The sequence below is a fragment of the Pseudarthrobacter sp. CC4 genome (assembly GCF_048957775.1).
Classification (GTDB): domain Bacteria; phylum Actinomycetota; class Actinomycetes; order Actinomycetales; family Micrococcaceae; genus Arthrobacter.
The window spans coordinates 1-57,671 of record NZ_JARCCZ010000019.1; the positions used below are offsets into that span (position 1 = coordinate 1).

Below are 57,671 nucleotides of genomic sequence, written 5' to 3' on the forward strand. Positions count from 1 at the left end.
AGGACGTCGCCGAAGGCCGCGATCCCGGAGACGCCACCACCCTCTCGGACCCCACCATCATGCAGCAGATCGCGGCAACCCTCAGGACATAGGCGCTCAAGCCATGGATGACTCGCTCACACCCCGGATCGAAATCCCACCCTTCTGATTACGCGCTAAACAGCAGCATACGGTCAACGAGGTCAGAGCACCGTGGGGTAGCTCCCCAAAATCCAGGGTGTCAGGGGCGCATTCGCTTCTGTAGGTCCTGGTTCCGCGTTCCCCCGCAATTTTGGGAAGACCAAAAGCCACGTGGTTCGCTGGTCTGCTTCTGGTCTGGGTGGTCGCTGGGCCATTCCCCAGGGCGCAGCCAGGGCACTACTTGCCCCTCCTGAAACCTTCCCGCTCCTAGCCGCCACTGGACGCCCTTAAATCAGACATAAGTGTGGACAGTGTCCACACCCCCTTTGGCAGAACAATCGGCGCACTCCAGCTCCGATTTGGGCAGGGAGACGGGATCCAAGTACGGGTTCGCACCCAAATCGGAAAGTCATGTTGTAACGCCAGCCCGGAACCATGAACAGGTGTTGGCCCCTCCCGACCAACCCGACAGAACCGGAACGAGGAACCGCAGAAACCCCACCTCAGCAGGCGGAAGGCTCACCAGCCAGGGTCTTGAACCCGCCACCCCACACACCTGAACAGGCCACCGCGGCGACCAGGCCACAGCCCGCGAACCAGCCGTCAGAGCGACGGGACCACAAGCTTTGTACACACGTCAAAGCAAAATCGCCTCTGACGAGGCGATATGTCGTGCCCGAGGTGGGACTCGAACCGCATTCCCGGCCTTGCAATCACTGGGAACCCCCGGAAACATGCGGAATTAGAGGCGGTCCGCACCCTGTACCACCCGATCCGGGCCGGAAAGTGTGGACAATGTGCACACCCCAATTTCGGCCCCTCAAAGAGCTCAAACCCACGACCGCACACCTCAACGACAGTGGGCGGTTCTTGTTTGTCCTAACACATTCAGCGCTCACCCCGGGCGGCGTTCCTCGCCCTTACACTTGGAACGCCGGTCCGGAGCCAAGACCGCCACGGTCAGCGATCCATATACTCCACGATGCGCACGCCGAGCCGCTATCGCCCCAAGTACTCCGCAACCGCAGATCTTCCCCACTCAGGCTGTTCCATTCCATATCGCCGATAGACAAGCAGAAGCATGAACTCTGTACGTCAATCTGGTATGTCTTCATGGTCGCTGGGCGGGTCCTCCGCGCAGCCAGGGCGCTGCCGCCGGCCCTGGAAACGAAAACTTTCCAGAACAAGAACCCAACTCTCCACACCGAAGTTTTCGCGTCCCGCGCCAGTCCCCCAACCCTCAACCCAGCAAATCGACCCTTACTAGAACGATGCCTGCAACCAACAACCGAAAAATCACGACCCCCGAAGTTTTCACCCACCGAGTGGGCACACAGCTCCGCTTCCACGGCCATTCCCGCTCCAGCACACAACAGTCAGGACCGGTCATGTGGTCGGGCAGGCTGCGACTTTGCCCAAAGGTCGGCGTCCGCGGCAGAAACCTTGAGTCGGGGGCAGCCGATCTCGGAACTCAACATGACCGTCGATAAACAAGCCACTGGCCAGCGATGGCAGGTCCCTCCGGGGCGTGCCGAATCAGGGACAGATTCACTCATCGGGAGCGTGTCTAGCCACCGAAAACAGTCATACTTCAGACACGAAGACGGCCCTGAGTGCTGCCAGCCTTCGCGGTGAAAGGGTTTGAAACACTGTGTCTTCGGTTCGGATCGTCAATTGCAGGATGAGCTCGCTCAGCTTGCTGACGATCGCTTGTCTGGTTATCAGGTCCGTAGTCCCCTGCACGTTTAAGAGTTCCTTGTGGCAGTGGAATGCTAAGCGGCGTTCGTCCGCCTCTGTTATCTCACCGTTTATCAAGGCGATGCGGATGAGCGCGGCCAAGAGGGCGGCGGCTTCGCCGGGAGTGGATGTGTCTCCTGATTGATTGATTACTGCCAGCTTCGACTTGGGGGTTTCGGATAAGCGAAAAGTCCCTTTGTTGATCCAGCCGGCACAATTCTGCGTAACGGTCCTGACACGGCGTTTCATCTGAAGCGCTGTGTGGGAAGTGCCCATCTCAGCAAATCGCATTTTCGTTCCATCCTTTGGCTGACTTGGAGCCTTGAAGGGCCTCTCTCTTGCGCTCTCCCGGACCGGCTAGGGCGGCGATAAATCAGTCCACACCTGCGTGGACTTTTGGTTTTACCCCCACCCTTTTTGAGTGTCAAGACTTGGCTGGTGTCGCGCCTAAGGATTCGGGCTGACTGTGGGTACGCCGCTCCGTTCTCGCGCCCAAGCGCAGGGAGTCCAAGCACGCCGCGGCAGGGTTTCGTTCCCGTGCATGCTTCGAAAATTGTGGTTCTCAGCCGGGCCATGCGGCGGAGGGTAACTGCCTGTTGCTCTTCGCCTAACTGCGGCCGGAGCATTCCATTCAGTAGGCGCCACCGAGGTCGACTACGCGTTCGGACTCCAGGCAGCGTCCTTGCCAGCTAAGGTTCGACTGTTCAGGAAACTAGGAGAGCGGTAAGGGCCGCCATTCGGTGGGGAGAGAGGGTCTGAAAAGCGGTGTCTTCCGTTCGGACGGCCAGGTGAAAGCATAAAGTACGTAGCTTGCTCACAATGGCAGATCTGCTTTCCAAAGCTGTCGACGCGTCGACACTTCTCAGCTCCTCAAGGCACTGAAGAGCCAAATTGCGTTCGGGAGCCTGGGTGATCTCTCCATTCATCAAGGCGGTATCTATCAGTGCCACCAGGAGCGCTGCTGCTTCTTCAGGTGTGGAAGTTTCTGCAATGTAAGTCATGTCAACTCACAGCCCTACTGAGCATAGTTTTGTTATGCGGAATGCTACTCCCGCGGACGCAGCGTCGCGAGTCCGAAGGCCTGTAAACCTTGCGGTTTGCCTGCCCGACCCATTTAGACCGGACAAGAGGCCTACGACGTGGAGAAGTCCAGCGGGGGCTTGCCGGGTACCCAAACAGGAAGACCAGGTCGGTGGGAGTTGCGAAAGCCCTTCCCACCGAGCCCCGCCTTTCGGCGTTCCGCCTGTCACAGAACGGGCAAGCCCTATTCGTCGTGGTTTGTCTCCAGGATCCGCACGAGTCCGTCAAGCGCTTCCCCTGCTCCATCGCCCTCAGCGCGCAGTACCACCACATCGCCGTGTGAGGCGCCAAGGCTCATGAGAGAAAGGATGCTGGCAGCATCCATTGCGTCGCTGGCCGGCTCCCCGTCACGCCCAATCGTTACGTCCACGTCCAGTTCCGATACAGCTGCGGCGAAGATGGCAGCCGGTCGCGCGTGGAGGCCGACACGGCTGGCTATGGTGGCGGTTCGTTCAGTCATTGTTTCTCCTTCTGTTCTGGCCCGGGTAGGGGCCAAGTTGTTTGGGTTAGTAAAAAAGAGGGCATAGGGACTGGCCTGGCTGCGGCGAAGCAATTTTCTTCGCCCAATCGTTCTTCAGCCTTACAGGGGTGGCGGGCGCGAGTGCTTCGTAAGCGCAGTTCATCTCGAAGCAATCCGGAGGTCGGCAGACCACTAATTGAAGGCGCTACGGTCAAGAGGTGAGTCAGGGGTGGGCGTCCCAAGGCGGCCCAATTCGGGTAGCAGCAGGAGTTCCTCCAGATCTTTGATCCTGTGATCCGGTTCGACTCCCCGGACCGGGCGACCTGGACCCGACGGGGCTTGCCTCAATATGCACAAGGCAAGACCAGCTCTGCGACCTGCGAGAATATCGCGATCTAACCGGTCCCCCACGAAGCATGCTTCGTGGGCCGGTGTCTGGACTGCGGCAAGCGCCTCTTCCAGGAGTTGGGGCCCGGGCTTCCTGTACCCAACTTCGTCAGAGAACAAGGTGGCGTCAAACAGCTCCAGCAGACCGTCATGGCGCAGCTGCACCCGTGCTGCTGCACCAGAAAGACAATTACTTGCCAACACAAGTTTCTTCCCGCCATGCCGGAGATTCTTCAAGACTTGTGCCACGCCGGGGTTTGCGGGTCTGGAGATCACTTGCAGCTCAAGTTCCTGCGTGAGGCGAGCGGTATTGGCAAGGATCACGTCCCTTTCCACGTCCTGCCAGCCGTACGTGACGAGATCCCAGAATGTGTCTTGTGACATCTCCAACGGAATCCTCCGACGGTTTTGCAGGCGCTTCCATCCGTCGTACGCACCCCACGCACCTTCGATATCTTCGCTGATAATGGCGGGGCTCAACCGAGAGTGTGGAATAAGCCTATGAACGAAATGACCCATGGCCTCAAACCCGTGGGCAGGTTTCTGTACATCTGCCAGAACTCCTCCGTAATCAAAAATAACTGTCGCTATCGCCGTCATCCTGCCTCTCCCCACGGGCTCCTCCTGCCAGGGCTCTGCGTCCGTTCCTCAGCAGCGACCTCCAGGCATGGAGTACGACGCTTCTTGTGCACACCTTCTCGCCATTGAAGTTCCTTTGCCCCCACGTCCAGCTCGTAGTCAAGGAGCGGGGACTCCAACTCCCCTGGGATGTCCACCACGGATGCCGTTATTTCCCCGGAACTGACATCAATTAGGGAGAAGGCCCCGTGGTTCCAGCCGCGGATGTGTGAATTTTCAGCTAGGACATCCTGACTGTATGCGAGGGCAGGGCCGCACCAAACCAGCATTCCATGCCACATCGCCGAGCAGGGGTGGTGATAGTGACCTGTCACGATGCCCTTTACGTCGCTGCCTTTCAGAGCCGTTGATAGATCGGCGGAGTTACGAAGACCGGCGAAGCGCAGCTGCGGCATGGGCGAGGAAATCGGTGGATGATGCATGCTAAGCAATGTTCCTAATGGCGCTGGCTCTTGCGCCATTGCCTCAATCCATTCAAGCTGTTCATCGCTGAGCTCCCCGTAGGAACGTCCTGGGACGGAAGAATCGACTGCCAGGAGTCTGACACCCCCAACCATTCTCATATGGTCGTGGCTGTCCCCCGGGCGCCGAACAGCGTCTGAAGGGATGACTCCAAACAGTGCATCGAATTTTTCCCGGTTGTCATGATTACCCATCAGGGCGACTACGGGGCGGCGCAGTGCACCTTCAAGCAGCTCACTAAACTGCAAGACCTCGTCGTAGTCCCACCCGGAGGACCTGTCCACTAAATCTCCAGTCAGAAGAACGATGTCCGGCGCCGGGTCCACGGTCATCATCATGTCCATAACGGTCGCCAGACGGAGACTGATGTCTCCCGTCTTGTGCAGAAGCGCGCTTCGGTTCATCGTGTGAAGGTCGGTGATTTGAAGGAAACGGACCCTATCGCCCATGCAGCATCATCCCTCATCCGTCATACCGGGCATACACTGGAGCGGTTCCACGAACCTTTGGCGTATGCATATTTGTGCAAACCATGATCAAACACGTGTAAACTAATTGAAGCTGACGCCGACCACATACACAACCCCTTGGGATTGATATTGTGGCTGAAGTCAGGAAGTTCGCGAACAGAGGGAAACGATGGATCTGTCTACTGATCGCACGCCTGCTCCAGCACTCTTGGCCGCGGCGACGTCAAAGATGGACGCACGACTGCTTAGGATGCTCTAATGCCCTCTGCCCGCGAACCCGCCCTCCTTGCCCGCGCCGCACGCCTCTACTACGTCGAGGGCCGATCCCAGGCTGAAGTTGCGGCCGCCATCGGCGTTTCCCGCTCCAACGTTTCCCGCGTTCTTGCCGCCGCCCGCGAGCAGGGGATAGTAGAAATCCGCATTAACGACTCTTTCGAAAGGGATCTTCCTCTCGAACAGCAACTGCAGAGGGCCTATGGCCTAAGTGAATGCCGCGTCGCTTCACGGAACGACTTCCAGTCGCCGCTACTGCAAATCGGCGGCCTGGGTGCCGCCTGGGTGAAGGAGAACTTGCCCGACACGGGGGCCATTGCGGTGTCATGGGGATCTACGGTTCAGGCTGTTGTTGACGCCTTTGAGGCGGAGCCAATTCACACAGGCCTGCAAGTCCTGCCGCTGATTGGTGGCCTCTCAATAGTCAACGCCGCCGCTGACGGTAACGTCCTGGTACGTTCGCTCGCGCTGAAGCTTGGCGCCCGTGAAGCACGCCTGAACGCCCCCGCCGTTGTCGGCTCCCAGGAGAGCCGGGATACTTTTCTGCGGGAGCCCTCCATCAGCAGCGTCCTTGACGCCGCCGGAGCCGCCGAATTCGCCCTCGTGGGCATTGGTGGGGTGGGAAGCGGCGCGTCCGCGGCCATCATCGAAGCGATGCAATTTACCCCCGATGAACTACGGCAGTTCCAGCAATCAGGGGCTGTGGGCGACTGTTGCACGCGGTTTTTCGATGAAAGGGGCAGGCCCGTCGATTCTCCGGCCGATGGCCGGGTCGTCAGTATAGATCTGGATGCATTGCGCAAAATCAAGAAAGTTGTCGGCGTCGCAACCGGGGCGAACAAGGCCAAAGGGGTGCGGGGGGCATTGTTGGGAGGCTATATCGACGTGCTCATCACCGACACTGCCCTTGCAACGGCCCTCCTGTCGTCTGGGCAGGGGTCCCTCCCGGTCCCGTCAAGAGCTGAGTGACCGCGAGCAGCTAGCTGCAACAGCGAATTCTCATATCACCCCTGTCCCACACCCGGCACAAGCCGGCGGGTCGTGGGTCCTTCGTGCAGCTTCGGCCGCCACACGCCTCCGGCACGTTCGCTTAAGCCCGACATATTTGGGCGCCTAAATCGAACCCGCTTCTCGGCAATTGTTGTCCTAACTCGGCTCCGACTTTCCTCCGCGGCCAGCAGCGCTGATTGCGGCTCAGATTCTCGGCGATGGGTCAAATGTGAGCCATCACCTGTCCAGAAACAGTTAGCCGCTTTGTCGCTGGCTATTCTGCTGTAACGCCGCGCCTTGTCGAGAGCCGACGTAAATCGTGTTTGAGGCGGTTGCTGTAGCGAGTGCGATGACCTTGGCGTCTGGACGCGACCCGCCGCTCCTTGCTGTGGCGACGACTCGAGCCCACCTTCCCGTCCTTGCACGTGGGGCAACTGCGGACCGTATGCGCCTCACTGTCAGGATCCTGACTAATTCGCTCCGTGAAATAAGCTGGCGTCTGCCCTCCCTACCAACTTTTTGCTGGAACCTCCTTCTGGGGGCCAAGCCGGGACTTCCACCAGGTCGCCCGCCCAACCACCCCAGCCCAAACACCCCAGTCCTCTCCTTCAGCAACTTGCCGAGTTGCTGGCTCGCGGTCTTCATCGAGGAGCCCCGTCCTGCGGGGCGTGCACGGCCGCGTCGTCAGCCCTTCCAGTTCGCAACAAGGTGCCCGGAGACACACACCCAGCGCCGCCACCGCCTGTCCGAGATCGGATCACCCGCCGCGAAGTGCAACCGCGGAATAAGCACCCACACCGGCCCGCTGGTCACACGGCATCGTGTCAGGATGGCGGCTCTATTTACAACCGTCACGCGGCTCATTCATCGGCTGCCATCTACGCGGATCGCGACGGTCAGCCTCGAAATTGAGGGTGCTTCGGGCGGCACGCCCAATGGAAAAGATCGCCATGGTTACCGACCGGAGACGAATTCGCCCTTCGGGCACTCCACGCGCAGGGCAACAGCGAGAACTGACGCTGAGTATCACTTGAAGGGAGGGACTTTTTGGTGTTATATGAATCACATGCAGATTTTGTGATTTCGGTTTTCACATTTGTGCAGACCGTCGGTGGGTGGATCTTTGATGATCGACCCGCTGCCTGAACCTCCATCTGTAGACGAAGACGTCACTTACGAAAGGAACATTGTGGGGATTCAACTACTGGCGCTCCAATTAGCCAATGAGCCAACACCTCCGCCGCCGGCCTCAGACAGCCCTGTCGTTCAAGGACTTGAGTGGGCCGCTTCAGGCTTCATCGGATTCTTCGAGGAGGCCGGCAAGAACTTCAGCGGCCTCGTCACCGGAATTCTCCCGACACTGATCGTCCTCCTGACCGCCATGTACGCGATCACTACCTGGATCGGTGAAGAGCGCGTTACCCGTGCAGTCCAATGGTCCGGAAGATACGCGATTACCCGGTACACCCTCATGCCTGTGTTGGCAGTGATCATGCTGACCAATCCCATGTGTTATTCGTTTGGAAAGTTCCTCCCCGAGCGCCAAAAACCAGCCTTTTACGACTCCGCAGTATCGTTCGTGCACCCCGTCACCTCATTTTTTCCGCAAGCAAATGCGGGCGAACTCTTCGTCTGGATGGGTGTATCGGCAGGTGTTCTGAAAGCAGCTCCGGAGAAGTACGCGCTCTTGGCGCTCCTCTACTTCCTAGTCGGGATCGTCGTGATCTTCCTGCGCGGCATCACGACCGAATGGATCACGAACATCATGATCAAGCGCACCGGTCAGGACGCTGTCTTTGACGAGTACGACAGGGCGTTCAAGGAAGCCGGAACTCGCCGGCACAAGGCAGGCAAAGCTGTTGCAGGAGGTGTCGCATAACCATGAGCGAGAAACAATACAACGCCGTACGTGTCAGCGCAGGCAACGGAGGATGGGGCCCGGGCTTCGTGCTCACTCCTACTGAAGAGAAAAATGTCGTCCTCTCGGTGACGGGTGGCGGAATCCATCCTGTGGCTGCACGGATTGCAGAGCTTACAGGGGGAGAAGCGGTAGACGGATTCGTGAACCATATGGATGACAGCCGTGTTCTTGCGGCCGTTATCAACTGCGGCGGGACCGCCCGCATCGGAGTCTATCCGCGCAAGAAGATCAGTACTGTCGATGTTTTTCCAGGGGAGCCCGGGGGGCCGCTGGCGCAATTCATCACGGAAGACCTCTTCGTTTCTGCCGTGGGTGTGCGAAACATAGAACTTGTTGGCGAGGCAGCATCGGTGCAAGCCGGCTCCGCCGCTGCAGAAGGGGCGGCTGGAGCGACAACAACAGCGGGTGCCGCAGACACCCGCGAACCCCGGAATCAGGACAGGCCCCTGTCGGGGTCGAGCTCGGCTACTGCAGCGGAGGAGGGTGCTAACAAAGAGCGCCGGACGGGCATCCTCGGTGCATTCTCTAACTTCGTGGTCAAATTCGGGACCGTCATCGGGCATCTGATATCTACCCTTTTGTCGTCCGGCCGCCAGGCCGTCAACCTGACCATCTCGACCATCCTGCCGTTCATGGCCTACGTCAGCCTCTTGGTTGGTTTCGTGACTTACACCGGCATCTCTGAGTGGATCGCAGCCGGTGTCCAGCCGCTTGCCTCAAACCCGCTCGGGCTGATCCTGCTGGGAGTCATCACGGGCATACCCGTCCTTTCGCCGATACTCGGGCCAGGGGCCGCAATCGCCCAGGTTGTAGGGGTGCTCATGGGAACCCAAATCGCTACCGGTGCCTTGCCCGTCCAGTACGCACTTCCCACGCTCTTCGCTATCGACGGTCAGGTGGGCTGCGACTTCATTCCCGTCGGGCTCTCGCTGGGAGAGGCAAAACCGGAAACGGTCGCCGTTGGAACTCCGGCGGTCCTCTTCTCGAGACTCATCACCTCGCCCTTGGCAGTGGTAATTGCCTGGTTGGCCAGCTTCCTCCTCGTTTGATCTGACAGAAAGAACTACAAAAGGTGACTTCAACGTTGAATACCCAGACCCAGTCCTATTTCCGCACTCAGGTCACTGCCGTGGCCGACGAAGCCAGGGACATGATTGAAGGTGGCGTGATGATCCTCTTCTCGCCCCCATGCCCCCCTGCGCTGGGGGACATCAGCGTTCTCCACGAACCCCTTCAACCACTTGAGCAGACGCCGCAGGTAGGCGACGTACTGAAGGTCGGGGCCGAATCGGCCGAACTCATCTCTGTTGGAGAAATCGCCGGCAACAATCTCAAAGAACTCGGTCACGTCGTTGTCTACTTCAATAAGGCTCCCGGCGACAAGATCCTGCCTGGCGCCCTCCATGTGGCAGCAGCTTTGACGGCCCCCGCCCCCGGCGACGTCATCGAACTACTCCGCGCCGCTGATGGCGGTTCACGGTGAACACCGAATTCGCACTCCTTCTCGGTGGAGCCTTGGTGCTGGGAGCGCTGTTGAGCTGGGCACAGCAACGCGCATATGCAAGGACAGTTCGTCGGATGGCTGACCAATACAGTGGACAGCCAGTTGCCCTCGTATCAGGCCGAGGCAAGGGCTTCGTTCGGGGCGCCATTGTTGTACTCGCCGTTGATGAACGATCCAGGCGCGTCGTGGCAGCCCAGGCCATGAAGGGTTCAACCGTCTTTGCCCGGTTCCGGCCTCACGCCGACCTTTTGGGCCCCCTCTCAAGCGCAACTGCCCGTGCCCACTCTGCCCTGATGGACAAGGCATTGCAGGAAGCGCAGAAGCAATACAAACAGCTCAGCTCAAAGCCCTTGTCACAAAAGACGGCTTAGGCGATACTTAAACACAAATGTGATTCATGTTTGCACCAAGGTGCATACCGTTGGATCGAAGAAAATCATTGAAAGGTTGGTGTTCCAGATGGGATACGTCAAGAAACTGCAGGACCGCGAACTCACGGCAGGGCGGCCTGTTCGTGTCGGTTTGGTGGGTGCAGGACAAATGGGAACCGGCTTCGTGGCCCAGATCGCCCGTCAGAAGGGCGTCGATATCACCGTCATTGCTGACGTCCAGCTTGAGCGGGCCGTGAAGGCATTCAAGAATGCCGGCATCGAAGAGGTAAGCCAGGCAGACGACGTGGCCAAGCTTGCAGCTGTCATCAATTCCGGTGGGCGTGCAGCCGTGAACGACGCACTCATCCTGCCGAAATTGCCGATCGACCTGGTTATCGAATGTTCGGGTGTTCCGGAGGTCGCGGCAAAGGTCGCGTTGGCGTCGCTGCTCGGCGGAAAGGACGTGGCACTGATGACTGTTGAAGCGGACGTCACTGTCGGCCTGCTTCTCGCCAAAATCGCCGCCCAGACAGGTCGAATCTACACGGTCTGCCGCGGCGATGAGCCCGTCGAATGCCTCAAGCTTGTCGAATATGTCCAGGACATCGGACTGGAGGTAGTCTGCGCGGGCAAGGGCAAGAACAACCCCCTGAACCACGACGCCACCCCGGATACCCTGACCGAAGAGGCCGCATCCAAGGGAATGAACCCCCGCATGCTCTGCAGCTTTGTGGACGGGACAAAGACCATGATCGAGATGGCAGCATTGTCTAATGCCACCGGGTTGCCGCTGTCGCAGCGGTCCATGATCGGCGCGCCGAGCACGGTTCCTGAACTGCATGACACCTTCCGCCCCGAGTCTGCAGGTGGCGTTCTGCCCAAGGAAGGCGTCGTTGACTACGCGACCGGCCCTGTCGCCCCCGGCGTGTTCGTTGTTGGAAAGACCGACGACCCGGTTGTTAGGGAAGAACTCGAGTACCTCAAGTTCGGTGAAGGACCCTACTACTCCTTCTACCGCCCGTACCACCTGGCAAGCATCGAGGCTGTATTGTCCATCGGCGAGGCCGTGATCGACCGGACGCCCTCGCTGGCTCCCGTCTGTTGGGAGTCAGACGTCGTGGCAACGGCAAAGAAGGATCTGAAAGCCGGAGAAACCATCGATGGCATCGGCGGTTTCACGGTTTACGGCGATGCGGTGGCAGCTGATACAGCTGCCAAGAATGGCGAATTGCCTATCGGGCTGGCGTACGGGGCAGTGCTCCGCCGGGACGTTCCCAAGGGTGCGGCCCTGACCTACGAAGACGTTGTCCTGGACGAGCGCAAAACCATCGTCGCCCTGCGCCGCATGCAGGATGTCCTGCTCACAGAAGGAACCCTGGCCGGCGAGATCCTCGCAACCCTGTGATGACCACAGCCTGCCAACCCCAGCTAACCGTTTCACCAGATGAGGGAAAATGACTGAAATAGCGAGCGACCCCACCCAGGCGCGCGAGGTGCTCAGCACGATGTGGAAGATCCGCAAATTCGAGGAGGGCGTGGACGATCTTTTCGGCCGCGGACTGATGCACGGAACGATGCACCTGTCCATAGGCCAGGAGGCCGTGGCCACAGCAGCCTGCCTTGCCCTTAACCGTGACGACTACATCACCTCCACCCACCGGGGTCACGGCCACTGCATCGCCAAGGGTGCAGACCTGGAAAAGATGATGGCTGAGCTTTTGGCCAAGGAAACCGGATACTGCCGGGGACGTGGCGGATCAATGCATATCGCAGACACCACAACCGGCAACCTCGGGGCGAACGGCATCGTCGCCGGAGGCGTGCCCATCGCAGCAGGTGCAGCACTTTCAGCACAGATGCGGGGCACGTCCCAGGTGGCCGTCTGCTTCCACGGGGACGGCGCCATGGGCGAAGGCGCATGGCATGAAGGCGTCATTCTTGCCGCGATGTGGGATCTCCCCGTCATTTTCATCTGTGAAAACAACAAGTACGGCATGTCGATGAATTCAGAAGAGGCCTTCCGGCTCGAACAGCTCTCAGACCGGGCCAAGGGCTACGGCATCCCCGGCTACACCGTTGACGGCAACGACATACAGGCCGTATTTGAAGTCGTGAACGAAGCTGTCACGAGGGCCCGCGCCGGGAACGGCCCCACGTTCATCGAAGCCAAGACCTACCGCTGGAAGGGTCACTCAAAAAGCGACAAAAACCTGTACCGCACACGGGAGGAAATCGCCGAATGGCGCGAACGGGACCCGATCCTGGCGTTCGAGCAGAAAGCTCTGGCAGCCGGCAGCCTAACCAGCCAGGACATAGAGCAGGTCCGCAACGAAGCCCGCGACGAACTCCGTGACGCCGTGCAAAAAGCAAACGCAGCACCGGACGCATCCGCCGACGAGCTCCTTTCCGCCGTATACGCGAGCTGACAGAAAGTATGGAATAGCAGTGGCTAATGAAGCAGTAGAACAACACAACCAACAAGTCCAGACGATGACCTACTCCGAAGCAATCCGCAGTGCGCTCGGACAGGCCATGGACGAAGACCCCACTGTCTTCATGATGGGTGAAGACATTGGAGTGTACGGCGGTGCGTTCGGTGTTACTGGAGAGCTCATCAAGAAAGTTGGCAAAGAGCGCCTGAGAGACACCACCATCAGCGAACTCGGCACTGTCGGCGCCGGTGTCGGTGCTGCCATGACCGGCATGAAACCAATCGTCGAAATCCAGTTTTCTGATTTCACGGCCCAGGCTATGGACCAGATTGCCAACCAGGCCGCCAAGATCCATTTCATGCTCGGCGGCGCGGTCAACGTACCCCTGGTTATCCGGGCACCGGGCGGATCGGGCACGGGGGCTGCGGCACAGCACTCACAGAGCCTTGAAGCGTGGTTTGCTCACATCCCAGGCCTGAAAGTCGTCATGCCGTCGACACCGGCTGAGGCGAAGGGCCTACTCCTGTCAGCCATTGACGACCCCAACCCGGTCATCGTAATCGAGCACAAACTGCTGTACCGCACCAGCGGCCCGGTGCCGGTAGCGGCCGAACGCACGCCCCTGGGCGTCGCCAAGGTACGCCGTCATGGGTCGGACATCACAATCCTCGCAACCGGCATCGAAGTATCACGCGCTCTTGAAGCAGCCGAAGAGCTGGCGGCCGCCGGCATCGAAGCAACCGTCATCGATCCCAGAACCCTGAAACCCCTGGATGAAGAGACCATTCTGAAGTCGGTGATGGAGACCGGACGTGTCCTCCTGGTTCAGGAAGCAGTACGGACGCTGGGTTTCATGTCCGAAGTCGCTGCCATCATCTCCGAGTCGGAAGCGTTCGTTCACCTGCGGGCGCCCATCAAGAGGCTCGCAGGACTGGACATCCCCATCCCTTACGCCCCTCAACTCGAGAAGGCGTCGGTGCCCCAAACCGACGACATCGTCAAGGCGGCGCTCCAGATGGTAAAGGAGTGGTGACATGGCCGAGATGCCACTGACCATGCCGAAGATGTCCATGACCATGGAAGAAGGCATCATGGTCGCTTGGTTCAAAGGTGCCGGAGATGCCGTCGCTGCCGGAGAGCCCGTATGCGAGGTCACCACGGACAAGGTGGAGATGGAGGTTGAAAGCCCGGTTGACGGAACCTTAAGCCGGATCGTCGCCTCCCCCGAAGATGTCATCAAAGTTGGCGACCCCATCGCTTTCATCAACACCGAGGCCGAAGACCTGTTTGGAGATCTCCTGGGCGGACAGCCAGAACCGACGGCGTCCCTCGAGGCGACCGACGGAGGGGCCGTTCCCGAGAACGCAGAGGCACCGGCCGCTCAACCCGCACAGGACAGCGCCCCGGCGTCCGTCTCCCGCCCAACTGCCGTCCCCCTCGCCCGCCGGCTGGCCGAGCAGGACCACCTCGATCTCGCAACTGTTAAAGGCACCGGTCCGTGGGGCGCGGTCCGCGTCCAGGACATCGAACAACTCTCTGCTAACTCCGTACATCCCAAGCAGGTCCAGCCCACCACGCCGGCGCGCCCAGCACAGGAGGTTGTTCCGGCATCCCAGACGGCGACGGTTACAGGAGTCGACCAAGGCTGGCTGAGGATGCGTACCCAGGTGGCGAAGGTCATGTCGGCGTCCGCGATCATCCCCCAGTTCACCGCATACGCGGATGTGGACCTCAGCAGACTGGCCAAGGTCCGCAAGACTCTCCTTGGAGGGGCAAGTTGGACGACCATTCTCATCAAGGCCCAGGCACTCGCCCTGCGCACGCACCATCATCTGAATGACTACTGGGAGGACTCGAACGTAGTTCGGAATCCCCATATCGGCATCGGGTTGGCCGTTGATTCGGAAAGGGGCCTTTTGGCGCCAGTGCTCCACAACCCGGACCTGGTCCCGCTCCTGGAGTTGAACGAGCAAGTGCGCTCAACCGCCCAGGCCGTGCGCGAGGGAAAGACCAGCCTGGCAGCCCTGTCAGGAGGGACTGCGGTGTTTTCGAACCTCGGATCTTACGGCGTCGATTCGTTCAACGCCTTGCTGACCCCCCGTCAGTCCACGGCCATTTCCTGCGGCACCGTTGGTCCGAAAGTCATGGCCACGGGCGAGGACACTTTCGGTGTGCGGACAGGCTGCACCGTGGGCCTAACCGTAGATCACCGGATCGCCGATGGGGCGGACGCCGCGCGGTACCTCAACACCCTGAGGGAGATCCTTTCCGATCCAACCCGACTGGGCGCAATCAAGTAGGGGCGAGCTTCAGGCCCCCCATCCCCGGGTAGCACGGTCCGCTCACCTGTCTTCGGAGTGGCCAAGCCCCGCCGCGACCTCCTGGCGGTCCCCGGAGGAAAGGAAGATGGTGTTCCGTGTCCAAGCGCGACCGGAACACCATCTTCCAAACAAACACAACGAACTGCTCCGGCACCCCAGAGGGGGCATGCCGGGCTCAGACACGCAACCGGCAAGGGAACTCAGTGGGAAATATTTTGTGGTTTTCGGAAGTAGGCATGGACGACGTGCATCGCGTCGGAGGCAAGAACGCCTCGCTTGGCGAGATGATTCAGAACCTGACCGCCGCCGGCGTCAATATACCTCCTGGTTTTGCAACCTCCGCTGATGCCTTCCGGCATTTCCTTGCCTCCGCGGGTCTGACGGACCTGATCGAGCGAGAGCTCAGGGATTTGGACGTTACTGACGTTGAAGCCTTGGCTGCCAGCGGTGCCCGCATCAGGGCCGCGATCAACGCAACACCCTTCCCCGAATCCTTCGAAAAAGAAATCCGGGACGCGTATCAGACGCTTGTGGCTGCAGCTTCGGAGGACCAGGTCTCTTGGGCCGTACGCTCGAGCGCGACCGCAGAAGACCTTCCTGATGCCTCGTTCGCCGGGCAGCAAGAAACGTTCCTCAACGTTTCCGGTATCGACAACATCCTGGTTTCCGTCAAGGAAGTTTTTGCGTCCCTCTACAATGATCGCGCCATCGCCTACCGGGTCCACCACGGCTTCACACACGCGGATGTAGCCATTTCAGCTGGTGTGCAGCGTATGGTGCGCTCAGATCTTGCGGCATCGGGTGTTATGTTCACCATGGACACCGAGGCGGGATTCCAGGAAGCTGTCTTCATCACCTCGTCGTATGGGCTGGGTGAAGCAGTGGTCCAGGGTGCGGTGAATCCTGACGAGTTTTACGTGTACAAACCCGGCCTTCGGGAAGGCCGGCCCGCCATCCTGAAGCGAGGCCTCGGCGAGAAAGCTGTGCAGATGGTTTACGCCGAAGCGGAATCAGGGCGTAACGTCGAATTCACTGACGTCCCAGCCGAACTCCGTGACCGGTTCAGCATCAGCGATGACGAAATCCATGAACTCGCCCGGCAAGCGCTCAAAATCGAACAGCACTACGGACGCCCCATGGACATCGAATGGGGCAAAGATGGATCCGATGGACGCCTTTACATCCTCCAGGCACGCCCTGAAACGGTCCAGTCCCGGCAACCGGCAGGACTGCTGACAAGGTACCGCCTGTTGGAACAGGGTGAAGTGCTCCTGGAAGGGCGCGCGATCGGACAGCGCATCGGCGCCGGAACCGTCCGCGTCCTCGGCTCGCTGGAGAACATGTCCCAGTTTCAGCCGGGAGAGGTACTCGTCGCAGACATGACCGACCCTGACTGGGAACCGATCATGAAGCGGGCGTCAGCCATCGTCACCAACAGGGGCGGCCGCACCTGCCATGCGGCTATCATCGCCCGGGAACTGGGCATCCCTGCAATCGTAGGCACGGGCAACGCAACCACTGCACTCTCCGAGGGCACGGAAGTGACAGTCTCCTGCGCCAGTGGAGAAACGGGACTCGTTTTCCAAGGAAAGCTCGACTTCGAGATAGAGGAAAATACCGCAGAAGAAACTGGCGAGCTGCCCACAAAGATCATGATGAACGTCGGCACCCCCGAGCAGGCATTCAGCTTCGCCCGGTTACCCCACGCCGGTGTTGGGCTGGCCCGGCTGGAATTCATCATCAATCGTCAAATCGGCATCCATCCCAAGATATTGCTTGCGATGGAAGAAAGCGGCCCGGGGCAACAGCCGGGTATCCCGGAAAGCACCATGGCCGAAATCCGACGCAGAACGGCAGCCTACGCCGGCCCACGGGACTACTACATTCAGCGTTTGGCCGAGGGCATCGCCACGCTCGGGGCAGCATTCGCCCCACACCCGGTAATCATCCGACTCTCGGACTTCAAGTCCAACGAATATGCGAACCTTCTGGGCGGGAACCAGTACGAGCCCGAAGAGGAAAACCCGATGATCGGATTCCGTGGAGCCGCGCGCTATCTCTCTTCCGACTTCCAGGCCGCCTTCGAGCTTGAATGCCAGGCAGTGAAGTACGTGCGCGACATCATGGGACTAACCAACATCAAACTAATGGTCCCCTTCGTCCGCACGGTGCCTGAGGCGCGCGCCGTTGTTGACCTGCTGGCGGCCAACGGGCTGAACCGTGGTGTGAACGGCCTGGAAGTGATCATGATGTGCGAACTCCCGGTCAACGCATTGATGGCCGACGAATTCCTCGAACACTTCGACGGATTCTCCATCGGCTCCAACGACCTGACCCAGCTCACGCTTGGACTCGACCGGGATTCAGCGCTGGTTGCCGAAAGCTTCGACGAAAGAAACCAGGCCGTAAAACACCTGATCAGCCTTGCCATCCAAAGTTGCAAAGCACAGGGCAAATACGTCGGGATATGCGGCCAAGGGCCCAGCGATCACCCCGACTTCGCTGAATGGCTCGTGGCCCAGGGGATAGATTCTCTCTCCTTGAACCCTGACAGCGTTGTGGAAACCAGGGCGCGGATTGCTGCCATCAAGGTCAGACCACTCACGACTGTCTAGCTGATTGCCCGTCGCTGAGTAGCGCTCCTGCTCCCCAAGGAAACCATGTGAACCATCCACTCGCACGACCAGTGTTTTTTCTCTCGGACAGTACGGGGATCACTGCGGAGACCCTCGGCAATACGCTTCTCACCCAATTCCCTCAAGAACGATTTGACAGGGACACCATTCCCTTCGTCACGTCACAGGAACAAGCAATTGAAGCGGTTGCCAGGATTGACGGCCTGGCTGACATCGGGCCGCGCCCAATCGTCTTCTCCACAGCCGTCAACAGCGAGATACGGGCAATCCTCAGCCGCAGCGGGGGGCTGCTTATCGATTTCTTCGGGACCCATATCGGAGGACTTGAAGCAACGCTAAACAGCCCCGCTAGCGGTGAGCCCGGGCAAGCGCATGGTCTTGGGAATGTCGCTAGATACCAATCCAGGATGGCTGCCGTCGAGTATGCTCTCGAGCACGATGACGGTCAGTCAATCCGCGCGCTGGAGCATGCTGAATTGATTCTTCTGGCACCGTCCCGCTGCGGGAAGACTCCTACCACGATGTATCTCGCGCTGCAGCATGGCCTCCTTGCTGCCAACTTCCCGCTCGTAGAAGAAGACTTCGAACGGGGCATGCTTCCACCCCTGCTGCTTCCACATCTCAGCAAGTGCTTTGGGTTAACTTCTGACCCGGTACGGCTGAGCCAAATCCGCAGCGAACGCCGCCGCGAATCAAAGTATGCCTCCTTGCGGCAGTGCCGATACGAAGTGCGCGAGGCGGAGGAAATGTATCTTGCAAAGAAGATCCCCTACGTCAACTCAGCAAGCATGTCGGTGGAGGAAATTGCGGCCACCATCCTCCAGCGAATGCACCTTCATCATTGATCGCGATCTCCTGCACACGCCTGTCGGCGGCCAAGGACCACTAGGGCGCAAAGCAAGGCAACACGTTCCGTGTGCATTACCCCTTTCAAGCCCCGAGCATCACAGAGGCGGCACTGCCACCTGACCGTCCCAAAGGAAAAAGACATGGATATCGACAGGCCGATGTCGCCGATCACAACACGGACCGGCGGTAGCTTTCATGGAAAGCAATCCGTCATGAATTGGGGAAGGATTCAAAGGGGAACGCAGATCGCGCTCATCCAGGATTGCCAACGAATAGCATCTGGCTGGGTTGATGACGTGATGCCTGACGGCAGCGGACTCTGGCTGATCCAACAGGACGACGGCGAACGCAGGTTCTTCCTCAAAGTGGACGGCATCTCAGCGGTCCGGCTGCAAGGGATGCCGTGCGGCGGCCTTCCGTTCCCTAAAACTTGACGACGAGTCGCCAGCATAGAGGGGATGCCAGATCCAGCGGGCTCGGCCTGACGGGCACCCTACTCACATCCCATTTCACATTACAGCCAACATCGGAAAGGTACCCAATGCCCGCGCCAAACGCCAACGACGGCCCTCCCCTGGCCGGCAAAGTCCTGACGCATCTGCAAAACTGGCCCGGGGATCCGTCTCTGGCAGTGGTCGGAGAACAAGGGATTCTCGGTTGTCACGATTCCGGTCGAGTTTATCGCTTTGCCTCTGTCACGAAGCTACTGACTGCTCTGACCGTGCTGGACGCTGCGGAGAGCGGTGCCATCTCACTCACTGATCCAGCCGGACCTAAAGGTTCCACTGTTCTCCACCTGTTGGCGCACGCTTCAGGTGTGAACTTCGAAGACGGGAGGGTTAAAGCCCCCGCCGGATCCCGAAGAATTTACTCCAACGCAGGGATCGACATTGCCGCCGCACACCTTACTGCCACGAGCGGCAAAGATTTCAAGGACGAAATGTGGGACCGAGTACTGGAGCCTTTGGGCATGCGGCACACCACACTGCGCGGCGCACCGTCCAAAGGCGCTGAAGGGACAATTGCTGATGTGGCGCTGCTGGCTCAGGAGCTGCTGCAGCCGATGTTGTTTCCTGGCTCTGTAGAGAGGCTCTCATCCCTCGCCTTCCCTGGCTTGTCCGGCTTCCTTCCAGGCTTTGGACACCATGCCGACAATGACTGGGGTGCAGGAGCTGAGATCCGAGGGACCAAGTCTCCCCACTGGACCAGCCCGGATAACTCGCCCACAGCCTTCGGACATTTCGGCGTCAGCGGCAGCTTCCTGTGGGTGGACCGCGATGCAGGACTGGCTTGCGCTGCACTTTCGACTGTGGATTTTGATACTTGGGCAGCCCGCTCATGGCCCGAGACCTCGACGGCCGTACTGCGCTCGTACGCCCTCCCGAACCGTAGGATTCCGGCAGCTGTATCTGCAGGCATGCCTCAGCCCACGACTTGATCGCCGCAATGACGGCCAGGCATAAACCAAAGAAGCAATAAGGAGTACGAACGTGAGTGTGGTGCCAGAAGGCCGGCGTTTGCTGCGCGTGGAAGCGCGCAACGCCGCTACACCTCTCGAACGCAAACCCGAGTGGATGAGAAGTAGGGTCAAGACCGGGCCGAGTTTCGTTGGACTAAAGAAACTGGTGCATCGTGAAGGCCTCCACACGGTTTGCGAGGAGGCGGGGTGCCCCAACATTTTCGAGTGCTGGGAAGACAAAGAAGCAACGTTCCTGATCGGCGGCTCGCAATGCACGAGACGCTGCGACTTCTGCCAAATCGATACGGGAAAGCCGGACCCGCTTGATCTGACGGAACCGGTTAAAGTCGCGGAGTCTGTGCGGACCATGGGCCTAAAATACGCCACAGTCACTGGAGTCGCCCGGGACGATCAGGCCGACGAGGGAGCCTGGCTATACGCCGAAACCATCCGCCAGATCCATTCTCTAAACCCGGGAACCGGTGTGGAAATACTCATTCCTGACTTCACCGGGCACCGCCCGCTCATCCAACAGGTCATCGACGCCCGCCCCGAAGTTTTCGCTCACAACGTGGAAACAGTCCCACGGATTTTCAAGTCGATTCGTCCCGCCTTCCGCTATGAGCGATCCCTGGATGTCATCCGGCAAGGCCAAGAGAACAACATGGTCACAAAGTCCAATCTCATACTGGGCATGGGCGAGACCCGTCAGGAGATATCCGAAACGCTACAGGAACTGCATGAGGCGGGATGCGATCTGATCACCATAAATCAGTACCTACGCCCAAGCCCCAGGCACCATCCTGTTGCCCGCTGGGTCAAACCCGAGGAATTCGTCGACCTTCGTAGAGAGGCAGAGGAAATCGGATTCCTAGGGGTCATGAGCGGACCCTTAGTTCGTTCCTCATACCGGGCCGGTCGGTTGTGGGCAGAAGCCTCGAGCAAAAAAGGCCACAAACTTCCTAACCAACCTGCAAATCTTCAGGCATAACACCGGCGTACCGACCGTTTGGTATTGTCGCCGCCTTCCGGAACAGAGTCGTCTCCCCCACACCGAATGACTCCGGAGGGTCTCACGCCACCTTCATCCGAAATCGACCACAAAAAGGCACTTAGCAATGACGCAGACCCTAGCGGACCAAACCGCGCTCACTACCCATGAACAGGCGCCGAACCTGAAATCGGCAGGGCACGTTATCGTGGACACGCTCGTCGCCCATGGAGTCAAACGTGCCCATGTGGTGCCCGGCGAAAGTTTCCTTGATGTCCTTGACGGGCTTTACGACTCTGAAATCGAGACGGTTGTTTGCCGTCACGAAGGCGGGGCAAGCTACATGGCGGAAGCCGACGGCAAGATGCACCAACTTCCGGGCATCGCTATGGTTACCCGTGGGCCGGGGGCAGCAAATGCACACGTGGGCTTGCATACGTCTTGGCAGGATTCCACCCCAATGGTGCTTTTTGTGGGTCTAATCCCATTCGCACACCGAGACCGCGAAGCCTTCCAGGAGTTCGACATCAAGGCGTGGTTCGATAGCGGCGCCAAGCGCGTCATGGTCCTTGACCACGCGGAACGTGCCTCTGAAATCGTCGCTGAAGCCATGTTCGCGGCTATGAGCGGTCGGCCAGGTCCAGTGGTGGTCGGTCTCCCCGAAGACGTCATCCGTGAGCAGATCTCCTCCGAACTGCACCCTCCCATCCCGGTAGCTGCTGGGGGGATGACAACAACGGACGCAGCTGCACTGTCTGACGCCCTTGCCGCGTCCAAAAAGCCGCTCTTTGTCACAGGCGGGAACGACTGGACCCAGGAATGCGCCGACCGCCTCACAGGGTGGCTGGAAAAGCACCACATTCCCGCGGCAGCTGAGTGGCGCACCGAGGGCACGGTCCCGTTCGACTCACCGTCCTACGTTGGCCCCATAGGTTACGGGCGGCCCCGCCCAACATATGACCTACTCGAAGAAACGGACTTGCTGGTTTTTGTGGGCACCGTCCCCGGGGACGTTATAACGGACGGCTTCGTCTGTCGGCAGGATTGGAACAAGAAGAACTTCCTCGTCACCATCGACCCCTCGCTCCGCGGCCGTTCCGGTCCAGTTTCCTACCAAATCGTCGCCAAACCGGAGGTTTTCATCCGGGACTTGGCTAAGATCAACCTTCCCGTCAAAGACGAATGGACGAAGTGGACGGCCAAAATGCGCGCTGAACAGGAATCCTTCGCAGCGCTGCCCCCGGCCACACCCTCTTCCGGCCAGGCACGGATGGATACATTGATGGCGAACCTTGTGCCCACGCTGCCTCGGGACGCCATGATCACGTTAGGGGCGGGCGAGCACACCAACTGGGCACACCGCTACTTTCCCACGCAGCGCTACGCGTCCATGATCAGCGCCCGGAACGGCTCCATGGGGTATTCCGTTCCCTCCGCGATCGCAGCCTCCCTGGAATACCCCGGCAGACGGGTCGTCACCATCGCTGGAGACGGCGAGTTCCTCATGAACGGACAAGAACTTGCCACAGCTGCCCAATATGGGGCAACTCCGTTGGTGATTGTGATGGACAACCAAGAATACGGCACCATCCGCAGCCACCAGGAAAAGCACTACCCCCACCGGGTCTCAGGCACCCAGCTCAAAAACCCTGAATTTGCGCTCATGGCCCAGGCCTTCGGAGGTTTTGGCATAAAAGTCCAACATGATTCCGAAATTCCCGCTGCTATAGACGCTGCACTTCAGGCAATCGATCATGACAAAGTGTTCGCACTTATCCACCTCGTGGTCGAGCAGAGGGTCAAAGCCTACTAGGCGCACCCCTCAAGTGCAGCGCCAGCGCCTAAAAACCGCGGTTGAACCCGCACGCAATGCAAGCAACCGACACCTCCGAAGGATTTTTCCATGACTGTCTCCGAGATCTCCGCTGCCATCACCCAGGAGCGTGAGGCGTCCCTGCTCGCCTCGGTGCCCACGGGCCTGCTGATCAATGGGGAGTGGCGGGACGCGTCCGACGGCGGCACGTTCGACGTGAACGACCCCGCCACCGGGCAGGTCCTCGCCACCCTCGCCTCCGCCACGAGCGAGGACGCGATCGCCGCGCTGGACGCCGCTGACGCCGCCCAAGCCTCCTGGGCCCGCACCGCACCCCGGACCCGTGCCGACATCCTGCGCCTGGCCTTCGACCTCGTGACCGAACGGGCCGAGGACTTCGCGCTGTTGATGACCCTGGAAATGGGCAAGCCGCTGGCCGAAGCCCGCGGCGAAGTCACCTACGGCGCCGAGTTTCTGCGCTGGTTCTCCGAGGAAACCGTCCGGGACTACGGCCGCTACCTCACCACCCCCGAAGGCAAAAACAAGATCCTGGTTCAGCACAAACCCGTCGGCCCCTGCCTTCTCATCACCCCTTGGAACTTCCCACTGGCCATGGCCACCCGCAAAGTCGCACCCGCCGTCGCCGCCGGCTGCACCATGGTCCTCAAACCCGCCAAACTCACCCCGCTCACCGCGCAATACTTCGCCCAGACCATGCTCGATGCCGGACTGCCCGCCGGCGTCCTCAACGTCGTCTCTTCCTCGTCAGCCTCCGGGATCTCCGGGCCGCTGTTGAAGGATTCGCGGCTGCGGAAAGTCTCCTTCACCGGCTCCACCCCGGTCGGCAAACGGCTCATGGCCGACGCCGCGCAGAACGTGCTGCGCACCTCGATGGAACTGGGCGGGAACGCACCCTTCATCGTGTTCGAAGACGCCGACCTCGACGCCGCCGTCGAAGGCGCCGTAGCGGCCAAGATGCGGAACATGGGCGAAGCCTGCACCGCAGCCAACCGCTTCCTCGTTCAGAACTCCGTCGCACACGAGTTCACCACCAAGTTCGCTGCCGCGATGGGCGCCCTGATCACCGGACGTGGCACCGAGCCCGCAACAAAGGTAGGTCCGCTGATCGATGGCGGTGCCCGGGATGACGTGCACGCCCTGGTGAGGGCCGCCGTCGACGCCGGAGCAGTGGCCGTTACCGGCGGCGCCCCCGTAGACGGGCCCGGCTACTTCTACCAGCCCACCGTCCTTGCGGACGTTCCCAACGACGCCGCGATCCTGGGCCAGGAAATCTTCGGGCCCGTAGCGCCCGTCACCACCTTCAGTACCGAGGAAGACGCCATCCGGCTCGCCAACGCCAGCGAATACGGCCTCGCCTCCTACCTCTACAGCCGCGACTTCAACCGCCTCCTGCGCGTAGCAGAGCAGATCGAGTTCGGCATGGTCGGCTTCAACGCCGGCGTTATCTCCAACGCCGCCGCGCCCTTCGGAGGTGTCAAACAATCCGGTCTGGGACGCGAAGGCGGATCAGAAGGTATCGCCGAATACACCACCACCCAATACATCGGCGTCGCCGACCCCTACGCCAGCTAACCCTTCCCAGGCGGGGTGCGTCTCCCGCGAGCCGGCTCTGGCAACTGGTTGGCGGGCCTTCACCCGTTCCTCTGGCAACTGACGGGTGTGGGCAGTGTGGGGTTTGGATGAAAAACATGCATGCCCCACCCCCGCAGTTTCGGAGTACACCCCCCATCTGAGCTCGAGGGAGCATTGAAATGACTTACATGGAGCCCGTCGTTTTCTTCGATCCGTTTGCTGCTGAGCACCTGACGACACAGCCTTCATCATGTCCTGAACCTTCGAATCAGGGTCGACCTGAAAGCTCGCCAGCGCGGCAACCCGCTCAGTCTCGCCGCGAACGTGAAGTGCAACAGCTGATCCATGACCTGGCACTTTTGGCGGCAAGAAGAAAAGCGCCTGCCACGGACGCTGAAGCGCAGGGCTTGGCGAGGCGCCGGGTCGATGTCACCAGCTGGGGCAACGAACTCTGACTACTTGTCCAGTTACTCAATATCCAAAGCTGACATCAGAGACCAGTAGACGCGAAGAGCAGGCAGTTCAACAACTCCTACTTGTCGCCCACAACCGATCCCCTGGCGGCCCGGCATGCGGGAACGGCGGCCGAGGTAGCGCCACTTGCCGCTTGCGCTTCATAAGACATGAAGGGGCCTCGTCTTCGACTGGTTGTCCGCGCTCGTTTCGTTTGAGTTTGATTGACCACATTCGTCGGTTCAGTGCATCAAGACTTGCATGCCCAGCACAGTGCCGGCGCGTTTATCGTCGAGCCGCGTGATCAAGTCCTCGGGCAGATCTATAGATGACGCGCCATATCAAAGCCAGACAACTGTATACAGTTGGCTCGGCTTAAACATCACGGCCAGAAAGTCAGCCCTTAGCAATCAAACCGAGTACCAGGAGCAGTGAGTTGTCAGCGCAGCGCTCTTATCAGCAGCCGTTTTCGCCCTCGATACCCCATCAAACACTGCCTGCGACCGGGGCAGCACTACGGCAGCAGCTCAACATATTCTCACCAGGCTCATACGGAAGGGCAGCCCATGTCAGAGGCATTCAAGCGCTTTACCGCACTCATCCGGCTTCGATTTGTTGAATCAGCATGCGAGGGAGATTCCCACTGCCACGCCCAGCTCCGCGACCTTCTAGCGGTACCCGATCTATGGGCCTACGGGTCTAGCTCGGACTGGATCCGCACAGATGCTGGCGATGCCACTCGCGCCCCCTGTTGCAGCACAGAGGGCTTGCGCGTAAAGACATGATGTGTCAAACTCGGAGCTAGAAAGTGTATACAGTTTGGCATGAAGCTTTGCATGCGAGTGCGGCATTCATCGGAAGGCGGCAAGGTCGAGATGGCTGAAACATCAATGGAAGCAGTAGCCGGTGACACCGCTGCTGAACCCCGGAAGCTAGTTTCGTTCGCCCACCGTCAGCTGAGGGAGGCGATACTTACCAATGCGATTCCCGCGGACTCCACCATTAGCCAGGTCCAGCTTGCCAAGCATCTTGGCGTGAGCCGTACTCCGCTGCGTGAGGCACTCCGTCTGTTGGAGCATGAGGGCCTCGCCACCGTGGAAGTGAACAAGAAGGTGACGGTGGCCAACGTTTCGCCGGAGGATTTGGACGCACTCTATGCATTACGGATCCAGCAGGAATCACTTGCAATTTTTACGTCGGTGCAGAAAGCCGATCAGGACCGCCTTGACCGTTCGCGCGAGCACTTGGAGGGCATGCAATCTGCGATTGGCGACCACGATTATGTGCGCTGGGCTAATCATCACCGCATCTTTCACATGAGCCTGGTCGATGGCGTAAGCGATAGGTTTTGCAAATCCATTCGTCAGAATTTTGACCATGCTGAGCGATACCGCAGGATCTACGTCAATGAGTCTGATACAAACTGGAACCAGAGCCAGGTGGATCACCAAAGCATTTTTAATGCCCTAGTCGAGGGAAACCCGGCAGCGGCAGCAGAACTACTCGCCGGCCACTATTCACACACGGCCAAGGGCGTGCTTGCGGCCATCGACGCCGGATATACACCGGAACTGATGAATGCCGCAGTAACGATGGCGATCAGTCTCCGATTTCAGCAGAAATAACACCCAGATCCGCGTTCGAACCCACGCAGTTGGTTCCCCAGCATTACAGCGCCCAAGGCCCGCAAGCCAATTTTCCAGTGATCTACCAAGCGACTAGGTTTACCGCCTTTTGCTGCCTCAGGCGAGGGGGGAGCCGGGCCCGCTAAGACAACGCGATGAAATTTCCAATGGAGGAAGCGTGAGCATGAATACGTGCGGCCAATCAGGCCCCATTAACAGCCAGCAGAAGAACACGACGCCGCGGTTCCTTCTGCCCGCGGCCGCAGACAACGCAGCCATCGCGACTGAACGAATTGAAGCTGGCGATCTCATCGAAATTGACGGTCAGCTGCTCGCCGTCAAAACGGCTATTCCCAAGGGCCATCGCTTGTGCGTCAAGAGAATTCAGAAGGATGAAGAGGTGCTTTCTTGGGGTTATCCGTTCGGCTACGCATCCGTTGATATCAATCCTGGAGAATATCTTTGTAACGAACGGATGAAAGATGTCCTGACGATGCGGAACCCCCAGGACTACCCTCTTGGTCTTAGCGTAAATTTTACGGACAGGGACAGCACCAGGGAACAAACGCTCCCGCAGCGGCAGACCCTGGCCAAGAACGAGCGCAAGCAGGATTCCGGTCCGGCGTTCATGGGATATTACCGAGGTCCCGGTCGCGGTTGGGGCACTAGGAACGACGTCGCGATTATTGGTGTCACTTCACGCGCCCGGTCTCTGGTACTGGCGGCTACGGACGATCTCCAGGGTTACGTGCGTGGCTTGGAGAACGTCGACGCCCTCACGCCCGTCGTCCACACTGAAGGCGGCAGTTCCGGAGTCATGCACAACAAGGCCCTGCTTCTCAGGACGTTGGCCGGGTTTGCTGTAAATCCGAACATCGCAGCTGCTGTGTTCGTGAACGACCCCGATTCACCCGTTTCAAATGCCGAACTGCTCCACCAGCTCAATTCTTTCGGGAACGCCCATCTTGAGAGCAAGATCCGGTACTTCGTCAGCGACGATGATTCCGGCGAATCCGTTTCGGCGCTGACAGCACTCGTCCGGCCGCTCCTTGATGGTGCCGCGAAGTGTGTGCGCGAGCCCGCGCCGTTTGAAGGACTGAAAGTGGGGCTGCAGTGCGGCGGTTCGGACGCCTTCTCCGGGGTGACAGCCAATCCCTTGCTCGGCGCCGTGGTCGAGAAGCTGCTGCAGGCCGGCGCCACGGCAAACCTCGCCGAGACCGACGAACTTATCGGCGCCGAAGAGCACGTGCTGGCCAAGGTAGCTGACCGAAACATCGCAGAAGAGTTCCTGGCCAAACTCAACAACTTCAAAGATTATGCCCGACGCCACGGCCAGACCGCTGAAGGCAATGTTTCAGGAGGCAACCTCTACCGCGGTCTCTACAACATCACGCTGAAATCGCTGGGCGCTGGACGAAAAAAGGACCCCAACACCGCGCTCGAGCACGTCATCGCGTACGGAGAACGCATGGAGCTTCCTGGTTACTACTTCATGGACAGCCCCGGTAACGACTTGGAAAGCATCGCAGGTCAGGTCGCGGCCGGAGCAAACCTGATCCTTTTCACCACCGGAAACGGTTCGATCACCAACTTCCCGTTCGTTCCCACAATCAAGATCGTGACCACGAACGAACGCTTTGCCCTGCTCGAAACGGACATGGACTTCAACGCCGGCCTGCTACTCAATGGGCTGGGACAAGAAGACACCGCACAACAGTTGTTGGATCTCACCTGCCGCATTGCCTCTGGTGAAAAGAGCAAAGGCGAGTACACCGGACAGTCACAGGTCCAAATTTGGAGGGATTGGCGACAGGATGGCAGCCGGACCACGGACGCAAAACTCGGCTATTCCACAATCTGCTCCGGGGAACCCCTCCTCCCTGCCGCGCAACAAAGCGCGGTCCCGGCAGATTTCTCAAACAATTATGGCTCCGGAACGGAGCGCAGGCGGACTATCGAGATCCTGCCAACGAGCCTGTGTTCAGGCCAGGTCGCCGAGCAGATCGCCGCCAAGATGAACGCATCTCTCGCGGATGCAGGGTCAAACGCATGGGAAGTGGTCGCCCTGCCACACACGGAGGGATGCGGCGTCTCCGGAGGTGACGCAGAGGAAATCTATACCCGGACGATACTCGGCTACGCGATGCACCCGGCTGTCTCTCACACCATCTTCCTTGAGCATGGATGCGAGAAGACCCACAACGACTTCTTCAAAGACAGTTTGAGGCGCCGTGGAGTTGATACAACACACTTCGGATGGGCCGGGATCCAGAATTCTGGAGGCATCACGGCAGTGTCGGGCATCGTCGGCGACCTTATCCAAGAACATATCCGCGGACATGCAGTCAGCCCCGATGTACCAGGTGCACCGGCCAGCCGCATCATCGGCCTGGCAACAGCGACCACACCCAGCGAAACGGTGGCTGGAATGGCAGCTGACCTTGTCCAACGCCTGCTTGCCGAAGGAACCAGCGTCATCGTAAGCGAAACCGACCATCTGCTGACTTCGGAGACGTTCCTAATGGAACTCCAAATCGATGTCGCCGGGCCGACGATTCCCTATTCGGGATCAGTCGAGGCAGCTGGCCTGCATGTCATGCAGGCCAGCACGTCGGACTGGCTAGAGATCTCGACCGGGCTGGGCGCCACCGGCGCCGAAGCTCTCCTCGTTTTTGCCAACCAGCGCCCTGTCCAACCGCACCGGATGCTTCCGGTCCTTCAGATCGGCACCGGAACCACGCCCAGCACCCACAAAGTGTTTGACATCACCGCAGACAACCAGGATTTGTCGGTGACCAGCGGCGAAATCATCTCCAGACTCAACGAAATCCAGCGAGGTCACTACGTGCCTGTAGTGACTGCCCGCCCCAACGTGGGATTCCAGATATCGAGAGGGTCCTGGGGTATTTCGCTCTAAACATCCACAAGAACCGCCGAAAGAAAGAAAATTACCATGTCAGCACTGCTAAAGAACAAACTCGCCGCCCGCGCAGCCCAAGGTAATCCAATCCGTGTGGGATTCGTAGGTTCAGGCCGGATGGGCACCGGAGCCATCTGTCAGATCGGACAGATGCCCGGTATGGAGGTCACCGCCATCGCGGACATCAACACCGATCGTGCAGTTGAGGCATTCGAGAAGTCGGAGGTGAAACCCCAGCTCGTCACCGTATGCAATGAAGCAGCGGACGCAAAGCGCCTGATCAGCCAGGGACAGCGCATCGTCACCAACGACTGGCGGCTGCTGCTCGAGATCGGCGTTGACGTCATCGTCGAATCAACCGGAGTGCCCGAAGTCGGTGCCGAGGTCGCCATGCAATCAATCCTCAACCACATCCACGTCGTCATGCTCAACGTGGAGACAGACGTCGTTGTCGGTCCGATCCTTACCTCAATGGCCGACCGCAGCGGAGTCGTATACACGGTGTCGTCCGGCGATGAGCCTGGGCTGATCGGTGAGCTCTACGATCGATACACATCCCTGGGATTTAAGGTCATTGCCACCGGCAAGTCCCCCTCCAGCATCGGCGAATACGACCGCTACGCCACCCCTGACAGCGTGCGGGCGGATGCAGAGCGCTTGAAAATCAACCCCCACTTCCTCGTCACATTCCGGGATGCCACCAAAACCATGATCGAGATGGCAGCCGTATCTAATTACACGGGACTCAGAGCAGATGTCCGCGGCATGCATGGGCCTGTGGCTGGTGTCGAGGAAATCTGCCGGTTCTTCCGCCCTAAGGCCGAAGGCGGCGAACTCAACGGCACGGGTGTCATTGACTATGCGCGCCCCCTCAAGAACGACGACGGCAGCATCGACTTTTTCCGCTCGGTTACCCCCGGCGTCTTCATGGTCATCTACACCGACAATCAGCAGATCCGTGAAGACCTCGACTACTTGGACGTTTACGGCGACAACGGTTACTACGTCATGTACACCCCCTACCACCTGGTGACCAACGAGATCCCTCTCTCCATCGTCCAAGCGGTCGACTTCGGTGAGCCCACCGTGTTCCCCAAATACGGTCTGGTGTCGGAAGTCTTCGCAGCCGCCAAGAAGCCCCTCAGGAAGGGCGAGACCATCGACGGTGCCGGCGGGTTCGCCGTGTATTCCCTGGTGGACGACTACGAGACGTGCAAACAGGAGAACGTAGTTCCCCTCGGACTGCTCACGAACGCAAAGCTCACCCGCGACGTCGAAAAGGACCAGGTCATCACTTACGACATGGTCGAAATCAACAAGGAATCAGCCCTGTATCACCTTCGCTGCCTCCAGGACTCCATGGCCACGGCCTGACCCTGCCGGCCGTCCCTCATACAGACAAAGGATTCTGAATGCGCATCGCATCTATCAACGACCGTGCCACACTGATATTTGAAAATGGCGGGGACCTGCAAGGCGTCGACATCGAAAAATGGTCAAACGGCAAGTTTCCGTCGAACACACGTGAGCTACTCGCCCACCTTGACGAGCTGAAGTCCTGCGTGAAAGACCACGATTTTGACTCCGACACTTTCCCGGTTTCATGGGATTCATTGGAAAGTCCGATCACCGACCCCCGCCAAATCTTCGCCATCGGTATGAACTACCAGGCGCATGCTGAAGAAGTCTCGATCGCAGCTCCCGAAGTTCCAGCCGTTTTTACTAAATTCTCAACGTCGCTGTCAGGGGCACGGAAGGCAATTCAACTCCCCTCCGACAGCGTCGATTGGGAGATCGAACTCGTTGCCATCATTGGGCGCGGAGGCCGCAACATCTCCAAAGACGAAGCCCTGGATCACATCGCCGGCTACGCGGTTGGACAGGACCTATCAGACCGCGCCCTGCAATTCGCTGCAAGCTCATCACCCCAATTCTCACTCGGAAAGTCTTACGCCGGCTTCGCCCCAGTAGGGCCTTGGATGACGACCTCCGACGAGGTGACGGACCCCGGACAGTTGAAAATGCGCTGCACCGTAGGCGAGGAAGTGCTCCAAGACGGATCCACCGCAAACCTGATCTTCGACATCCCCACTCTGGTGGAGCACCTGTCATCCGTCGTTGAGCTTGCCCCGGGAGACCTGATCTTCACGGGAACGCCTGACGGCGTGGGCTTCGGTAGAAACCCCAAACGCTACCTGCGCACAGGCGAGGAGCTCGTCAGCACGATCGAGGGACTAGGCGAGATCAAACAGCTCTTCTCGTAAGCGAACTGGCCCTAAATGAGTCAGATCTTCCAATTCAAGAGCGGCCACTTCAACGGGGAGTGGCCGCTCCCCTTCCTCCAGGATCCACGGTTCAAAGGAGAACAACAGTGAGCTCCACCCTTACCCAGCGCGAGAAGAATCGCGCAACTGCTCTCGGCACCATGGTCGGTGCCGGCATCGAATGGTACGACTTCTACGTCTTCGGCATCGCAGCCGCCCTGGTCTTCAACCGGATATTTTTCCCTGGCGTTGACCCGGCCACCGGCACACTGCTGTCATTCGCTACATTCGCTACCGCATGGTTTGCCCGTCCTTTGGGCGGAATCATCTTCTCGCACCTCGGAGACAGGCTGGGCCGCAAGAACATCATGCTGGTGACACTCATCCTCATGGGTACAGCCACCACGGCAATCGGGCTGCTCCCCGACGCCGGCGCGATCGGAGTCTGGGCACCCATCAGCCTTGTCATCCTCAGATTCCTCCAAGGCCTGGCCTGCGGAGGTGAGTGGGGTGCCGCCACCGTAACCGCCGTTGAAAACGCCCCTCCGGGCAAACGCGGGCTGTTCGGCGCCTTCCCACAAATGGGTGTGCCGATGGGACTGTTTCTTTCCTCGGGTGTATCTCTCCTCTTCTACATGCTTCCCGAAGATCAGCTCCTCGCTTGGGGCTGGCGAGTCCCCTTCCTCCTCACCCTCGTGTTCGTCGTCGTTGGCCAATACATCCGCCGCCGCCTGCCCGAGAGCGAGGACTTCAAAGAAGCGGCCAAGAACGGCGAAATCGTACGCTTCCCGATGCTCGAGGCGCTACGTCGCCATCCCCGCGCAGTCCTGACCGTGTTTCTGGGACAGGCCATCATTAACGTCACCTTCTTCACCTCGACAACCTTCATCCTCGACTACGCCACCAAGCACGGATCCTTCGAGCGCACGACCGTCCTGGCGGTCGTTGCCCTTGCTGCTGTGGTGGATTTCTTCGCCATCCTCGCCGGCGGCCTGCTGGCAGACCGGATCGGAGCCAAGCGAGTCTACCTAACCGCCTGCGCAGCAGGAATCGTAGTCTTTGCGGCGATATTCCCCTTGACCGACACCGGCAATATCCTGGCACTCACTCTCGGCATAGCAGTCCTATTCCCCCTGGTACACGGCCTTGCCTTCGGCGCACAAGCCTCGTTTTTCGCAGGCCTATTTCCTCCCAACGTACGACTTTCGGGCATGTCCACCGGATTCCAGTTTTCAGGCATGGCATTTGGTGCACCACTCCCGCTGCTGGCCGGTTTCCTGATCGCCGCCGCTGGCGGCTCCCCTTGGCTTCTGATCGCCTACATCGGTGTCGTCGGCCTCATCAGCACCATTGGTACCCTCACCTCACCGCGCGAGTACGCGCCGGTCTTATCAACTCAGAAAGCGTCCCACGCGCACGCGAGCAACATTTAAGCGTTAGGTCTGGGATTCCCTGAAAATCAAGGTGCCCAGCACCGGTTCCGTAGCGCGACTCGCGGGTCGGACCTCCGATTCACGCTTGGATCAAGGTAGCCGTCACTCCTAAGCGGTACCCTTTCAAGTCCCAGGTGGCAGCGGCTTTGGGCCGCTGCCACCTTTTACTTTCAAAGACAACGGAAGCCAGATGACACTGCACCGCGTCACGCCACGGAAACATCTCGAATGGGAACTTACTGACTGACGCACTGGTTGAATTCCGCCACCACGGCCAAGTGATCAGAACTGGTTTCGTGGAAGACGCAATGCCCACTCCTCCGCCGTTTGGATAGCGCCCGACGCCTACCCATCCCCTCCGGATATTTGAGGCGGCCCAAGGCCATTACGTATGGGTCACCGCAGAAGCTCAGCGGCGACGTTAACCACCGGATGACATCGCAACAGTTCTTCGGAAAGAACTCACAGAAAAGCGCCTGAGGCGGCACAACGTCTGCCAGACCAAGTCACTGTTCAACCTCCGTGAACGGGAGCAGAAGTAGCTGCGAGGAGTATGAATGGCCGGCCTGCTCCCGGCTGCCCCGGAAGACGCAAGGCCTGACGGGCGAGGCTCGAGAGTACCACCGGGTACACGCTAAGGACGGGTGCCAACCTTGTTATCTCGGGATCGTGATGCCCAGCCTGGCCATGCGCCGGTAGATGGTCGCCCTGTTGATGCCGAGTTCGGTTGCCGCACCGCTTCCTGGGGCCCCTGGCGGCGAGAGACACCGGACGATTTCCTGACGTTCGACAAATTCGATCCGACTAAGGTTCAGGCTCCGTTTGCCCAATAGGTATGCGGGCAGATGGCTGACGTCGATGGTTTCTGTCTTGGCCGGGGCGGCTTGGATGACAGTAAAGAGTTCGTCGATGTTTTCCGGCCAGTCATGGGCCATTAGTGCCTTTTCTGCGGCAGAAGTGAAGTTGATTTCCCGCAGACGGATTTGGCGGGCAGCATATCTGGCCAGATGCATGACATCGTCGCCGCGTTCACGCGGCGACGGAGTGGAAACCACTGGTTCGAGCATTCCCGCCAAGGGATTCGGGATCCCGTCGAGCCTCTCGGCAGTGACGGCCCATGCGAGAGGGAGCGCTTCCGCTCTGGGAAACAGAAAGTGACCTCAGGGCGCGGAGGGCCTGGGAGTGGAGCTCTTATGCCGCCCAACAGCGCACCACAACTACCATGCCGTAAAGGAAGAAGCTTTTCCGAGAAGCTTTGCACCACAACTGGCGAAGTCATGTTGTGACCGCGGTCCCAGACACATGAATAGGTGTTGGCCACCCCCGACCAACCCGACAGAACTTGAACGAGGACCCGCATAACCCAGTACAGAGCAGGCGGAAGGCCACCCAGCCAGGGACTTGAACCGGCCACCCCACACACATGTATAGGCTCCACGGCGGCCGGGCCACAACCCGCAAACCTAGCGTCGGAAGGACACCACCACAATGATGTACACAGGTTAAAGCAAGAAGCCCCTCTGGCGAGGGGATATGCTCTGCCCGAGGTATGACTCGAAATGCATTCCAGGCCTTGAAAGTATTGGGAACCCGCGAAAACATGCGGAATCCAGGTCCGTTCGGCAGCTGTACGACCAGGTAGGAGGTCAAGAGTGTGGACAATGTCCACTCTCTTCTTTTTGGCGTCACCGGGGTGATTCCTCGACCGAAACCACCTGTCATTCTTAAGCTCCCATGTCGCCAGTCAAGCGGCAGTTGAACCATTCCCGTATTGGCTAGAGACTCGCGACTTTATGGAATCGAAGCTGCGCTCGGCCCCTCAACGGCCGCGAACAGATCCGACACTTCCTCGCGGGCAGGAGAGTATGACTTATCTAACCGTGGGCTCATCCCGTGGTGCCGGCCGTCGCTGCGTATGCCGTGGACTGCTCACGCACTTGCCGGATATAGGGATCGGAGTGGTTGTAGGCGTAAATCGCGTCGGTCCACCCGTCAGCGGTTGTGAGGTCGTGGCCCTGCGCGCACAGATAGGTTGCCGCGCTGAGGGCGGCATCATCGATATTGAATGGATCCGCCGTTCCATCCCAGTTCCCGTCCCGTCCTACGGGCTGCCACGTCGAAGGAGTGAACTACATCGGCCCCACAGCACGGTCCCAGCGGGTATCCCCGTCCAGGGTACTCACGTCCTCGTCGGCAATGGCGGCGAACCCGGCACCGTCAAGCACCGGGCCCACAATGCGGTGGCTCACCTGCCCCTTTGCAATGGGCTGCCTCCGCCAGCAGCCCGGATAACCCAATCGGCATCCGGGCTCATGGAGACGTTCACGGCTGTGGTCATGGCGACTAGATACCGTTTCGAGCTCAGCCTCCGCTCGCGGCGGTGAAGTAAAGGCGCGCCGGGCATGGACGCCGGGTTGCCCAAGCGCCCAGAACAAGGAAGCCGTGGAGACACAAACCGCGAACAGGACAAAGACGACGAGGCGTCTGAGACTAAGGTCCTCATCAAGCGAGGTTGACAAACAAGCGCGTGGTCATGATTTTCAAGGCCGCTCATTACGGAACTTCACCGAGCACCGACTAATCAAACCATCCCAAAGCCCCACCGTTGACAGGGGCTGAGCCCGGCACCGATTCCCCTCCTACGCCGTGAAGCGCGGCACCGACTCCTTATAGCTTAGTAGCTCATCCCACCGCAGAAGTCATGCTGCCTGATCCCGGTAACCCGATGAACAAGTAAAAGGCTAACTACTGCTTGTCATTCTGATATGCCCATGATCGCTGGGCGGGTCCTCCGCGCAACCAGGGCGCTACCGCGCCGACCCCGATAACGAAAACTTCTGCACACACATCGTGGGTGCAGTCCCTTGGATGAAGTTTTCGTCCCCCGGCGCCGGTCCCCCAAGTTGCACGCCGGCCCCTCAGCCCAGCGGGTGGTCCCCTACCAGAACGACGCCCACAACCAACAACCGCAGAAAAATCACCACTACTAGGGTGAAGGGAAATCACGGATCATGGAGAAGCTTACGATCACAACACCATCAGATGTCCTCAGCTTCATCGGACACACCTTGGGCTTCTGGCCCCAGGAAAGCCTGGTCTGCATCACCCTGAACGAAAACAGCATCGGCGCGACCCTGCGCATCGACCTGCCCCGCCAACCCGGGCAGGAACTCCCCTACGCACGCACCGTCGCCCACTACCTCACCAGCGACACCACTGCCACATCCATCCTCTTCGCCGTCTACACCTGCGAAACCACCCGCCCCGGCCAAGCCAGACCCCATTCCGGCACCATCGCCGCGCTCACCGGGGTCCTCGCCGAACAGGGCATCACCATCCGGGACGGACTCTTCGTCGGCGACGACACCTTCTCCCCCTACGACGGCGTACCCGGCACCAGCCTCACCCTGCCCGTCAGCTCCACCCAGACCAGTGCCATCAACGCCGAATTCATCTACCGCGGCAGCTTCATCGACCCCACCGACCAAGTCACCCTCCCAACCACCAGCCAGGAAAAGACCAAAGCGGCCGCCGTCCAACACCACATGGAATGGATCAGGACCCAACCAATAGATACCGCGCTCCAGCACGGCCGGAAACTCTGGGCAGACATGCTCAACTCCAAGGTCTTCCCAAGCGACGACGACTGCCACGCGCTCGTTGCTAACCTGCAGTTCCCTGCGATCCGCGACCGGCTCATCGCAGACATTCCCGGCGTGGACGAACCGATACAGCAGATCCTGTTCGCCCAAACCGACCAGGCCCCGAAGTGGTCACGGATCGAGTGGGCACAACAACTGCTCCTGCACGCCTACACCCGCACCAGCCCACAACACGCAGCACCGGTCCTCACAGCCATCGGCTACATCAACTGGTGGGAAGGCAAAGGCAGCAAAGCACACCAATTCCTCCAACTAGCCCTCGACACCGACCCCGCCTACCGCCTCGCCCGCCTCAGCGACCAAATGATCGGCTCCGGCCTCGTCGCCGGCTGGAACATGAACAAAAACACCGCCTACAAGGCACTGCCCTACGACCTGCCGTGAAGCACTTGTATCGCAGCCAGGAGGTGACGGAATATCCATTATCGGCTCTCTACCCGGCTAGCGGACGCGGGCGTGAGAGCTTCCGTTTCCACGATGTCCGGGCTTTCCCAGTTAGAGAGCTGGCGCGTAATGCCTCGAGCCTCCGCCAGGAAGGCGTCCTTGTTGCGACCAACGGCCTTGGCTCTGTTTACCGCGATAACTGACCAATAAATGCACGAAAGTGCTGAACGATCATTGCCCTTGCAGCTACCCCCCCAAGCACGCTTAGCCCGCCGTATACGCCCCGTCCACGACAACTTCGCTGCCGCTCATGTACGACGACTCGTCTGAGGCGAGGAACAGCACGGCTGAGGCAATCTCGTCAGGCCTGGCCCACCGGCCGAATGGAAAGCTCTCCGGCGGCAAGGAGGTGCCGGATTCCGTGCTGTTGAGCAGCATGGGTGTCTCCGTCTCTCCGGGACAGACAGCATTTACGCGAATGCCGTCTGCGGCCAGCTCAAGGGCTGCGGCTTTTGTCATCCCTCGGACTGCCCACTTGGACGCCACGTAGGCAAAATTGTCTTCGAAGGCCACCAGGCCGGAGGTGGAACAGATATTCACTATTGACCCGCCTCCGGCGTATCGCATTGCTGCAATAACACTTTGCATGCCAAGGAACGAGCCGATTTGGTTCACATCGATAACGGACCGGTATGTTTGCTCCGTAACGCTTTCGACTCGCGTCGATCGGAAAATTCCTGCGTTATTCACCATGACTGTCGGCGCTCCGAAATTGATTTCGCAGTGCCGGACAACCTCTGCCCAATCGGACGCAGAGGTAACGCTGTGGTTGGGCAGGAATTGGAAATTGTCGGAGCCCAGCTCGTTCACGAGCACACGCCCCTCCCCCTCAACAAGGTCAAAACCCACCACCTTTGCTCCCTCCCGTGCCAGGGCGCGGACATGTTCCACGCCCATGCCGCTGGCTGCTCCGCTCACGATCGCGATCTTGCCCTTGACTCGGTCCAATGTTCTTCTCTTTCTGTTTGCTGGGTGCTACTGCGCGGTGAAGGCGCCGTCGATGACAAGTTCGCTTCCGCTCATGTATGACGAGTCGTCCGAGGCGAGGAAGGCGACGGCGGCGCTGATTTCTTCAGGTTGCGCCCACCTTTTGAATGGCAGGTCAGTAGCTGGCGGAAGCGCTCCTGAGGGGGTGTCAGCTATGGCGCGAATCATCGGGGTGTCCGTGTCTCCCGGACATACGGCATTAACCCTGATGCCAGCTCTCGCCAGTTCCAGTGCTGCCGCTTTTGTCATTCCGCGCACCGCCCACTTTGATGCGACGTAGGGGAATAAATCGGCAAACCCGACGAGCGCTGCGGTGGATGCGATGTTGATAATGGATCCGCCGCCTTCCTGGAGCGATGGAATCAAGGCCTGCATTCCCAGGAAGGTGCCAACCTGGTTGATATCGATCACGCGGCGGTAGTCTTCCTCGGATACCTTTTCCAGTGTTTGCAGTGGAGAGATACCTGCATTGTTGACCAGTACATTCGGCGTGCCAAAATGCTGTCGCCCTGCCGATACCACCCTGGCCCAGTCCTGGGCATTCCTAACGTCTCCTCGGAGGAAGATCAGTTTATCTTCGCCAAATTCATGCACGAGTAGGGGTCCCGCGCCCTCATGCAGGTCGAAAGAGATGACCTTCGCCCCCTCCTGGATCATCCTGCGGGTGTGGCTGACGCCCATGCCGCTGGCTCCTCCGCTGATGACAGCGATCTTGCCGGTGAGACGTTGTGTCATGGTGGTGTCCTTCTTGGTAGTCGTGTCCGTAAGCCGGTGACCGCCTACTGGCGGCCGATTTTTTGGTAGACAGCAGGCTTGGCCTTCTGCAACCAGCGGCAGTACACAATGCCGCCCACCCACACCAAGGGAATAAGGATGGTGAAGGCCAAGGAAGCGATGGGTCCCGCCCCGATTAGCGAATCAACGTTGAGGAAGCTGAGCACCAGCACGATGGCGAGGCTGCCCAAGGCCAAGGCCGGGGCAATCGTCGTCTTCCATACCCCGCGACCTGGCACCTTGTGCTGATGGAAGTAAACGAGGACTGCTACGGAGACCAGGACCAGGAGCGCGACGACGACGATCGCACCTAGGCCGTTCAGGCGGATGTAGACCGTGAAGGCCTCCGTGCCGGCGGGGTCGAAGGCAGTGCCGGCGGCGATGGCTACAACTGCCGCGACTTCGAGCGCGGTGACAATAAGCGAGGCTACAAATGGGGAATGATGCCGGGCGTGTGCCACGCCCAGCGTCCGTGGTAGGACGCCGTCTTTGCCAAGAGAGTAGGCGTACCGGGCTACAGCGTTGTGTTGGGCCAGGAGGCAGGCAAACGTCGAGGAAACCACTAGGACGTTGATGATGCCAGGCACCACACTGCCCACGTAAGAAGCGGCGAGGTCGCCGAACATGGAGGCAACTGCTCCGCCCGCCCGGGCATCAGCCACCCCTTGCGGCCCCAAGGCAGTCAGCATTACCCAAGCCGCCACGAGGTAGAACAGCCCGATAAGGATGACGGCAATGTAGGTCGCCCTGGGAATTGTCTTGTTGGGGTCTTTGGCTTCCTCACGGTAGATCGCCGAGGACTCGAAACCCCCAAAGCACAGCATCGCGAACAACAGCACAAGACCAAAGTTTCCAGTGCTGGCACCGTCCCATGTCAAGGCACCCAGCGGTGGACCAGCAGGGCCTCCGTCGAAAAATACCCGCAGATTGAACACCAGGACGAGGACGACTTCCAGGATCAGGGCCACGCCAAGTGTCTTGGCCGAGAGCTCGATTTTGCGGTACGCAGCTACTCCCGCCAGGAGGGCGCCGAGCAACCCATAGAGGTACCACGGCAGATCGGGCCCATGGAATGTATCGACTACCAGCGCGCGTCCGTACACGCCAAACGCGGCCCACGTGGAGAGAAGGAGGACCAGGTAGCCCGACATGGCGAGGAAGGCGCCACCCAGCCCGGTCTCTCTGCCCAAGCCGGCAGTGATGTAGGCGTAGAAAGCGCCTGGGCGTTCCACATATCTGGTGACAGCCGTATATCCCACGGAGAACAAGAGCAGGATGACTGTGGCGACCCCCAGTGCGGCGATAATCCCGTTGCCCCCGAAGGCAACCATGGACGGCATCAGTCCCACAACCACCAGCAGCGGAGCGGCCCATGCTACGACGGAGAACAGGATGCTTCCAACGCCAAGATGGCCGCGAAGCTGGCTTGAAGGTTCAGTAGTATTGCGGAGGGCCGACTCGTGGCGTTCGGCACTGGTGAAATTACTCATAGTGGATCCCCTTGTCGAATTACTTCAGGTAATCGTGAGGTCGAGACTCCTGCAGGTACATCTTCGGACCTTGCGATGACTGTAGGCTAACGAGCGTTAGTTAGGCAAGGGATTTTCACAATATTTAGCGGCTCCAGCAGCCCCTCGCTGATTCCGGGGCACTCCAAAGCGGCGCTCCTGCACAGAGCGCAATTGTGTGGGCCTAACGGTTAAGTCAGGGCTTGGGTTCTGGTGCCAACTTCAAGAATGGAGCGGCTCAGGGCCACGGCGTGCTGCAGGAGAATTTCAAGTTCCGCGTCGCTGCCGCTCCATGCAGCCCAGCGTCCTGCACCGTCAAGGAGTGTAAAAATCACCCGGGTGGTCTGCCTGGAGAGCGGGAAGCCCATCTCACCGGCGGCAGCCGCATACATGTCCTCGTGCAGCGTCATCCAAGACGCCACTTCCTCGCACACCTCGTCGCTGAGGAAGCGGGCCACCCGGTCAGTTGCAACCAGGAGGTCCCAGAGATCCGCCTCGGGCCGTTGCAACTGCTGGGCGAGGTGGAAACGGACAAGGGCCGCCCAGTACTCCTCCGGGGTCGTGGTGGCTTCGACTGCTATCAGGAGGTCGCGGGCGAACCGATGGGTAAACCAACGGAGCGACTCGGCAACAATTTCGTCCTTGCCGTGCGGGAAGCTTGAGTACAGGCTGGGTGCCTTCATATCGAGTTCCCGACCCAACGTCCTCATGGTCACTGAATTAAAGCCATTGGCAGTAGCTAGGCGGAGGAACGCCCCAAGGATCCGTTGCCGGGCGGGTGTCTGAGATGACCAATCGCGGCTGGACAGGAAATCTCTGACAGCAGCGTTGGCCTGCTCGCGGGGCGAATTGTTCACTTCATCCTCACAGGGCTGGTTGATACCTCCATCATAACTAACGATAGTTAGGTCGGCAGTTCTCCCCCGAGCGCAGGCGCACCTACTGCCCAATCGAAATCTCGGCGGGTGTTAAGAAGGCGCCGCTATGCGCGGCACAAGGAATCTTGACCAGATAGGAATCCCCCGATGTCGGATCACTTTCAAATATCGCGCTATGGGTACTCCGCGAGCATCCGTCTCGGCGCTCAATCAATCGTTTCGGTTTTTGGCATGCCCACACGTCCTGCTTACGAGGCCGGCTCATCGTCAGCCGATGTTCGTGACGAAGATGAAGAATCCCGCCGCGGCGATTAAGAAGGCTGCCGGGCCCGACGGCACAAAAAGGATGCCCCGGATGTTGGCCAAGTTTTGCGGTCGACGGGCGGGCTTGCTCAAATGTGGGCCAATCAAGCCCAACCCGGCCGCTACCAAAATGAGGAAAATTCCGAAGTATTCCACCTACTGTCCCCCGCTGGCATTGTCAGGGTCCAATGCCACGGCGAGGTGCTTGCTCGAGCGCCCGGGGTCTATCTGCGAGACCTGCATGGCGCAACTGAAGCCGTCGGTGAGTACAAGGGCATCAGTGTCGCCTTTTGCGAGAGCCGAGATGACGGAGAGCTCGGCAACTTTCATGGACATGTCAAAGTGCTCGGCTTCAAAACCAAAGTTGCCGGCGACGCCACAGCAAGAGGAGGATTCCACGAGGTTCGGAACTCCCCAGGCTTTCAGGACGCGTTTTTGGGCACCTGAACCGAATACGGCGTGCTCGTGGCAGTGGGTTTGCAGCACAGCTGTCTCGGGGGCCAGCGCCGTGGGCTTCCACCCGTGTTCGACGGCTTCGTCAACAGCGACGGAGAACGAGCGGACTCTTGCCGCGACCCTGGCGGCGGCCGCGCCGCCTACCAGCTTTGGACCTTCATCACGGATGGTCGCGGCGCAGCTGGGCTCGAGGACAACGATATCCCGGTCCGTGCCGTCGTCGAATTTGCCTATCAGCCTGGTCAGCCGCTTTCGGGCGCCATCGCGTTGCCCGGTGGAGATCCACGTTAGCCCGCAGCAAGCATCGGGAGTACACCCAACGGAGTTGCCGACGTCGCGGAGCACCCGGGCTGCAGCCGGGACGACCTCGGGCCGGAAGGCGCGCGTAAAACTGTCGATGAACAGAAGGACGTCGGCGTTGGCCGTGAACCCGGCTTCCCGCACCTGTCGCCGGATTCTGCCGGTCGTTGCAAAAGCCGGAAGCCGCCGTCGCGCACTGATGCCCAACCATTCCCCCGCAAGCCGGAAGGGGCGAAATGCTGTCCCCGCGTTGGCCAGGGGTGCCACCCAGGTCAGCAGCGGGAGCCACTGCGGCAGCCAGCCGATGGAGTAGTGAGTGAAGGGCCGGATGCGCCCGCGGTAATGCTCATCGATCAGTTCCGACTTGGCCTCGGCGATGTCCACGCCGGTGGGGCAGTCGGCGGAACAGGCTTTGCAGGAAAGGCAGAGGTCAAGTGCTTCCCGAACTTCCGGGCTTGACCAGCCGTCCTGGCTGCTGCCTTGGGTCCGGGTCAGTTCCTGCAACACCCGGGCCCGGCCGCGGGTTGAATCCTTTTCATCCTTCGTGGCCCGGTAACTGGGACACATGAAGCCGCCAGTGGCGGACCGGCACCGTCCTACACCGATGCATGCGTGGGTGTTCCCGACGAACGGACTCGCCACCGGGAGGAGAGTACGGTCTCCGGAGGTGACAGTAGCGGCAGCCGGGGTTACGGTCAGCTGATCGTGGGTGGGGCCGGGTGCAACTACTCCTTCCAAGGCCAGCGAGGCGGAGAAAGGTTCCGGGTCGACGATGATTCCGGGGTTGAGGACCCCTGCCGGATCCCAGAGGCGTTTGAAGGCCTTGAAGATGCCCATCATCTCCTGGGAGTACATCACCTCAAGTAATTCGCTACGCGCGCGACCGTCACCGTGTTCCCCGGACAGCGAGCCGCCATGGGCCACAACCAGCTTGGCCGCTTCGCGGGTGAAGTCGTTGAATACCCTGCGCCCGGAGTCACTGCGCAGATCGTAATCCAACCGCATATGGACGCACCCTGCACCAAAGTGGCCGTACATACAGGCCGTATAGCCGTACTTCTTTACCAGTGGGAGCAAGTCAGCCAAGTAGTCAGCAAGCCGCTCCGGTGCAACCGCAGAATCTTCCCAGCCGGGCCACGTTTGCACTCCATCGATCCGTCTCGACGAGAGCCCTGCGCCGTCTTCGCGCACCCTCCACAGCGCGGCCCGTTCCAGGGGTTCCGTGACGATCGAATGGTCAATCACCCGGCCGTCGACGCTGAGCTTATCAACCAGGTCTTCACAGGAGGCGGCCGCCTGTTGAAGGGTGTCATCCGAAAACTCGACCAGGAGAAAGGCCTTGCCGTCCGGCAATGACTCCACGCTGGCCGCTCCCCTGCGGTGCCGCATGATGTCCACGATCGATACGTCAAGGCCCTCGATCGCACTCGGCTTTGCGGCCAGGATGGTCATCACGTCACGCGCGGAATCGATAGTGTTCGCGTAGCCAAGGCACAGCAGCGCGGTGGCCAAGGGCGTTTGCACAAGGCCCAACTTGGCCCGCACAACGATGGCGCACGTACCTTCGCTGCCTGCCAGTGCACTGGCCACGTTGAAACCCTGTTCCGGCAGCAGGTGGCCCACATGGTACCCGGAGACCTGCCGGGGAATGGTTTGCAGCTCCTTCCGGAGGACCGCCAGATGTGCTTTCGCCAGCGCTTGGAGGCCTTCCAGCAGTTCCTTCGCCCGGGCAACAGAATGGACGTCGTTTTCGTCGACGGCGCGAAGGAAATCCCGCCCTGCCCTGAGATACGCGCCGTCGGCCGTGACCAGCTCCACCTCCTGCACGTGATGGGTCATGCGGCCATATGCTACTGAGTGGTTTCCGCAGGCGTCGTTACCGATGGAGCCCCCTACCGTGGCGCGCGTCAGAGAAGAAGGGTCCGGGGCAAATGTCAGCTTGCCTATGGTGGTCTTTTCAACCTGCGCGCGCAGCTCACCAAGGACAACCCCCGCGTCTGTCCAGACCGTCGCCTGGCTGGCATCGAGGGTTTCCACAGTGGTCATGTGGCGGGAAAGGTCGATCACCAAACCGTCGCCTACTGCGTTTCCCGCCATCGAGGTTCCCCCGCCACGAGCGGTGGTCGGTACACCTGCGGCCGAGCATGCCCGCAAAACGTTTCGCACGTCGTCGACGTTCTTTGGGAAGGCGACGGCGGCTGGCCGTACGCGGTAGTTCGATGCGTCATAGGAGTACTCAGAGCGCCTTCGGGAAGAGTCGTCCACTTCGATGCCGTGATCCTTCAACCTGGCGAGCAGCTGCCTCAGTTTCGTGTCACCGTCGTCGTTGGGCATGGTCGAATTCTCCATTCGTAGTGGTCCGCAGGAAGTGTAGGCAGGTGCGGCGTAATCGGGGGTGTGCCAAAACAGAACGGGCACAGCGGATGCATCCGCTGTGCCCGTTGGATTGATGGAACTGCCTACTTCAAGAACTCGGAAAGGTTGTCCTTGGAGATGAGCGTGAACGGCAGCGTGTATCGGTTCTCCACGTTTCCGCCATTAAGGAAGTCAGTGACAACCTCAACTGCCTTGGCACCCTGGCCAGCAGAGTCTTGGCGGACCGTTGCCGACATAGTTCCTGCCTTGATTTCCTGCAGTGCCGGTTCCGTGCCGTCGACACCAACTACCGCCTTGAACTCGGCAGTGCGGCCAGCGTCAGCAATGGCCGAGGCCGCGCCAATGGCCATCTCGTCGTTGTTGGCAACCACGGCATCGATTTGGCCGGCACCAAAGCGCTGAAGAGTATCCTCCATGTTCCGCTTGGCGTCGTCGCGGCTGCCCTTGGCCTGGAACTCCGCAACCACTTTGAAGTTGTCGTTGATCTTGCTGTCAAAGCCACTCTTGCGGCGATCCGTCCACGACGCACCGTAAATTCCGGCGGCGAACACAATGTTGCCGCCTTCAGGAAGCGTCTTGTTCAAGTACTCGGCCTGCATTTCACCGGCCACGGTGTCATCTACACCGATGTAGCTCTTGTATCCAACGTCCGCACCCTCTGCGAATTCTGTGGACAGGATGAACAGCGGGATGTCGGCGGCGAGGACCCGCTTTGCCGCATTTTGGCTGGCTTCGCCGTCCAGGGGCTGCATGATGATGGCGTCGACCTGGCGGGTGAGGAGGTCCTCTACCTGGTTTAGTTCACTTCCGACATCTTTCTTGGAGTCGGTGATGTTCAGCTTGACGCCCTTTTCGTCGGCCGTCTTCTTCATCGCGTCGGTCATGTGGGCCAGGTCCGGGTCCTGCAGGTCAAGCACTACAACGCCAATGTTGTAGGTCTTGTCCGTCCCGCTGCTGTTGCCTGCATTGCTGCTGCCGGCACATCCTGTCAGGGTGAGGGCACCTGCTGCCATCATGGCTAGCGCTGCGGCGATTTTACGTTCCATTCGCATGGTTGTTCCTTTCGGGGGTTTTGACTGTACGCAAGGAGTTTTTTCCTTGTTTTGGGGTGGTTCGGTCAGTCCGACTTCCACCGGTTCAGGAGGACTGCGAGCACCAAAATGATGCCCTGCACGCCTTGCTGGTAGTAGGAGGAGACGCCCAGCAGGTTCATGCCGTTCATCACGACGCCCAACAGGAGGACCCCGATGACGGTTCCACGGATGGTGCCGACGCCGCCGAAGAGGCTCGTCCCACCGATCACGACGGCGGCGATCACCTGAAGCTCGTAGCCGGTACCGGCCACCGGCGCTGCACCATCCAGACGGGCAGTCAGGACAAGGCCACCCAGTGCGGCGGTGACACCGCCGATGAGATAAACAGTGAAAAGTACTCGGCTGGTGGAGATTCCCACTTTCTTGGCCGACTCTTCGTTTCCCCCGACTGCATAGACGTGTGAACCGAACTTGGTACGGCTCAGAACAAACTCACAGATCATTGCGGCCAGCAGAAAGATGATTACCGGGACGGGAATGGGACCGACGAAGCCAGACCCCAGCCATTCCGCAGGGCCGCTCAGGCCGGAAACCACTTGACCATCCGTGATGACCAGGGCCGCTGTGCGGGCTATGGCCATCGTGGCAAGCGTTGCCAGGAAGGGCAAGATGGCGCCCCACACCACCATCGCCGCGCTCAGGAATCCCACGAGCAGGCCAACGCCCAGACCCGCTATCAACGGCAACCAGAACGCCCCACCGCTGGCGGGGGCGAGCAACGCAAACGTCATGCCCGCCAGGCCCACGATGGAGCCGACTGAGAGGTCGATGCCCGCGGTAATCATGATGAACGTCATTCCCAAGGCGATCAGTCCAATGATGGACGACTGCCTGACCACGTTGACCACGTTGTTCAGGGTGAGGAAGTTGGGAGCAGCAAAAGTCAGGAAGGCAATAATCAGTACGAAGAACACGAGGATGCCGTAGTCCCCGACGAAGCGCTTGACCTTGGTGGCGGTCGACCCGCTCTTCAGGTCCGCGGGCCCCAGCTTTGTCTTGAGGTTATCCAATGTCAGGGTCACGAGTCGCTCCCGTTGATCGTCGTTCCGGGTGCTGCCATTGCGTTGACAACGGGCAGGGATGAGGTGGAGCCAATCTTGCGTCGCTCCTCGGGTATGCCGCCACCGTCGTCAACGTAGTCGTCCAACGTGCCGTGGGAAATGAGGTGTGCCACCTGGGACTCGGTGACGTCTCCCACCCGGAAGCGGCCCACCACTTGCCCCTGGCGCATGACGGCGAACCGGTCGGCCACGGCAAAGGCTTCGTCCAGCCGGTGCGTGATGATGATGACGGCTATTCCCAGGTCTTTGAGGCGCTGGGTCACCTCGATGAGCTTGTCCACTTTCGCGACTGAAAGGTTGGCGGTGGGCTCATCCATGATGATCAGCCGGGCATCGAAGGCCAGTGCCCGCCCGATCGCGACCGCTTGTCGCTGGCCCCCGGAGAGCCGCTTGACCTTGAGCCGGGGGTTGATGGGGATGTCCAGGCGTTCAAGCACCCGTTTGGTCTCGACTTCCATTTTCTTGCGGTCGATGATCCGCAGGAAGGGACCGAGGATGTTCTTTTGCGGTTCCCGTCCCAAGAAGATGTTGGTACGGACATCCAGGTTGTCTGCCAAGGCAAAGTCTTGGTACACCATCTCGACCCCCTGGTCACGGGAAGCTGAGGGGGTGGGAAACTCCGTCTTTTTTCCGTCGAGCTCGATGGAACCCCGATCGGGTTGGTAAACGCCCGTGAGTACCTTCATAAGCGTTGATTTGCCGGCAGCGTTGTCGCCAAGCAACGCGAAAGTTTCGCCGGGCTGGACATCGATGCTGACGCCGCGCAAAGCGGACACCGCCCCGAATGTCTTATGTATGTCCTTAAGGGCGACCAGTGGAGGGGTCGCCGGTGGTGCGTCGGTCATCTCATCCTCGTTCGATTGGGCTATGCAAATGAACCGGTGAAACAACTTAAGCGGCGGCGGTCGATCAAATTGTCTTAGTTTGATCCTGCAGTTCAGGGGTAGTTGAAAAGAATCCCTTTATTGCGTGACCCCCACCACACTGTTTCACTTACTTGAACTTTGACGGATTCAAGAATGCGGCATGTGTGCCAATTTGGAACAGCGAAATGAAGCGCCGGAGAATCAGCGTGGATCGTTTCAATTCAGAGCGGTTTCAAGCAGCCACGCTGACCCGAGATTCGGCGGGGACGCCGGCACACTTCCTATTTCAGGCTGTAGCCGAGCTCGTGTGGAGGAGTCGACGCACACCCCCGGGACAATCCACATGACGTCCCTGGGACCTGTCCTCTACGTGTCCGACGAGCGGTACCCCGCGCGGCTTTCGCGAGCAGACCGCGGCCCTTGTCCCTGCCTTCTGACAACCGTATCGTCGACGTGCATTCAGCCGTAACGCCCAGGTCTCCAGAGCCGTGCCGACACCGGCTCACCGCCCCGCCGCTGATTCGGTTGGTTCTGGGTGATCAGCGGGGAAGAGCTTGCCCTGGGCCGGAGATGCTGTTGCGAAACACCGCGGCCCAGGGCAAGCGGCATTGTTGGCTCCTCTAGGTAAGGACCACTTCTATCGCGACCCCAGTCCGGGCGGATTTCTCTGCAGCGTCGGCCAGGATCAGCGCTGCGCGGCCGTCCTCGAAGCCGGGGCTCCGCGAAGGCAGACCGCGTACCGCCCGCAGGAATTCGGCCACCTCCAGGCGGTAGGCTTCCGCGTACCGCTCGAGAAAAAAGTTTTGGTAAGGGCCGATCGCTTCGACCGCTCTGGCTCCCCAGTGCCGAACGAGAGCGTCATTCTTATTGCCCACCTGGAGCAAGCCCGCTGGACCGAAGGCCTCAATGCGCTGATCGTAGCCGTAGGCTGCGTGGCGTGAGTTCACGATGGTCACGAGCTCTTCCTTAGACCCGCGTAGGGTAACCACTGCCGAGTCGAAGTCGCCAGCATTGCGAATGTCCTCGCTGAAGGCGTTCGCGCCGCGCGCCGACACCTCGACAATGTCGGGTATGAAGTACCGCGCCATGTCCAGGTCGTGGATGGTCATGTCCCGAAAAATGCCGCCCGACTGCCTGACATAGGCTGCCGGCGGTTCTCCCGGATCTCGGCTGGTGATGACAAGCTGTTCCAGCGCACCGATCTCGCCAGCTCCCACACGGCGCTTCAGTTCCACGAAGTGCCTGTCGAAGCGCTTGTTGAAACCCAAGGCAATGGGGACATCCGCGGCAGCAGCCTTAGCCCGGATCGCGTCAACGCGGGAAATTTCCAGGTCGATGGGTTTCTCGCACAACACGGGCACACCGGCATCAATGGCTCTCTCCACCAGGTCCACGTGGGTCGCTGTTGGTGAGGCAACAATGACGGCATCGACTTCTCCTGAGGCAAAGACTTCCTCCGGGTCATCGCTTACGCGACCACCGAATTCGGCGGCTGTCTTTTTGGCGCCCTCTACGAACGGGTCACAGACCCAGGCGAGTGTTGCTTCCTCCAAGCTGGCCAAACTCAGCGCGTGGACCTGACCGATGCGTCCGGTCCCGAACAAGCCAATTCTGAGCTGTTGCGTCATTGCAGATCTCCGAACGTGTGTATCTTGAAAGGGAATTTCAATCAGTCTTTTGGCGGCCCAGGCGGGCATAAATGTCCGGGCGCTTGGACCGCAGCAGGAATGCATAAACAATGCCGCCAAAGAACAGGGCAAAGGTGAATGTCATAAAGATCGCGGTCATGATGGCCGAGCCACCGATGAGCTCGGGATAATTGGTGATTGCCAGGTAGGTGATCAGGCCCAGGAACACCACGCTGATCATGGGAGCAACTATGGTCTTCCAGACCGGCTCTGGAGCGAAGCTGCGGCGGCGGACGAAGTAGACGAGAACAGCAAAGCTCGTGATGAACATCAAGAGCAGCACTGCAAAGGTTCCACTGCCGCTGGCAATGGGATACAGCATCTCGGGAGCAACTCCCACCACGGTGAAAATCAGTGTAGCCGCGGCCCACAGGATGCCAACTGCCACTGCCGAAACGTAGGGCGACTTATGGCGGGGGTGGACCCGGCCGAGCGCGGAGGGCAGCGCCCCATCGGCCGCCAGCGAGAAGCTGTACCGGGCGGCGATGTTCTGGATCGAAAGCATTGAAGCCAGGATCGAGGTGATGAGAAGGACCACTGCAATGTCCGCGAAGATCTTGCCCACGAGGACCGTGGCGCCGTCATTGAAGAGGTTCACGGTGTTGGCGGCAGCTTCACCCTGAACTTTCTCTGCCCCAATGAATGTGGTGTAGGCCCAGGCCGCCACGGCGTAGAACAGCCCGATTCCCACTACCGCAATGTAGGTGGCCCGGGGGATGGTGCGGTCCGGATTCTTGACTTCGTCCCGGTAGATCACTGTCGCTTCAAACCCGAAGAAGTTTCCGACGGCGAACAGAAGTGCCAGCCCCAACCCGGCATCCGTAATCCACGGCATAGAGAAGCCGATGCCCTGCACCACCTCTCCGGATCCTGCGGCGAAAGCGGCGACGTCGAAGATGACCACGACTGCCGATTCCAGCAGCATGACGACCGTGAGGACCTTCGCGGAGAGATCAATGCGGTGATAAGCCAGGAGTGTGGTGATACCGATGATGCCAAGCCCATACCAGTACCAAGGGATATCGGGCCCGTTCAACGTGTTCACCACGAAGCTTTGGAGAGTCAAAGCAAAAAGCGAGGGTGCAAAGAACCCAATGAAAACGTATCCGAAGAGGGCCAGCAGCGCACCTCCAAGACCTGCCGGCTTACCCAGACCGGCCGTGACAAACGAGTAGAAACCGCCCGGCGCTTCAACGCTGCGGCTCATTTTCACGAAGCCCACAGAGAAGATCAGCAGCATGAGCGTCACTAGCAGGTAGATGCCCGGTGCCGTGTGCCCGCTGAAAAGAAGCATCACAGGCAAGGTGCCTGCAACTGTTGTCAGCGGAGAGGAAAAGGCGAGCACGTTCATCACGAGCTCACCCACGCCCATGTTGCCGCTGAGCTTGTGGTCCTGGGTCTGGGTCGGCGTTTTCGTCGTACCTCTTGTTGTGCTTGACATGTAATCCTCGTCACGAAATTTTGAGTGCTGAATCACACTACCGACGCGGATCGTGGGAGCACTGTACCAGCTTGGGACACGCGATCCCATGGGGCATTCCGGTCCTGTTTCCAGAACTTCGGAATACCCCATGGAATGCCTTCATTTAGGGTGCGTCAGACGCCAAGGCAGGAGTAGCCGGACCAAGTTTCTTCAGGTCCACCACGTCCTGCAGGGGCTCATGGGCCTTCCATAGTCTGAGATTACGTGCAAAACAATCCACTACTCTTCCGCGCCAGCCAATCAGGTCGCCGGAGGCATGCGGGGAGACGAGGATGTTCCGACGGCTCCACAGCGGGTTCCCTGCATCCAAGGGCTCATGTTCAAACACATCCAGTGCCGCCCCGCCCAGGTGCTTGGCGTCAAGGGCGTCAAGGAGGTCCTGCTCCACCACCACCGCCCCGCGGCCTACGTTGACCAGGCGCGCCCCGGGCCGCATCTTGCGGAACCGCGACGAGTTGAACAGCCCACGGGTTTCTGATGTGAGCGGCAGGGTCAGCACTACATCATCGGCCTGACCAAGAAGCTGGTCAAGCTCATCAAAGCCGGAGATGGACCCCAGCTGCGGATCATTCCTGGCAGACCGGCCCACAACGCTAACGGCCATTCCTGCAGCTCGCAGGAGGAGGACGGTTTCGCGGCCAACCGGTCCCGGCCCCACAACCAGGACTTTACGTCCCAGCAGCGGCTCGGTTTCGCGGTGCTGCCAGGTGCGTGCCTGCTGCAGCTCTATGGTGCGGCGCAGGTCTTTGGTGAACATCAGCAGGACGCCCAGGACCCACTCTGCGATGGGCCGCTCGCACACGCCGCGGGAGTTGCTGACAACGATGTTGCTGTTGATGATTTCATCGGTCATGAGGCTGTCAACGCCGATGCTTGACGTGTGGATCCACCGCAGCTCCCCCGGCCCCACCTCACGCAGGAGATTGGTCCTGAAGTCGTTCAGGAACAGGATCTCGGCGCCGGGCTGGGCGGCCCGGAACTCGTCCGCGGTGCGCACCACCACGACGTCTGCCTCGGCTTCCAACCGTTCAACAGGAGGGCGGGGGCGGCCCTCCTGGACAATTACCATCACTTTTGGTCTTGACACACTTTCCCCTTCCCGGGTCCGCGCCTAGGAGCAGCCCCTGCTTGTTCTTATGTTTGCAGCCGTTTACCAGCCGCCCTGCCAACCGCTCATCAGGCCGTATGGCAAGCGTTGTGGCTCCTCGTCCGGCAGGCCCTTGAGGAAGTCGAAGTCGCAACCTTCGTCGGCCTGGTTCACGTGATCGATGAAGAGCCGTCCGTAGCCGCGCCGGTATTTCGGTTCCGGAAGCTTGAGTTCTGCCAGCCGGCTCTCGATCTCTTCTGCAGGGATGTCCAAGTCCAGGCGCTGGTTCTCAACATCGAGCACGATGGGGTCCCCGTCCCGAACAATCGCCAGCGGTCCACCTACGGCGGCCTCCGGAGACACGTGCAGCACGGTGGTGCCAAAGGCGGTGCCGCTCATCCGGGCGTCGGATATGCGGACGATGTCGCGGATCCCGCGGCGCAGAAGCCTCTCGGGAATGGGAAGCATGCCCCATTCGGGCATGCCGGGAGCTCCTACAGGCCCGCTGTTGCGCAGGACCAAAACAGATTCTTCGGTAATGTCCAAGTCTGGATCGTCAATCCTGCGTCCCAGATCGTAAATGTCCTCGAAGACCACGGCTGAGCCCTTGTGCTGCAGCAGATCCTTGGACGCAGCACTCCTTTTGATGACCGCTCCGTTGGGTGCCAGAGACCCACGGACGACGGCGATGCCTCCGGAGGCATCGAAGGGGGCCTCGAGAGTACTGACCACGACTCCGTCAGGTTCGGGGGCCGAACTGTAGCCTTTCGCAAGGGACTCCCCCGTGACCGTGAGTGCGTCCTTGTTCAGCAGAGGCGCCAGTTCCTTGAGTACGGTGGAGATGCCGCCAACCTGGAACAGTTGCTGCACCAAGTACTCGCCGGACGGACGGACGTTAACAATGCGAGGGGTCCGCTGGGAGATTTCATGGAAGCGGTCCAATGGCAGCTCATAGCCGACGCGCCTTGCGAGTGCCAGAAGGTGCACCACGGCGTTGGTGGAACCACCCACAGCCATCAGGAGGGTGATTGCGTTATCGAAGGCCTCTTTTGTCAATATTTCGCTGGGCTTTGGCCCCTGTGACAGGGCCATTTCCACTGCCCGGCGGCCGGTGGCTTCCGCTGCTTGGGCGCGACGCGCATCTACCGCAGGGATCGACGCAGTGCCCGGCAAACACATGCCGAGCGCTTCGACGAGGGACGTCATGGTGGAGGCTGTGCCCATCTCGCTGCAGTGTCCGGCAGAAGGTTTCGCAGCCGATTCAAGCTCGTCGAAGTCCGCCTCGGTGATCTTCCCTGCGCGGAGCTCATCTGCGTATTTCCAGGTGTCCGTGCCGACGCCAAGTTGCTTCCCCCGGAAGTGTGCGGGCTCTTGGGGCCCGCCGGTCAGCATGATGGTTGGAACATCTGCACTGGCGGCCCCCATGAGCTGAGCCGGGACTGTCTTGTCGCAACCGCCCAGGAGGACGATGGCGTCCAGCGGGTAGGCGCGGATGGACTCTTCAACGTCCATGGCCATGAGGTTTCGGAACTGCATGGCCGACGGCTTCATGAGACTTTCACCCAAGGAAATGGTGGGGAACTCCAGCGGTAGACCACCGGCCATGAGAACGCCGCGCTTGACGGCGTCTGCCAGCAGCTTGAAATGGATGTTGCAGTTGACCAGCTCCGACCAGGAGTTGGCGATGCCGATGACGGGCTTGTCCTTGAGGGCAAAGCGCGAGAAGCCCTCTGCCTGGATCGCTGTTCGGTGAACGAATCCGGTGAGGTCGTGCGGTGCGAACCATCGCGCGCTCCGGAGGTCCTTGTAGTTCGACTCTTCCATGTCTTTTAAAACTCCTTGGGCTTGTTCGCTCTTGACAGGTAAATTGGGGCGTTCCTACGCAGCTGTTGTGCCGCCGTCGAACGCCATGCTGGTTCCGGTAGCAAAAGTCCCTTCCACGGCTAGGAAATAGATAGCCGCTGCCACCTCGTCCGGATCCGCGAGCCGGTTTAGCGGCACCGTGCTTTCTTTCAAGCTCCGGGCTTCCGTTGGGTTCGGCGCCGCTGCCAGGCCCTCACGCACCATGGGTGTATCAATCGGCCCTGGACAAACGGCGTTCACGCGGACAAGGGGTGCGAGTTCCAGCGCCAGGGCGCGAGTCAGTCCCACAACACCAGCTTTGGCCGCGCAGTAATGAACAAGCCCCGGCATGCCCATGGCAGCGAGGTCGGATGCCACGTTGACGATCGAGCCTCCTCCTGACCGCCGCATGTGGAGCGCGGCTTCCCGCGCAACGAAGAAAGTGCCGGACAAGTTTGTCTCCAGCACTTCGTGCCAGCGCTCGTCGTTGAGGTCTTCCAGAGCAACGTGCCCGGCCACACCCGCAGCATTGATCACGACGTCCAAGCCGCCCAACGCGTAGATCGCACCCCGGACGGCGTTCTTGACTGCGGCGGCATCGGAGACATCGGCAACGACGGTGTGTGCACCGAAGTCGATCTCCTCAGCCACGCGCTGCAGTTCCGTAGAACGCCGGCCCAGCAGCGCCACCCGGGCTCCCCGTTTCGCGAAAAGCTTTGCGGTCGCTTCCCCAACACCCGACGTGGCACCGGTGATGAGGACCCGAAGGGATTCCGTTCGAAGTTGTTGATCTCGGTCCATCGGCGACGGCTCCTCTTGCTTGGCAGTAGCGGACTAGTACGTTCCACTAAAACAGCGCTCCCCTGCCTCCGGGTGTCTCAGATTGAGACACAGCACACACCGCCAACGTTCCTAGGCTGATCATCAGATGCCGCCGTCAGTCTGCGGCACAGCACCGCCGAGAGCGACAAACTAAGGAGTCCTTTTGGAACAGCAGAACCGCATTGGGGTTGGCCTGATTTCGGTCGGATGGATGGGTAGGTTGCATTCGCGCGCGTACCTGGCCACCAAACAGTTCTTTCCGGAACTGCCCCGGCATCCCGAGTTGGTGATCGCAGCGGACCCCGATGATGCGGGCCGCCATCATGCCGAGGACGCGCTTGGTTACAGGGAAACGGCCACGGATTACCGCAAGGTACTCGAGAACCCGGACGTGGACGTTGTGTCCATTTGCTCCCCGAACTTTCTCCACCATGAAATCGCACTGGCCACCATCGAGGCCGGCAAGCACTTCTGGATCGAGAAGCCCATGGGGCGCAGCGCGCAGGAATCCCGCGAGATAGCCCAGGGAGCTGAGGCCGCCGGGCTCATCACGTCCGTAGGCTTCAACTATCGGCATGCACCCGCCGTGGCGGAAGCTAGGCGCCTCATCCGGTCCGGCGCGCTGGGCCGCATCACCAACGTGCAGATCCGCCTCCTCACCGGCTACGCCTCGGATCCCACCCAGGTGTTCACCTGGCGGTACGAGCAGGCTCGTGCGGGATCCGGTGTGCTGGGCGACGTCCTCAGCCACGGATTCGACCTCGCCCAGTTCCTGGTGGGCCGCATAACGTCGCTGAATGCCGTCACCGAGACGTTCATCAAGGACCGGCCGCTGCCTGCCGGCAACTCCTCCAATTCCTTCGACATGGGCCAGGCCTCGGACGTCACCCGCGAGGTTGAGAACGAGGACTACACCGCCATGCTTGCCCGCTTCGATGGCGGCGCGATCGGCATGTTCGAATCCACCCGCGTCGCGATCGGTCCGCACGCCGAATACATCATCGAGGTGTACGGCACGGAAGGATCCCTGCGCTGGAATTTCGAACGGATGAACCAGTTGGAGCTGGCGACTGACCGCAGCGGCTACCGCACGATCATGACCCCGCCTTCCTTTGGAGAGTTTGGTCGCTTCCAGCCCGGCCCGGGCCCGGGAATCGGGTTCAACGACCTGAAGACAATCGAGGCTGCACTGTTCCTGCGGTCGGTGGCCGAAGGCAAGCAACTCGGCCCCTCGGTAGCTGACGGCTGGTCAGCTTCCGAACTGGTGGATGCTTCCTTGCGCAGCGCCAGTTCCGGAAACTGGGTGGAAATTCCCGAAGTTTCAGGGCACACGACGTACGGGGCCTGAGTTTCCGGGCTCCTGATGGCTTCGGACGATGAAAGGAGGCCGGATCACCACGATCCGGCCTCCTTTTGTCGTGCTTGCACACTATGGGTGCTGCTCCGCATCCTGTCCTAGTCCAGGGCGCGTCCGATCCGAATGTAGGTGTCCGGCTTCCGGCTTCGGAGGGCCAGCGCCACGAAGACGCCGACCGCGATCGACACGTATGGAATTAGAAGCAAGACTGTCAGCAGGAGTGGATCTCCTGCCACCAGCAGCTCCATGTTGAAGGACGCTGTCAACAAAGCGAACCCAATCCCTGCTAGGGCGACGATCGGAGCGATCAGCGTCCGCCAGAACGACATCGACGACCTGTTCCTGCGGAAATAAACAATGACGGCAACGGCAGTCAGGCAGAGCAGGAGCAGCATTCCATAAAAAGCAACGCCTGCGGCCGCCGCGTACAGGGAGTTCTCATCGCCGCCCGACAGTACCAGGACAAGCAGGACAAGCAGGAGAACGGCACCAACTGACACTGCGGCGCGGTGGGGAGAGCCATGTTTGGGGTGGACCGCCGCGATCGACTGCGGAAAAATGCCATCAACGGCGAGGGAATGAGTGTAGCGGGACAGGATGTTCTGCAGGGACAGACCTGAGGCAAAAAAGCTTGTGACCAGCAGGATGCCGATGACCTGGTTCGCGAAGGCTCCAAAGTAGCGCAGCAGCGCGTCAGGCATCATCGCCGTAGGGTCCGTCTGGGCTGCGGCCACTGCCTGTGATGTTCCCGTTGACAGGATCAGGGCAAACGCCGAGATGGCGTAGAAAATGCCCAGGAACGCAACCGCCAGGAAGGTGGCCCGGGGAATAGTGATGGCCGGTTCCTTGACCTCGTCCCTGTAGATGGCCGTCGCTTCAAATCCGTTGAACACTCCGATGCTGAACAACAGGAGGACACCGATGGTCGGGGTGAACAGGTTGGTCGGATCCCAAGGCTCGAAGGACGGACCCTCCGGGCCTCCGTTGGCGATGATGACCGCGTCAAAAATCGCTACCGAAAGGACCTCGACTGCCAGGATGACGGAGAGGACCTTGGCGGAGAGCTCCACGTTGAAGTAGCTCAGCACCCACGCAATGCCGAACATCACCATGCTCCATAACCACCAGGGGGTGGTCACAACATCCATGAAAGCGCCGAGCAGGTTGTTCACTGCGATGCCTGAAACGACAATGCAGGAGGTCACATTGAATCCGTAAGTAACCAACGCAAGGAAGGATCCGCCCAGGCCGAGGGGACGGCCCAAACCCTCACGGATGTAGGTGTAGAACGCACCTGGCCGCGGTATGGCCTTGGTCATTCCCGTGAACCCCATGGCAAAGAGTGCCATCAGGACAGCAACCGCGACGAAAGCGACCGGCACCCCTATCCCGAAGGAGATATTAACTGAGACAAAGCCGAAGACGACGCCCAAGGGAGCCGTGAAGGCCAGCACCGTGAAGAGCAGCCCGGTGGTTCCCA

At 60.0% G+C, this 57,671-nt stretch carries 44 protein-coding genes (1 of these 44 running past the window's edge); 24 read left to right on the top strand and 20 right to left on the bottom strand.

Annotated elements, in window-relative coordinates; translation table 11 throughout:
* Nucleotides 1-1,704 precede the first annotated feature (1,704 nt).
* The 4 genes from PV768_RS13865 to PV768_RS13880 form a co-directional block, all read right to left on the bottom strand.
* Nucleotides 1,705-2,148 carry a hypothetical protein gene (locus PV768_RS13865; protein WP_157238240.1) on the bottom strand — a complete coding sequence of 148 codons (444 nt, stop codon included), beginning with the start codon at nt 2,146-2,148 and terminating at the stop codon, nt 1,705-1,707.
* 973 nt (nt 2,149-3,121) lie between these two features.
* The gene (locus tag PV768_RS13870; protein ID WP_157238242.1) at nt 3,122-3,397 is read right to left on the bottom strand and encodes an HPr family phosphocarrier protein; all 276 of its coding nucleotides are present in this window, start codon (nt 3,395-3,397) and stop codon (nt 3,122-3,124) included.
* A 192-nt stretch (nt 3,398-3,589) separates the two neighbouring features.
* Complete coding sequence (locus tag PV768_RS13875) at nt 3,590-4,384, bottom strand: HAD family hydrolase (protein ID WP_421093292.1); 795 nt, start codon at nt 4,382-4,384, stop codon at nt 3,590-3,592.
* On the bottom strand, nt 4,381-5,334 hold the full coding sequence (locus tag PV768_RS13880) for a metallophosphoesterase family protein (RefSeq protein ID WP_104997766.1): 954 nt from the start codon (nt 5,332-5,334) through the stop codon (nt 4,381-4,383). The genes PV768_RS13875 and PV768_RS13880 overlap by 4 nt, the downstream gene beginning before the upstream one ends.
* A 279-nt stretch (nt 5,335-5,613) precedes the next feature.
* Between PV768_RS13880 and PV768_RS13885 the strand changes: the two genes are divergently transcribed.
* From PV768_RS13885 to PV768_RS13990, 22 genes are all read left to right on the top strand, one after another.
* A complete protein-coding gene (locus PV768_RS13885) occupies nt 5,614-6,597 on the top strand; it encodes a sugar-binding transcriptional regulator (RefSeq protein ID WP_421093293.1) in 984 nt (327 codons plus the stop codon).
* A gap of 1,147 nt (nt 6,598-7,744) precedes the next feature.
* Nucleotides 7,745-8,497, top strand: a complete 753-nt coding sequence (srlA, locus tag PV768_RS13890) for a PTS glucitol/sorbitol transporter subunit IIC (protein ID WP_421093294.1) — start codon at nt 7,745-7,747, stop codon at nt 8,495-8,497.
* A gap of 2 nt (nt 8,498-8,499) precedes the next feature.
* A complete protein-coding gene (gene srlE / locus PV768_RS13895; protein ID WP_421093295.1) occupies nt 8,500-9,588 on the top strand; it encodes a PTS glucitol/sorbitol transporter subunit IIB in 1,089 nt (362 codons plus the stop codon).
* 23 nt (nt 9,589-9,611) lie between these two features.
* Nucleotides 9,612-10,022, top strand: coding sequence for a PTS glucitol/sorbitol transporter subunit IIA (locus PV768_RS13900; RefSeq protein WP_158677225.1), 411 nt, complete (start codon nt 9,612-9,614; stop codon nt 10,020-10,022).
* Nucleotides 10,019-10,414: a transcriptional regulator GutM gene (locus tag PV768_RS13905; RefSeq protein ID WP_421093296.1), complete on the top strand. Its 396-nt coding sequence runs from the start codon at nt 10,019-10,021 to the stop codon at nt 10,412-10,414. The genes PV768_RS13900 and PV768_RS13905 overlap by 4 nt, the downstream gene beginning before the upstream one ends.
* 88 nt (nt 10,415-10,502) lie before the next feature.
* Nucleotides 10,503-11,819: an NAD(P)H-dependent oxidoreductase gene (locus PV768_RS13910; protein WP_104999712.1), complete on the top strand. Its 1,317-nt coding sequence runs from the start codon at nt 10,503-10,505 to the stop codon at nt 11,817-11,819.
* Between the two features lie 49 nt (nt 11,820-11,868).
* Entirely contained in the window at nt 11,869-12,840 is a 972-nt protein-coding gene (locus PV768_RS13915; protein ID WP_421093297.1) for a thiamine pyrophosphate-dependent dehydrogenase E1 component subunit alpha, read from the top strand.
* Between the two features lie 64 nt (nt 12,841-12,904).
* Complete coding sequence (locus PV768_RS13920; protein ID WP_104997760.1) at nt 12,905-13,879, top strand: alpha-ketoacid dehydrogenase subunit beta; 975 nt, start codon at nt 12,905-12,907, stop codon at nt 13,877-13,879.
* Nucleotide 13,880: 1 nt separating this feature from the next.
* Entirely contained in the window at nt 13,881-15,146 is a 1,266-nt protein-coding gene (locus PV768_RS13925; protein WP_421093298.1) for a dihydrolipoamide acetyltransferase family protein, read from the top strand.
* 224 nt (nt 15,147-15,370) lie between these two features.
* Nucleotides 15,371-17,782 (top strand): phosphoenolpyruvate synthase, encoded by a 2,412-nt coding sequence (gene ppsA, locus PV768_RS13930; protein ID WP_421093299.1) that lies wholly within the window; start codon nt 15,371-15,373, stop codon nt 17,780-17,782.
* A gap of 47 nt (nt 17,783-17,829) precedes the next feature.
* Nucleotides 17,830-18,648, top strand: a complete 819-nt coding sequence (locus PV768_RS13935) for a pyruvate, water dikinase regulatory protein (RefSeq protein WP_421093300.1) — start codon at nt 17,830-17,832, stop codon at nt 18,646-18,648.
* Nucleotides 18,649-18,792: 144 nt separating this feature from the next.
* Nucleotides 18,793-19,086, top strand: coding sequence for a hypothetical protein (locus PV768_RS13940; RefSeq protein ID WP_421093301.1), 294 nt, complete (start codon nt 18,793-18,795; stop codon nt 19,084-19,086).
* A 107-nt stretch (nt 19,087-19,193) separates the two neighbouring features.
* A complete protein-coding gene (locus PV768_RS13945; RefSeq protein ID WP_421093302.1) occupies nt 19,194-20,090 on the top strand; it encodes a serine hydrolase domain-containing protein in 897 nt (298 codons plus the stop codon).
* 52 nt (nt 20,091-20,142) lie between these two features.
* Nucleotides 20,143-21,102, top strand: coding sequence for a lipoyl synthase (lipA, locus tag PV768_RS13950; protein WP_421093303.1), 960 nt, complete (start codon nt 20,143-20,145; stop codon nt 21,100-21,102).
* Nucleotides 21,103-21,229: 127 nt separating this feature from the next.
* Nucleotides 21,230-22,915, top strand: a complete 1,686-nt coding sequence (locus PV768_RS13955; protein WP_421093304.1) for a thiamine pyrophosphate-dependent enzyme — start codon at nt 21,230-21,232, stop codon at nt 22,913-22,915.
* Between the two features lie 90 nt (nt 22,916-23,005).
* Nucleotides 23,006-24,508, top strand: coding sequence for an NAD-dependent succinate-semialdehyde dehydrogenase (locus PV768_RS13960; protein WP_157238257.1), 1,503 nt, complete (start codon nt 23,006-23,008; stop codon nt 24,506-24,508).
* 179 nt (nt 24,509-24,687) lie between these two features.
* On the top strand, nt 24,688-24,963 hold the full coding sequence (locus PV768_RS13965; RefSeq protein WP_421093305.1) for a hypothetical protein: 276 nt from the start codon (nt 24,688-24,690) through the stop codon (nt 24,961-24,963).
* An 822-nt stretch (nt 24,964-25,785) separates the two neighbouring features.
* Nucleotides 25,786-26,586 carry a GntR family transcriptional regulator gene (locus tag PV768_RS13970; RefSeq protein WP_421093306.1) on the top strand — a complete coding sequence of 267 codons (801 nt, stop codon included), beginning with the start codon at nt 25,786-25,788 and terminating at the stop codon, nt 26,584-26,586.
* Between the two features lie 184 nt (nt 26,587-26,770).
* A complete protein-coding gene (locus tag PV768_RS13975; protein ID WP_421093364.1) occupies nt 26,771-29,503 on the top strand; it encodes a UxaA family hydrolase in 2,733 nt (910 codons plus the stop codon).
* A gap of 36 nt (nt 29,504-29,539) precedes the next feature.
* On the top strand, nt 29,540-30,880 hold the full coding sequence (locus PV768_RS13980) for an NAD(P)H-dependent oxidoreductase (RefSeq protein ID WP_421093307.1): 1,341 nt from the start codon (nt 29,540-29,542) through the stop codon (nt 30,878-30,880).
* Between the two features lie 38 nt (nt 30,881-30,918).
* On the top strand, nt 30,919-31,770 hold the full coding sequence (locus PV768_RS13985) for a fumarylacetoacetate hydrolase family protein (RefSeq protein ID WP_157238262.1): 852 nt from the start codon (nt 30,919-30,921) through the stop codon (nt 31,768-31,770).
* 107 nt (nt 31,771-31,877) lie between these two features.
* A complete protein-coding gene (locus PV768_RS13990; protein WP_421093308.1) occupies nt 31,878-33,203 on the top strand; it encodes an MFS transporter in 1,326 nt (441 codons plus the stop codon).
* A gap of 656 nt (nt 33,204-33,859) precedes the next feature.
* Here PV768_RS13990 and PV768_RS13995 read toward each other — a convergent pair.
* On the bottom strand, nt 33,860-34,270 hold the full coding sequence (locus PV768_RS13995; RefSeq protein ID WP_421093309.1) for a hypothetical protein: 411 nt from the start codon (nt 34,268-34,270) through the stop codon (nt 33,860-33,862).
* Between the two features lie 1,944 nt (nt 34,271-36,214).
* Between PV768_RS13995 and PV768_RS14000 the strand changes: the two genes are divergently transcribed.
* A complete protein-coding gene (locus PV768_RS14000; RefSeq protein WP_421093310.1) occupies nt 36,215-37,249 on the top strand; it encodes a DUF4192 domain-containing protein in 1,035 nt (344 codons plus the stop codon).
* A gap of 264 nt (nt 37,250-37,513) precedes the next feature.
* Here the strand turns inward: PV768_RS14000 and PV768_RS14005 are convergent, their stop codons facing one another.
* The 14 genes from PV768_RS14005 to PV768_RS14070 form a co-directional block, all read right to left on the bottom strand.
* Nucleotides 37,514-38,257 carry an SDR family oxidoreductase gene (locus tag PV768_RS14005; protein ID WP_421093311.1) on the bottom strand — a complete coding sequence of 248 codons (744 nt, stop codon included), beginning with the start codon at nt 38,255-38,257 and terminating at the stop codon, nt 37,514-37,516.
* 27 nt (nt 38,258-38,284) lie between these two features.
* Nucleotides 38,285-39,031 (bottom strand): SDR family oxidoreductase, encoded by a 747-nt coding sequence (locus PV768_RS14010; RefSeq protein WP_421093312.1) that lies wholly within the window; start codon nt 39,029-39,031, stop codon nt 38,285-38,287.
* 44 nt (nt 39,032-39,075) lie between these two features.
* Complete coding sequence (locus PV768_RS14015; protein WP_421093313.1) at nt 39,076-40,560, bottom strand: APC family permease; 1,485 nt, start codon at nt 40,558-40,560, stop codon at nt 39,076-39,078.
* Nucleotides 40,561-40,769: 209 nt separating this feature from the next.
* On the bottom strand, nt 40,770-41,435 hold the full coding sequence (locus PV768_RS14020; RefSeq protein WP_104997749.1) for a TetR/AcrR family transcriptional regulator: 666 nt from the start codon (nt 41,433-41,435) through the stop codon (nt 40,770-40,772).
* Between the two features lie 288 nt (nt 41,436-41,723).
* A complete protein-coding gene (locus tag PV768_RS14025; RefSeq protein WP_421093314.1) occupies nt 41,724-41,915 on the bottom strand; it encodes a hypothetical protein in 192 nt (63 codons plus the stop codon).
* A complete protein-coding gene (locus PV768_RS14030) occupies nt 41,916-44,849 on the bottom strand; it encodes an FAD-binding and (Fe-S)-binding domain-containing protein (protein WP_421093315.1) in 2,934 nt (977 codons plus the stop codon).
* A 125-nt stretch (nt 44,850-44,974) separates the two neighbouring features.
* Entirely contained in the window at nt 44,975-45,943 is a 969-nt protein-coding gene (locus tag PV768_RS14035) for a sugar ABC transporter substrate-binding protein (RefSeq protein WP_421093316.1), read from the bottom strand.
* Nucleotides 45,944-46,008: 65 nt separating this feature from the next.
* On the bottom strand, nt 46,009-47,007 hold the full coding sequence (locus PV768_RS14040) for an ABC transporter permease (protein WP_234005560.1): 999 nt from the start codon (nt 47,005-47,007) through the stop codon (nt 46,009-46,011).
* Nucleotides 47,004-47,891, bottom strand: a complete 888-nt coding sequence (locus tag PV768_RS14045) for an ATP-binding cassette domain-containing protein (protein ID WP_234005559.1) — start codon at nt 47,889-47,891, stop codon at nt 47,004-47,006. The genes PV768_RS14040 and PV768_RS14045 overlap by 4 nt, the downstream gene beginning before the upstream one ends.
* 641 nt (nt 47,892-48,532) lie before the next feature.
* Nucleotides 48,533-49,540 carry an inositol 2-dehydrogenase gene (iolG, locus tag PV768_RS14050; protein ID WP_104997744.1) on the bottom strand — a complete coding sequence of 336 codons (1,008 nt, stop codon included), beginning with the start codon at nt 49,538-49,540 and terminating at the stop codon, nt 48,533-48,535.
* 37 nt (nt 49,541-49,577) lie between these two features.
* A complete protein-coding gene (locus tag PV768_RS14055) occupies nt 49,578-51,041 on the bottom strand; it encodes an APC family permease (RefSeq protein WP_421093317.1) in 1,464 nt (487 codons plus the stop codon).
* 145 nt (nt 51,042-51,186) lie between these two features.
* Nucleotides 51,187-52,152, bottom strand: coding sequence for a D-2-hydroxyacid dehydrogenase (locus PV768_RS14060; RefSeq protein WP_421093318.1), 966 nt, complete (start codon nt 52,150-52,152; stop codon nt 51,187-51,189).
* An 81-nt stretch (nt 52,153-52,233) separates the two neighbouring features.
* Complete coding sequence (locus tag PV768_RS14065; RefSeq protein WP_421093319.1) at nt 52,234-53,994, bottom strand: IlvD/Edd family dehydratase; 1,761 nt, start codon at nt 53,992-53,994, stop codon at nt 52,234-52,236.
* Nucleotides 53,995-54,048: 54 nt separating this feature from the next.
* Entirely contained in the window at nt 54,049-54,813 is a 765-nt protein-coding gene (locus PV768_RS14070; protein ID WP_104997740.1) for an SDR family NAD(P)-dependent oxidoreductase, read from the bottom strand.
* A 184-nt stretch (nt 54,814-54,997) separates the two neighbouring features.
* On the opposite strand from PV768_RS14070, the gene PV768_RS14075 reads away from it, so the two are divergent.
* A complete protein-coding gene (locus PV768_RS14075) occupies nt 54,998-56,182 on the top strand; it encodes a Gfo/Idh/MocA family protein (RefSeq protein WP_421093320.1) in 1,185 nt (394 codons plus the stop codon).
* Nucleotides 56,183-56,289: 107 nt separating this feature from the next.
* On the opposite strand, the gene PV768_RS14080 is transcribed toward PV768_RS14075, so the two are convergent.
* Nucleotides 56,290-57,671, bottom strand: the 3' portion of a protein-coding gene (locus PV768_RS14080) for an APC family permease (RefSeq protein WP_421093321.1). It continues 91 nt past the right edge of the window; the window shows 1,382 of its 1,473 coding nt (coding positions 92-1,473); its start codon lies off the right edge, out of view; the stop codon is at nt 56,290-56,292.

What these genes read in the sequence shown, in the direction of transcription:
- PV768_RS14045 (WP_234005559.1), bottom strand. Translation starts at nt 47,891, where the DNA reads ATGACCGACGCACCACCGGCGACCCCTCCACTGGTCGCCCTTAAGGAC.
- PV768_RS14055 (WP_421093317.1), bottom strand. Translation starts at nt 51,041, where the DNA reads ATGTCAAGCACAACAAGAGGTACGACGAAAACGCCGACCCAGACCCAG.
- PV768_RS13960 (WP_157238257.1), top strand. Translation starts at nt 23,006, where the DNA reads ATGACTGTCTCCGAGATCTCCGCTGCCATCACCCAGGAGCGTGAGGCG.
- PV768_RS14000 (WP_421093310.1), top strand. Translation starts at nt 36,215, where the DNA reads ATGGAGAAGCTTACGATCACAACACCATCAGATGTCCTCAGCTTCATC.
- PV768_RS13975 (WP_421093364.1), top strand. Translation starts at nt 26,771, where the DNA reads ATGAATACGTGCGGCCAATCAGGCCCCATTAACAGCCAGCAGAAGAAC.
- PV768_RS14035 (WP_421093316.1), bottom strand. Translation starts at nt 45,943, where the DNA reads ATGCGAATGGAACGTAAAATCGCCGCAGCGCTAGCCATGATGGCAGCA.
- PV768_RS13945 (WP_421093302.1), top strand. Translation starts at nt 19,194, where the DNA reads ATGCCCGCGCCAAACGCCAACGACGGCCCTCCCCTGGCCGGCAAAGTC.
- PV768_RS13870 (WP_157238242.1), bottom strand. Translation starts at nt 3,397, where the DNA reads ATGACTGAACGAACCGCCACCATAGCCAGCCGTGTCGGCCTCCACGCG.
- PV768_RS14015 (WP_421093313.1), bottom strand. Translation starts at nt 40,560, where the DNA reads ATGAGTAATTTCACCAGTGCCGAACGCCACGAGTCGGCCCTCCGCAAT.
- PV768_RS13865 (WP_157238240.1), bottom strand. Translation starts at nt 2,148, where the DNA reads ATGCGATTTGCTGAGATGGGCACTTCCCACACAGCGCTTCAGATGAAA.
- PV768_RS14070 (WP_104997740.1), bottom strand. Translation starts at nt 54,813, where the DNA reads ATGGACCGAGATCAACAACTTCGAACGGAATCCCTTCGGGTCCTCATC.
- PV768_RS13970 (WP_421093306.1), top strand. Translation starts at nt 25,786, where the DNA reads ATGAAGCTTTGCATGCGAGTGCGGCATTCATCGGAAGGCGGCAAGGTC.
- PV768_RS13885 (WP_421093293.1), top strand. Translation starts at nt 5,614, where the DNA reads ATGCCCTCTGCCCGCGAACCCGCCCTCCTTGCCCGCGCCGCACGCCTC.
- PV768_RS13955 (WP_421093304.1), top strand. Translation starts at nt 21,230, where the DNA reads ATGACGCAGACCCTAGCGGACCAAACCGCGCTCACTACCCATGAACAG.
- PV768_RS14030 (WP_421093315.1), bottom strand. Translation starts at nt 44,849, where the DNA reads ATGCCCAACGACGACGGTGACACGAAACTGAGGCAGCTGCTCGCCAGG.
- PV768_RS14065 (WP_421093319.1), bottom strand. Translation starts at nt 53,994, where the DNA reads ATGGAAGAGTCGAACTACAAGGACCTCCGGAGCGCGCGATGGTTCGCA.
- PV768_RS13940 (WP_421093301.1), top strand. Translation starts at nt 18,793, where the DNA reads ATGGATATCGACAGGCCGATGTCGCCGATCACAACACGGACCGGCGGT.
- PV768_RS13965 (WP_421093305.1), top strand. Translation starts at nt 24,688, where the DNA reads ATGACTTACATGGAGCCCGTCGTTTTCTTCGATCCGTTTGCTGCTGAG.
- PV768_RS13980 (WP_421093307.1), top strand. Translation starts at nt 29,540, where the DNA reads ATGTCAGCACTGCTAAAGAACAAACTCGCCGCCCGCGCAGCCCAAGGT.
- PV768_RS13985 (WP_157238262.1), top strand. Translation starts at nt 30,919, where the DNA reads ATGCGCATCGCATCTATCAACGACCGTGCCACACTGATATTTGAAAAT.
- PV768_RS13875 (WP_421093292.1), bottom strand. Translation starts at nt 4,384, where the DNA reads ATGACGGCGATAGCGACAGTTATTTTTGATTACGGAGGAGTTCTGGCA.
- PV768_RS13920 (WP_104997760.1), top strand. Translation starts at nt 12,905, where the DNA reads ATGACCTACTCCGAAGCAATCCGCAGTGCGCTCGGACAGGCCATGGAC.
- iolG (WP_104997744.1), bottom strand. Translation starts at nt 49,540, where the DNA reads ATGACGCAACAGCTCAGAATTGGCTTGTTCGGGACCGGACGCATCGGT.
- srlA (WP_421093294.1), top strand. Translation starts at nt 7,745, where the DNA reads ATGATCGACCCGCTGCCTGAACCTCCATCTGTAGACGAAGACGTCACT.
- PV768_RS13910 (WP_104999712.1), top strand. Translation starts at nt 10,503, where the DNA reads ATGGGATACGTCAAGAAACTGCAGGACCGCGAACTCACGGCAGGGCGG.
- PV768_RS13995 (WP_421093309.1), bottom strand. Translation starts at nt 34,270, where the DNA reads ATGCTCGAACCAGTGGTTTCCACTCCGTCGCCGCGTGAACGCGGCGAC.
- PV768_RS14010 (WP_421093312.1), bottom strand. Translation starts at nt 39,031, where the DNA reads ATGACACAACGTCTCACCGGCAAGATCGCTGTCATCAGCGGAGGAGCC.
- PV768_RS13880 (WP_104997766.1), bottom strand. Translation starts at nt 5,334, where the DNA reads ATGGGCGATAGGGTCCGTTTCCTTCAAATCACCGACCTTCACACGATG.
- PV768_RS13915 (WP_421093297.1), top strand. Translation starts at nt 11,869, where the DNA reads ATGACTGAAATAGCGAGCGACCCCACCCAGGCGCGCGAGGTGCTCAGC.
- srlE (WP_421093295.1), top strand. Translation starts at nt 8,500, where the DNA reads ATGAGCGAGAAACAATACAACGCCGTACGTGTCAGCGCAGGCAACGGA.
- PV768_RS14060 (WP_421093318.1), bottom strand. Translation starts at nt 52,152, where the DNA reads ATGGTAATTGTCCAGGAGGGCCGCCCCCGCCCTCCTGTTGAACGGTTG.
- PV768_RS13925 (WP_421093298.1), top strand. Translation starts at nt 13,881, where the DNA reads ATGGCCGAGATGCCACTGACCATGCCGAAGATGTCCATGACCATGGAA.